The sequence below is a fragment of the Salegentibacter sp. BLCTC genome, assembly GCF_015143665.1.
In the GTDB taxonomy this organism is placed as follows: domain Bacteria; phylum Bacteroidota; class Bacteroidia; order Flavobacteriales; family Flavobacteriaceae; genus Salegentibacter; species Salegentibacter maritimus.
This window is the reverse complement of record NZ_WYEW01000013.1, coordinates 1-57,671: the sequence shown is the minus strand read 5'-3', so window position 1 is coordinate 57,671 and position 57,671 is coordinate 1. Positions and strand designations below refer to the sequence as shown.

The window sequence follows — 57,671 nt, the reverse complement described above, 5'->3', positions numbered from 1 at the left end:
TTTATTCCAAACTTCGGCATTTGGTATGGGCGCCCCTGTTTCAGTAGAAATCACCTTCCCGCTAAGACTATGCTGGGCATAGCCAAACGACACTAAAAAAACTAATATACTAAAGACCTTTAATTTCATCCTTAAATGGTAAAATGAATGTTTTATGTTTAAAAGAGTCCGCGAAATTAAGCAAATTAACCTGCGGGTCTATATAGGGAGTGCTCTTTCTTCCGTTAAGCGCCACATAATTTTCTACGTAGATTTCAATATTTTCATGACCATCTTTAGTAAAATGATCGGCTAAAAAATGAGCGTATTCAAGAATAAAATCGGGCTGAAAAGACATTTGTTTCTCCTGAAAGGGTGTAAGAAAATCTGAATTATCTACATAAAATCGTTTTCCAGTCTCAGCGTTTACCACTTTAAACTGAGCATAGCCGGCTTTTTCCATAAGCATTACCCGCCAGGAAAACCTAAAGCCCTCTTCTGTCCAAAACAGTTCGCCCGGATACAGTAAATATCGCCACGGGAATAAAAACTGAATAATAAAAAAGACTGTAATCACACCCAGACTTAGGTTTTTCTTTACCCCTAAAAACTGGTAGGCCTTTAGATTGTCAAATTTTTGTTTCGATATACTAAACCACTTTGATATTAAACCTAATATACCATGATGGATTTTCGGACTAAAAAAGATCAATGCGCTAACAATCATAATAAATGGAAACATGCCTATTGGGAAAAGCACACGTGTAAGAACATGAAAAACGATCACCATTAAAAATGCTACAAAGCGGGTTCTTTTGTAAAGCAACAAAAAAGGAATTGAAAGATCGTATAACATTCCACTCCAGCTAAAGGCATAATGCACCCATTCCTGTTGCATAAGATCGCCCAGGAAAGGAAGATCGTATTTTGATGGCAACCATATTTTTAAAGGCATGGCCCTAAAAAGCCAATCGGAATTAATTTTTGCCAGGCCTGCATAGAAGTAAACAATTCCCAGTAATAATTTAATTACATCTATGCACCACTGAGGTATTTTTTGAAAAGCTTTGGCAGGATTTTGCCGGGCATCTATAGAAAAATAGACATTAGCGGGTAAAAAAATCATTAAAAAGCTAAGAATACTAATAAAGTAATAATGGTTAAGATAGGTAGTTTTATCCATAAGCTCTATATAGGTAAAGCTTAGGAAAAACAAGATAATGGCCAAACGATATTTATAACCTACGGCAACCATTAAAGCCGCTATACCACAAAGAATAAATATTAGATAAGTATATTCTCCCAAAGGTTTAACCCATTCAAACCCGTAATAAGAAAAGAAGAATTCTGGTGTGATATATAATTTTTCTATCCAGCCATTTAGCCAAAAACGTACTATACTGGCAAACATCATAAGGCCAAAAAACAAACGAAAAACCGCCAAGGGGGCGGCTTCCGTTGTCTTATTTAGATATTTACTTAGCACGGTTTGCATTAATTAATCCCCGTCTGAATCTACATAATCTACGCTAATTGAAAGCGTTTGCATCATATCTACTTTTAAGAGGATTACCAGCTTTTGAAGCTCATCATGAGCCGCTAACATCTTAGAATTATCGGTTTCTACCTGTAACCTAAGATTATCACCCAGGTCTGAGCTTTGATTTCTAATGGCCGAAAACTGATCTGATATAGAAGCCGTTAAACTCTCTGAATCTGTTTTATCCTCCATATATTTCAAATACTGGAAATAACTTGGTCCATTTTCACCCCCGTTAAGCTGAACCCCATAGTAAAAATCTTCAAAGCTATCCAGCGCCTGCAGGTATAAATTCTTCGAAATATCTCCGGCATAAAGCCCTTCAACATTTCCTGGTGAAGGTGAACCGGTAAAAGCACCGGCAGGATAACCAATTTTTCCAGATCTTAGTATTTTTTCATAATACATTACATAATCGTTGGTAAATCTATCTACCGAACCGGTACTTGAAGAACTGGTATTATTTACAAAGGTATCTCTGTAATCACCTTGCCAGGAAGTTGTAACCTCAGCAGTTAAGGTATTGATATGTTCGGCCACAGACAGTATATAATTGATAGATTCTGGATTTGCAGTTAAAGCCCCCAGGGTCTCTTCTGCCGTTCCGTAGCTGTACAACAAGTAATCTAAAGCAGGAAAACCTTGTTCTGCATAACTTGAAGGCAATTCAAGATTATAACTTCCGGAAGCTATTTTAGATTCAATATTTTCTGTTTTGGTTGGGTATGTATTTAGGAAATTTCTGTAACCTAATTCTTCAGCTTTTCCAATTTGAAACATCTCCACGGTTTGAAACTCCTGATAAGCTACCTTATATTGGGCCCTAAGCGTTTTTAATACCGCAAGATTTGGAGTTTCAGCAAAAGCCTTAGCTATATCTTCCAGCTTTTGTGTCTCCTCTTGAAAAGCCACAAAAGAAGGCACAATTATATTATCGGCCCAATTGGCCAGCATTTTGCCCCTGTCAAAATTATCTGAACCAGTAGAATCGCCACCCTCACCATCATCTGTACTACAAGCAACGGCAAATGCTAACATTGCGATCAATAAAAATTTTGAAATCTTAGTCATAGCTATAAATATTAAAAACCGGAGCAGAAAAAAATAATTCAGCTCCGGTAAAGTTTTTTAATTATGCTTCTGCTACCGTAAAATCGAAGGCAGCAGCAACTTCTTCAGAAATAGTATCTAAAGTCTCTGGTGTCACTTCCCAAAAACCATCCCCACTCATTAACTGTCCTAAATAATTTTCAACATTATCGGCAGAAATATAGGGTGCACCTGTTTCCGGGTTATGGGTAAACCTAAGACTATAGATAAATCCATAAGCTTCAGAAAGCGAATGAAATGCAGCTCCGGTTTGCCCCTCAGCCATTTGCTCTTTACCTGCCTGTAGATAATATACTGTCTTTACAGCAATAATTTTTGAAATATTCTCACGGATAATTTTTACCTGGGCATCACGAGCCTGGTAATCTCCGGCAACAACAGCTGCCCTACCGGTTTTAAAAGCTTCAAAAGTTTCTTCGGCTATACCTTCAAAATCACTATCGTCATTTACACTCCCCATATATTTAAACAAAAGGGCATCATCACTTTCATTTAAAACCGAATTGGGATCTTGTTGTGGAATAGAAGGATCTCCGTAAAGGTATCCGTAAGCCTCATCCCACTTATGCTCCATGGTGGTATAATTTTTACCTTCTTCAAGCATACCGGCATCATTATTAGCACGATTATCGCCTTCATCCAAAACTTCCTGAGACAGATAGTTATTTAAAATTTGATCTGCTAAAAGCCCTCCAATTAAGCCTTTTGCAAAAGCCTGGTTCATTTCCAAACCTTTCTCATTAATATATCTAACCTTAGTTCCCTGGGCTATTTGGCCCGCTTTACCGGTATCGGCCAAAACTTCTTTATTAGCTTTTACTGCTGTAAATTGCTCAGAAATATAAGAATCAAAGTCGCCTTTAATCTCGGCACTTTCTACTGTATTTGCTGAAAAATACAATTTGGAAGCCGCTACTTTAGATTTTATACTTTTGGAGGATTCATTAAGGCTTGCATTCTCAAAAGGAGCATTTTCATTTGCAAACATATCAAGCAAAAGTGTTTCGCTTCCATTTTCAAAATCGGTAAACTTAGCCAATATTTCGGAAGTCATTTGCAGCCTTGTAGTTTGACCTGAGTAACTTACGCTAGAATTAGCATCTCTTTCAAAAGTATAGGTTTCAGGGACCTCCAACTTTGGGGTTTCTGGTGAAACATCATCGTCAGATGAACAAGAGGTAAGCGTTAACCCACCTAAGATTGCTGATAAGAACAGCTTTTTCATATTACTTTATTTAGACTGATTAAAATTATTGAGCAGCAAATATAAAAACAGAATTTTGTTAGAACAAGTTTATTTAGATTAATTTTAAATAGGTTTTATTAATCAACTGCAAAATTTAAATAAAGACTATTAATGATAAGCATTAAAGATTTTAGAAGCTTCGTTATAAGCAGATTCAAAGCTGGTCATTTTAATATTTGAGTCCAGCTTTTTAGAGTTGAAATAAGAAAGCATTTTCTCTGATGGCATATTACCGGTAAGCTCATCTTTTGCCATAGGGCAGCCCCCAAAACCCTGAATAGCCCCATCAAACCTTCTGCAGCCCGCCTGGTAGGCAGCATCAATTTTTTCGTGCCATTTGGAAGGTATGGTATGAAGGTGGGCTCCAAATTCTATTTCGGGATATTCAGGAATTAGATTTGAGAATAGGTATTTAATAATATCCGGAGTAGAACTTCCAATAGTATCTGATAAAGAAAGAATCTTTACTCCCATATCCGATAACTTTTTTGTCCACTCCCCCACAATCTCCACATCCCAGGGATCGCCATAAGGATTTCCAAAGCCCATAGAAAGATATGCTACTACTTTTTTATTCGATTTTTCTGCAATTTCAAGAATCTCGCCCAAAATATCTACAGATTCACCAATGGTTTTATGGGTATTACGCATTTGGAAGTTTTCGGAAATTGAAAAAGGATAGCCCAAATAATCAATTTCAGGATGCGCTGAAGCATCCTTTGCTCCCCGGGTATTTGCTACAATAGCAAGCAGTTTACTTTTTGTGGTAGAAAGATCTAATTTAGATAAAACTTCAGCCGTATCTACCATTTGCGGAATAGCCTTAGGAGACACAAAGCTTCCAAAATCTATGGTATCAAAGCCGCAACGCAATAAAGACTGAATATACTGTACTTTTTTTTCAGTAGGAATAAAGGTTTTTATTCCCTGCATAGCGTCCCGCGGACACTCAATAAGCTTGATTTTATCCATATCATCAAAGATAGTATTTTAAGGAATATCTAAAAACCAATGCATATTAATTCATTTTATTAGCATCCTACTAGTAAAAAAGTATAACTTCTAATTTTCCTTTAAGTCTAATTTTATACAACTAGATCAGTATAAAAGTTGCTATTCCTATAAAAACCACAATCTGCAACCATTTTAGAACAAGGGCAGAGTGTGTATGCTTTTTTAAGTAAGCAGAGATTTTCCCGGCTAATAAAGCTACACTTCCAAAGATAAGAATTGTAATACCCATAAAAAGCAGGCCTAAAATATAGAATTGAAACACGGTATTTCCTTCCGGATCCCAAAGAAAACCGGGAAAAAAGGCCAGAAAAAATATGGTCACTTTTGGATTTAGCACATTCATTATAAATCCCTGTTTGAAAAGCGACAACAAAGATTTCTTTTGAATTCCTTTTGAAGAATAAGCAATTTTAGGGTCGCTCTTAAAAACCAACCAGGCCAGATACAGCAGATAACTAGCACCCAGTAATTTAATAATTAGAAAGAGTGAATCTGAACTTTTAATAATCGCCGATACCCCAAAAGCCACCAGACTGGTGTGAACAATAATACCCGTGGCCAGTCCCAGAGCTGTGACAAAACCATACTTTTTACCATTGGCTATTCCCTGAACCATAACATAGATAATATCGGGGCCCGGTGAGATGGTTAAAATAGCTGAAGCCGTTAAAAAGGGAATGAGCTGGTCTATCATTTAAAATAACTTAGCCCCTACTTCTATTTAACAATGCTTTATTAATTCTTTTTATTAAAGCCGGGCCTTCATAAATAAATCCGGTGTATAATTGCACTAAACTAGCACCGGCATCAAGTTTCTCCAACGCATCTTCGGCGGTGTGTATACCCCCAACTCCAATAATTGGAAAGGCTTTATTGCTTTTTTCAGAAAGAAAACGAATTACCTCGGTAGCCCGGTTTGTTAAAGGCTTTCCGCTAAGTCCGCCGGTTTCTAACTTATTTTCAGATTTTAAGCCTTCACGGGAAATGGTTGTATTGGTTGCGATTACCCCTGCGATTTTTGTTTCTTTTACAATTTCTATAATGTCCAGTAACTGCGCATCGGTAAGGTCGGGAGCTATTTTTAGCAAAATAGGCTTTTGCTTAAGCTTTGCGGCATTTAAATTTTGCAGGGTATTCAACAAATTAGTAAGCGGCTCTTTATCCTGTAACTCCCTTAAATTCGGGGTATTTGGAGAACTCACATTTACCACAAAATAGTTTACATAATCGTAAAGCGCTTCAAAGCAAATCTTGTAATCTTCTACGGCATTTTCGTTTGCAGTAATCTTGTTTTTCCCAATATTCCCGCCAATAAGTACATTTTTATTTTTCTTAAGTCGGGCAACAGCTGCTTCTACCCCATCATTATTAAAGCCCATTCGGTTAATAATAGCATTATCTTCTTTTAACCTAAAGAGGCGTTTTTTCTCGTTACCGGGTTGCGCTTTTGGGGTAACAGTGCCTATTTCAATAAACCCAAAGCCTAAATCTGATAGCTCCTGAAAAAGCTTTGCATCTTTATCGAAACCAGCGGCAAGCCCCACCGGATTCTTAAATTTAAGTCCGAAAACCTCTCGTTCCAATCTCGAATCTTCCACCTGGAACTTCTTTTTTACCAGGTTTTTAAAAATGGAAGTTTTACCGAATTTCTTTAAAGTGTTAAAAGTGAAATGATGCACCCATTCAGGATCAAACCTAAAAAGGAAAGGGCGTAAAAGCGATTTATACATTATAACTGGGTTTTCACAAAAATAGACTAATTTACACAGCCCAAAAAGTTCAAATCGATTATTTTAAGTTTCAATATCCTTTTGCCGTATCATCTCCCCTCCTATCGGCACCAGCTTCCAAACGGCCATTGGGCAATATTTTAATCGCATCTACTTTTCCTATAATTCGAGATTCATTTTCATCTATATGATAAGCTTTCAACCTTAAAGAATCTAACAAACTGGCTTCAAATGCATTGGGCTCAAAAAGCACCTTATCGGGCAACCATTGATGATGAAAACGAGGTGCGTCTACAGCTTCCTGCATATTCATTTTAAATTCTTTTACATTAAGAATAGTTTGCAAAACCGAGGTAATTATGGTAGAACCACCCGGTGAGCCCAAAACCATAAATAATTCTCCATTTTTTTCAACAATACTGGGCGTCATAGAACTTAGCATTCGTTTTTGTGGCGCTATAGCATTTGCTTCGGCTCCTACAAGCCCAAACATATCGGGAACTCCAGGTTTTGCGCTAAAATCGTTCATTTCATTATTAAGAAAAAAACCAAGTTCCTCAATATACATTTTAGAACCATAGGCTCCGTTTAATGTAGTGGTTACAGCTACGGCATTTCCATATTTATCTACTATAGAATAATGAGTGGTTTCGTCGCTTTCGTATCCGGGAATTTCACCATAACTAATATTGGAAGAAGGTGTGGCCTGGTCAAAACTAAAATTCTGCATTCTCCCTGAAAGATATGCGTCACTCAATAAAGTATCTACCGGAATATCCACAAAATCGGGATCTCCCAGGTAAAAACTTCTATCGGCATAAGCTCTACGTTCGGCTTCGGTGACCACCTGGATAGTTTTTAGCGAATTATGACCATATTCAGCTAAAGGAAAAGTTTCCAACATTTTTAAAATTTGCCCTAAAACAATCCCACCACTTGAGGGTGGTGGCATAGATATAATTTTTAGATCTTTATAGTCTACTATTACGGGCTCCCGCCAATGCGCCTGATACTTCTGCAAATCTTCCATACTCATAACACCACCTCTTTCCTGGAGATAAGCGATCATCTTCCTGCCGGTTTCACCGGTATAAAATTCGTCTCTTCCATTGGTAATTATTCGCTCCAGGGTTTTCGCAAGTTGAGGATTTTTAATGGTATCTCCCGGCCTGTAAGTTCTAGCAAATAAAATAGTATCCTTATTTTCTCGTAAGAACAATTCGCGGTAATGAGCCAGAGTTTTACTTTGTTTTTCGGTAACTACAAATCCGTTTTTAGCCAAAGCAACTACGGGTTCTAAAATTTTGTTTATAGGTAAGGTTCCAAACTTTTCGTGAGCTGCAAAAATTCCGGCAATTGTACCGGGAACACCAACGGCAAGTGGGCCGTACATACTTTTTTCTGATAGTACATTTCCATCTTTATCCAGGTACATTGTTTTAGAAGCCGCCAATGGCGCTTTCTCCCTAAAATCTAAAGATCCTTTTTCGCCGTTTGCTTTTCTATAAACCATAAATCCGCCGCCGCCTAAATTTCCGGCAAAAGGAAAGCTAACCGCGAGTGCCATTTCGGTAGCTAACATAGCATCAAAAGCATTACCCCCATTTTTTAGAATTTCCAAACCAATAATGGAAGCCTCTGCCCTGGCCGAAACCACCATGGCAGAATCGGCTATTACAGTTTTTTTACCAAAATTATCCTCAATAAGGTTTTTAGATTTTATACAGGAAGAAAGGATTAAAATAACGAAAAGGAATAATAGTTTTTTCATAAGTGCAAGGAATAGCTATTCACGTTAATTATATTTGCTTAGAAGAGATGAACTTACAAAATACTCTTAAAATTCTGAATAATAAAAGTTGAAACCAAATGATTAACAAACAGCGGATTATAGATAGATTTATTAGCTATATCACCATAGATACCCAAAGTGATCCCGAAAGCCAGACTACCCCCAGCACTCAAAAGCAATGGGAATTAGCTAAAAAGCTGGCGGAAGAGCTGCAGGAAATGGGTATGACCGAAGTTAGTATAGACGATAACGCCTATGTGATGGCCACGCTACCTGCTAATGTTGCGCATAAAGTTCCGGTTATTGGTTTCATTTCTCATTTTGATACTTCCCCCGATTTTAACGCTACCAATATAAAACCGCAAATTATTGAGAATTACGACGGAAGGGATATTATTTTAAACAAAGAGAAAAACATTATTCTTTCTCCCGAATATTTTGATGATTTAAAACAGTATAAAGGTCAAACTATAATTACCACCGATGGCACCAGTCTTTTAAGTGCCGACGATAAGGCCGGGATTACAGAAATAATGACGGCGATGCAATATTTATTGGATAATCCTGAAATTCCCCATGGAAAAATCCGGGTAGGTTTTACCCCCGATGAAGAAATTGGCCGCGGTGCCCACAAATTTGATGTGGAAAAATTTGGTGCTGAATGGGCATATACCATGGACGGGAGCCAAATAGGAGAATTGGAATATGAAAATTTTAATGCCGCCAGGGCCGTAGTTAAAGTAGATGGAAAAAGCGTACACCCCGGTTATGCCAAAGATAAGATGGTAAACAGCCAGTATATTGCGGTAGACTTTATTAATTCTTTACCAAGACTGGAAACACCCGAACATACCGAAGATAGACAGGGATTTTTTCATCTTAGCAATATAAAAGGGGATGTAGAAGAAACCCAACTGGAATATATAATTAGAGATCATGATTTAGGGCATTTTAATGCCAGAAAAGAGATGATGCAGGATTTGGCTTCAGAGATATGCTCACAATATGAAAATGATTGTATTTCGGTAGAAATCACCGATCAATATTTTAATATGCGGGAAAAAATTGAACCGGTAATGCATATCGTAGACATTGCCAAAGAAGCCATGAAAGCAGTAAATGTTGAACCCATTTTAAAACCAATTCGCGGTGGCACCGATGGATCTCAACTAAGTTATATGGGGTTACCCTGCCCTAATATTTTTGCCGGCGGCCATAACTTTCACGGAAAATACGAATATGTACCGGTAGAAAGTATGCAAAAAGCTACTGAAGTAATCGTGAAAATTGCAGAAATGACTTCAGAAAAATATAAGTAAATTAGCTTTTGGCAAGCCAACGAGACATTACATAAAAAGATTTTTATTTCAAGGCTAGCCCCGGATTCCCGATAAAGGGATAAATCTCGATTATCGAGTAAAATTTATATTCAAACAAAAGGAGAATGGCTGTAAAATCGGTAGATGAATATATTGAAACCCATAATTCCTGGGAAAAAGAGCTACAGGCTTTAAGAGCAGTATTGCAAAATACAGAACTTGAGGAATGTATAAAATGGGGAACACCGGTTTACACGCTTAACGGCAAAAATGTGGTTGGCATGGCAGCATTTAAAAATCATTATGCCCTTTGGTTTTTTAATGGAGCCTTGTTAAAAGAAAATACCACTCTACTTTATAACGCCCAGGAAGGCAAAACCAAAGCCCTAAGACAAATAAGATTTAGAAAAGAAGATAAAATAAGACCAGAAATTCTTCAGAAATATATAGCAGAAGCTATCCAAAACCAGCGGGAAGGAAAAGAGATAAAACCGGTTGTTTTAAAAAAGTTACTACTACCACCAGAATTAAAAGATGCTTTTAAAGCTGATAAAGGTTTAGAAAAATCTTTTCTGCAATTAACTAAAGGCAAACAAAAGGAATATGCTAATTATATTGCTGAAGCAAAAAGGGAAGGAACAAAACTATCCCGGCTGGAAAAGATTAAACCAATGATTAAGAATGGTGAAGGACTTCATGATAAATACAAAAACTGCTAATAGAGGAAGAATATTTAAAAAATTTATTTTTACGTCAACCTCAACTTGTTTCAGGTTCTAAAATGTTAGATTCTGAAACGAGTTTAGAATGACGTATTTTTTACAATTCTTAAATCTCCCTGAAAATAAAAAAGGCTGCCTGAAAAGTCTATTCTCGTCAAGCTGAACTTGTTTCAGCTTCTAAGATGTTTTGATTATCAATTTCTTAGGTCCTGAAATAAATTCAGGATGACGATTTTAAGAATTTTCAGACAGCCTTTTTCTATTCTAAATGATAACAGAAAAATTATTTCTTTTCCTTAACGGCTTTTGCCTTGCTTTCTTTTTCCGGCTTGGCTGTTTCGTTAAGTTTTTTACTCATTTCCATAGATATGGAAGAGCGATCAAAAGTTATTTTTCCTGCTCCGGTTTCTATAATCACCGCATTGTTTTTTTCACTAAAATCCACAACTTTACCGTGCATTCCACTTTTAGTGACTATACGGTCTCCGCGTTTTAATTCGGAAGCAAAATTGCGTTCTTGTTTAGCTTTTTTCATTTGTGGCCGTATCATAAAAAAATACACCACTAAAAACATTAAAATTATTGGGGCAAACTGGGTTAATTGATCCATTTACTAGCTAGCGTTTTCTTCGGTTTCTACAAAGGCTTTAATTTTAAGACGCTCTGTACCGGCTTCTGTATTGGCGGTTACCGTTACTGTTTTTGTTACCTGACCTTTTCCAGAGCCATTAAATTTCACCAACATTTCGCCGGTTTCTCCCGGTTGAATTGGGTCTTTAGTATAAGATGGAACGGTACAACCGCAAGTACTTCTTGCATTTGTAATTACCAATGGCGCCTGCCCGGTATTAGTAAATGTAAAGGTATGCTCTACATTTTTACCCTGTGGAATAGTACCAAAATCATGCTCTGAAGCCTCAAACTCCATCTTTGGATAAACCGTAGCCTGTGCATCACGTTCTGCAGCACTTTCTACATTTTCCGCTTTTACCTTTTCTGAGGCGTTATTGTTGTTGTCTTTACACGAAGTAAAAAGCAGCGCCCCTACTGCAGCCAACATTAAGATTCCATTTTTCATAATTATGAACTTTATAATTTAATTTTTAAAATTAAGAAATTTTCTTCATTACATAAGACCTCGCCCTACTTTATTTAATTTATTATGCTCCCTATACTCTTTAGATAGCTTATCTAAAACACCATTTATAAAAATACTACTCTTTGGAGTACTGTATTCTTTGGCCAGTTCCAAATATTCATTAATGGTTACTTTTACCGGAATTGAAGGGAATTTAAGGAATTCACAAATTGCCATTTTCATAAGTATCATATCAATTTCTGCAATTCGGTCTTTATCCCAGTTTGGGGTTTTTCCCAGCATTTCTTTTGCCAGCACATCATCATTTAGATAGGTTTTTCTAAATAAATCTTTCGCAAAATCTTTATCCTCTTCATTTTTATAAAGTTTACCAAGTTTTAAGCTTTCGGCAGAATGAGGTTTTAATTTCTGAAGAAATTTTAATACCGCAGTATTTACAATTGGCAAATCGTCTATCCAGGTAAGTTTAGCGTCTTCAAGATAGTCGTAAAGTTTTTCGTTGGGAGCAATAATTTCTTTAAAAACGGTAATTATAAACTCTTTATCTTCTTTGAAACTCGACTCCCGGGTTTCCATATAGCTTTTATAGATATCGCTATTTTTTAAAGCCTCCCAAATAATCTGTACATAATCATCATCCCTTTTCCAATGGGTTATTTTTCTTGACTCCAGTGTGTCCTGTAAACTATCGTTATTCTGGAAAATATTAAAAATAGCATTGGAAACGAATTTTTTATTGGGATCTTTCTCCTCACTGGTAGCAAGGTATTTCTGTTGGGATTTTTCTAAAAAGTTTTCGGCCTGGCCTTTTAACTCTTCAATGAGGCTTAGCTGCACCAGAAAAAGATCGTACATCTCTTCCATACTTTTAAGGAGAAATTTTTCCTCGGTCCCCAGGTTGTTGTTTTGGCTTTGGTTAAAGGCGTAGAGTGATTGCATTACTTTAACCCGAATATGTCTTCTTGTCAACATAATTGTAAAAGAACTTTTTAGAATTAGAAAAGGCGAAAGAATATTCTTTCGCCTTGCAAAAATACCAAACTTTTGAAATTGATTACTTCAAATTTTGTTTTTTTCTATCATCAATTCGTTGTTGTGCAATTTTAAGTGCTGCAAAGTGAGAGGTCATATCTTCCTTATCGGCTTTACTTAGAATTTCTAAAGTGGTGTTATAAATATTCTCTGTTTTTCGCATAATCTCTTGCTTCCCGTAATTTTCAAGTTCTGCATACACATTTATAATACCTCCGGCATTAATAAGAAAATCTGGGGCATAAACAATTCCTCTTTCCCTAAGAACCTTACCGTGTGTAAGTTCATCGGCTAATTGGTTGTTAGCTGCACCTGCAATAACCTTTGCATTAATACGCTTTACCGTATCATCGTTAATGGTTGCTCCCAGGGCACAAGGTGCATAGATATCTACATTGGCAGCGTAGACATCGGAACCTTCAAAAATTACTGCTCCGTATTTATTTTTTACAGCTTCAAGTCGTTCTTCATTAATATCACTAATAAAAACCCTGGCTCCATCCTGGGTTAAATGCTCTACCAGAGTTTCACCCACGTGACCTATTCCCTGAACCAATACCGATTTCCCTTCCAGGTCGTCACTACCAAACTTATGCTTTACAGCCGCTTTAAGTCCCATAAAAACACCATAGGCCGTGATTGGAGATGGGTTACCGGCACCGCCTTTGTCTTCAGAAATCCCGGTTACATATTTAGTAACTTCACGCACAGTATCCATATCGGCAGTTTCCATTCCCACATCTTCTGCAGTGATATATTTTCCGCTAAGAGAATCTACAAAACGCCCAAAACTTTTCATTAGTTCAGGTGTTTTTTGAGTCCTGGCATCACCAATTATAACAGCCTTTCCTCCCCCAAGATTAAGTCCTGTAATTGCACTTTTAAAGGTCATTCCACGCGAAAGGCGCAAAACATCATTCAAGGCCTCCCATTCACTACTGTAGTCCCACATTCTGGTACCACCCAGTGCAGGTCCTAAAACCGTGTTATGAATACCAATAATTGCCTTTAAACCTGTATCTTTGTCGTTGCAAAAAACTACTTGTTCGTGGTTATCAAAAGAAAGTTGACCGAATACTGGTGCAGACTTCTTTAGTTCATTTGCGTTTAGAACATCAACTTGCATAACTTGTTACATTTTTTAATTTAGTATTTTCATTTTTATGAAAATCACTATGCAAAAATAAAGAATATTTCAATAAACAGACTTTTAAAACGTGTTAAAATAACATATTCTTAAAATTCATCTTTTTATTCTTACATGAAGAACCTTAAGCATCTCAATAAATATTTTGTAAAATATAAGTGGAAACTATTGATAGGCCTGGTAATAACCATAGTGGCCCGTATTTTCGCATTGTATTATATTCCTCTAATTGGCGATTCTACAGATGCTATAGAACAATTTATTAATGGTGAGATAAGTACACTCGAGGTACTTAAAACCGAACTTGCCATGAATATAGCATTAATAATTGGAGCCACCCTAATTGCTGCATTTCTTACTTTTTTAATGAGACAAACATTTATTGTGGTCTCAAGGGATATTGAGTTTGATTTAAAAAACGAAATCTATAAACATTACCAGGAGCTCTCTCTTAATTTTTATAAGAAAAATCGCACTGGAGATTTAATGAACCGTATTAGCGAAGATGTTAGCAAAGTAAGATTATATCTTGGCCCGGCAATTATGTACACAGTAACCACTTTCACATCTACTGTGGTAGTCTTAATTTTTATGATTCAGGCAGCCCCAAAACTTACCTTATTTACGGTGGCACCCCTTCCTGTTTTGGCGTTTTCTATCTATAAAATTAGTGTGGCAATTCACAAGCGAAGCACTGTAGTACAGCAGTACCTTTCCAGGTTAAATACTTTTACCCAGGAAAGCTTTAGCGGAATTGCCGTTATAAAATCTTACGGGATGGAAAAGCAAATAAACCACGACTTTGTAAATCTTGCCAACGGGAGTCGTGATAAAAACATTGACCTTGTTAAGGTACAGGCTTTCTTTTTTCCGCTAATGGTTTTATTAATAGGAATTAGCAATGTACTGGTTATTTACATTGGCGGTAACCAATATATAAATGGGGAAATTGAAAATATTGGGGTTATTGTAGAGTTTCTGCTATATGTAAATATGCTTACATGGCCCATTGCCTCTATAGGTTGGGTAACTTCTTTAGTACAACAAGCTGATGCATCCCAGGAGCGTATCAACGAATTTTTAAAAGAAAAACCAGAAATTGTAAATAAAAAAGACACCCCCGATGAAATTCACGGTAGTATTGCTTTTAAAAATGTAAGTTTCACCTATGATGACACCAATATTACGGCCCTTAAAAATGTTTCATTTGAAATTAATAGCGGTGAGACCCTGGCCATTATAGGAAAAACCGGTGCCGGAAAATCTACAATTCTGGAACTTATTGGTAGGCTATACGATGTAGAAAAGGGGGAAATTTGTATAGATGGTAAAAATATAGAAGAGCTTAACCTGGATAGCCTAAGGACTAGTATTGGCTACGTACCACAAGATGCATTTTTATTTAGCGACTCTATTAAAAGCAACATCAAATTCGGGAAAACAAATGCTACCGACCAGGAGATATTTGAAGCTGCAAAGAATGCCTCGGTACATAAAAATATTCTTGGGTTCAGCAAAGCTTACGAAACAGTTCTTGGCGAACGTGGCATCACCCTTTCTGGAGGTCAAAAACAACGAGTTTCTATTGCCCGTGCTATAATTCACGACCCAAAAATTTTATTATTTGACGATTGCCTCTCGGCGGTAGATACCGAAACCGAAGAAGCTATTTTAAATAATCTCTTTAAAATTTCAAAAGATAAAACTACCATAATTGTAAGCCACAGAATTTCTTCGGCCAAAAACGCTGATAAAATAATTATTTTGGAAGACGGTGCTATTGTACAACAAGGCACTCATTCCCAATTATTAAACCAGCCAGGTTATTATAAAGAATTATATGCAAAACAGTTAAATGAAAAAGAAATGTGAAATTTTTTTGCTAGATGTTAAAAATTTTTAGATTTTTGAGCAGTACTAAACCAAAATATTTAAAGAATCTATTTTATGAGTGACAAGGGAATGATGGAGAAAGAAGAAATATTCTCTAAAGTGCTGAGAGCCGGAAGAAGAACTTACTTTTTTGATGTTAGGGCAACACGTGCAAACGATTATTACCTAACTATTACCGAAAGTAAAAAATTTACTAACGATGATGGTTCTTTCTTCTACAAGAAACACAAAATTTACCTTTACAAAGAAGATTTTGCCGGTTTCCACGAAATTCTTCAAGAGATGACAGATTTTATCTTGAATGAAAAAGGAGAAGAGGTAATTAGCGAGCGTCATCAAAAAGATTTCAAAAAGGAGTATGAAACTTCTGAAGATGAAAGTCAGGAAAACAATACACCAAAGAAATTTACCGATGTAAGTTTTGACGACATTTAAATTATTGCTTTTAAGATTTTATAAACCGTCCCGAGATAATCAGGACGGTTTTTTTATATTTATATCCCAAATAAAAAAAATATGCAAAAATTTCTACCCTTTCTAATTTTCTGTATTTGTTTAAACTCGTTTGCCCAACAAGAAAATAAAGAGCTTGGCCTGGATTATTATTTGCCCCAGGATATAAACTATAACGACAACATACCAAAACCTCAGGATATAATTGGATACATTCCCGGAGAATGGCATGTAACACACGATTTACTCGTAAATTATATGCGTGAGCTTGCCCGTGTGTCACCAAGAATAGCTATTGAAAATCGCGGCGAAACTTATGAAGGTCGCCCACTTATATTACTCACCATAACTTCTCCAGAAAACCACGAAAATTTAGAAGAGATTCGCAAAGAACATCTGGCATTAACGCAAGAGAATGCCTCTTCGCTAAATGTAGCAGAAATGCCTATAGTGGTAAACCAGGGTTTTTCTATTCACGGAAACGAGGCCAGCGGCTCTAACGCTGCTCTCTTAGCAGCTTATTACCTCGCTGCTGCCGAAAGTGAAGAAGTAAAAGATTTGTTGAACAATACTATAATTCTATTTGATCCTTCATTTAATCCAGATGGGCTGCAGCGCTTTGCGTATTGGGCCAACACCAATAAAAGTGAAAATATAAATCCAGATCCACAAGATAGAGAGTATAGCGAAGTTTGGCCGGGCGGTAGAACCAATCATTATTGGTTTGATATGAACCGCGATTGGTTACCGGTACAATTGCCCGAATCTCAGGCGCGTATAGCAACATTCCATAAATGGATGCCCAATATTTTGACCGATCATCACGAAATGGGTTCTAATTCCAGCTTTTTCTTTCAGCCGGGAATTCCTTCAAGAACCCACCCGTTAACCCCAGAAATTAACCAGGAACTCACTAAAGAAATAGGAAACTACCATGCCGAGGCTTTCGACGAGCTAGGCTCTTTTTATTATACCGAAGAAAATTACGACGATTTTTACTACGGAAAAGGTTCTACCTTCCCCGATATTAACGGAAGTATTGGAATTCTTTTTGAACAGGGAAGTTCTCGTGGCCACGCCCAGGAAACCGACAATGGTATTTTAACCTTTCCCTTCACCATACGCAACCAGTTTACTGCAGCACTTTCTACTTTAGAAGCTGCTAAAAATATGCGTGAAAAAATCCTTAACTATCAGCGTAATTTCTATAAAAACGCCCGTAACTCTGCCAAAGATGGTGCTTATGTTTTTGGAAGTGAAAAAGATGCTGCTTCAGCTTACGAACTGGCGAAAATACTTAAAAAACATCAGGTTGAAATTCATAGCTTAAAAGAAGATTTCGAAGCGGAAGGAAAGAATTTCAAAAAACATTCAGCTTATGTGGTCCCAAAAAATCAGCGCCAACACAGACTTGTAAAGGCAATGTTTGAACGCCGGACCGAATTTGAAGATAGTTTATTTTATGATGTTTCGGCATGGACCCTGCCCCTGGCCTTTAACCTGGATTTTGCTGAGGATGTTAAACTAAAACATGCGGGAGAAGAAATAAAAGAACTTTCCGCACCAAAAATTGAAACTTTAGAGAAAAGCAATTACGCTTATGTAATGCAGTGGCACGATTATTATTCACCTAAAGCCCTCAATATGATTCTTGAAGAAGGGCTTCGAGCAAAAGTGGGAATGCAAGCTTTTTCTTTAGCCGATAGGGAGTACGATTACGGCACCATTCTAATCCCGGTTCAAAATCAAAAGTTGGATGCAGATAGGATGTATCAATTTCTACAAAATGTAGTAGAAAAGTCGAATGTTCAAATTGATGCTATAAACACTGGTTTAACCGAAGGAATAAATCTGGGAAGCAACCAGTTTGAAGCCCTTGAACCTGCAAAAGTAGCTTTAATTGTTGGCGACGGAATCACTCCTTATGATGCCGGTGAAATTTGGCATTTATTTGACCAGCGCTACGATATGAAAATCACCAAACTGGACACCAGGAGATTTTCGCGTACAGATTTAAGTCGTTATACCGATATAATTTTGCCCAATTCCCGCGGAAGTGCTCTGGAAAAAAGAGACATAGAAAAACTTAAAGACTGGATTCGTGACGGCGGAACTTTAATTGGTTACCGCAATGCCGCGCGCTTTTTTGAAAAGGAAGATTTTATGGACCTGGAAATCAAAAAAGACAGCCTGGTAGCCAGGGATATTAGCTTTGAGGAACAAAGAGATTTTAGAGGTGCACAGGGTATTGGAGGTGCTATTTTTGAAGCAAAGATAGATCGCTCACATCCGGTAAATTTCGGTTATACCAATGATAAACTTGCCTTGTTTAGAAATACTACAATTTTTGTAGAAGCCGATAAGCAAAGTTACAACAATCCTATCCGGTACACGGAAAATCCTTTGCTAAGTGGATATATTAGTGATCCGCGCTTAGAAGATATTGCCGGTACAGTTCCTTTTAAACATACTGGAATGGGTCGCGGAAATGTAATACTATTTACCGATAATACGAACTTTCGCGCTTTCTGGTATGGTACCAATAAACTTTTAATGAATGCTATCTTTTTTGGCGACGAGATGTAAATTTTAGTTATATCACATAGAGAGCCCTAAGGTTTTAGAAAGCAAAATTACCGGGAAATGCCAATAATTAGATAAAACTGGCAAATCCCGGTATTTTTTTAGACATCTCCGGGCAACCTATATAAAACCGCGAACTCCTAAAACTCTATAAAGATAGAAACCTACCACCAGTTTCTGTTATGGTGAAGCTATTAATGAGGCTTCTTATAATGTTTACAACAAAACGATTAGCCCACATTGCGCAAATTTAAAAATTAGCCTCACTTATAAACTAAATGAAAACAGCTTTTTTTTATCAATGTAGCCCGGCCTGTATTGAAGCTTGTGGCAGTAAATACGAGAAAATAGAATAATGATTAACCTATCCGAAGTCCATTTTCAACCTTAAAATCGGGGTTTAGTAGTACGATATCATTTTCTTTTCCTACTGCTCCCAACACAAGGCATTCACTCATAATATTTGCGATTTGTTTCTTTGGAAAATTAACAACCGCCACAATTTGGCGGTTTAATAGTTCTTCTTTTTTATAGCGTTTGGTAATTTGAGCCGAAGTCTTTCTCTGGCCAATATCTTCACCAAAATCAATAAGCATTTTATAAGCAGGATTTCTGGCTTCGGGAAAATCTGAAACTTCAGTGATTGTTCCAACTCGCATTTCAACTTTTTCAAAATCCTTCCAGGAAATTTCCATATTGTATTTTTCAACAAAAATAGAAAAAAACACTATATTCAGAAGTGAATTATTTCATGGTAAGCCAATGAGGAATTAAATGAAAAGATTTTTTTTAACTTCGAGGCAAGCCTTGGAGTTCCAATAACTAATGGGAAAAATCTCGATTATCGAGTAAACTTATAAAATACTATGGCCAGAACTGCGTCAAATATGATTCCTTTAGGAACACCGGCTCCAAATTTTAATCTTGTAGATGTAATAACAAGCAATAGATATTCACTCGAAGATATTAGAGGCATCAAAGGGACTTTAATTATGTTTATAAGCAACCACTGTCCATTTGTGAAGCACGTAAATGAAGAAATAGTTAGACTTGCCGGAGACTACCGAGTTTTGGGTTTTGGTTTTGCCGCGATTATGAGCAACGATGTAGAAAACTATCCGGCAGACCATCCTGATAATATGAACGAGGTAGCAAGAAAACATCAATATTCTTTCCCATACCTTTACGACGAATCGCAGGAAGTGGCCAGAGCCTATAAAGCCTCCTGCACACCCGATTTTTATCTTTTTGACGATGAATTGAAGTTAATCTACCGCGGCCAATTAGACGACTCAAGACCGGGAAATGGCATTCCGGTTAATGGCAGGCATCTTCGCGATGCTATGGATGCCGTTCTTGCCAATAAAAAAGTATCGCAAAACCAAAAACCGAGCATTGGATGCAACATTAAATGGAAATATACACCAGAATCTTAATTCCTAAATCTATTATAAGCGTTATCAGTTAATCTTATCTTAAACCAAGTAAAACCTATTGACTTAATAGGTTGTTTAGAATAAAAATTCTTTAATTTTATAGTTCTAATCACTAAAAAACAAAACTATGAGCGAGTTAAAACTAGGGGATAAAGCACCAAATTTTGATGCTGAAACTTCGGAAGGGAAAATCAACTTTTATGATTATTTAGGAGATAGTTGGGGGGTTTTATTCTCACACCCGGCAGATTACACCCCGGTTTGTACCACCGAACTTGGCACCGTTGCAAAATATAAAGATGAGTTTGAAAAACGCAACACAAAGGTGATGGCATTAAGTGTAGATGGCCTGGAGTCTCATAAAGGCTGGATAGATGATATAAATGAAACCCAAAATACCACGGTAAATTTTCCTATTATCGCCGATGAAGATAAGAAGGTTTCCAACCTGTACGGGATGATTCATCCAAAAGCCGATGATACGCTAACCGTACGTTCGGTGTATGTTATTGGACCAGATAAAACCATTAAGCTAATGATTACTTACCCGGAAAGTACCGGTAGAAATTTTGATGAATTATTAAGGGTAATAGATTCGCTGCAACTTACCGCTTACCAAAAAGTAGCCACTCCGGCCAACTGGAAACACGGGGAAGATGTAGTAATTAGTCCTTCTGTATCTAACGAAGATGCCAAAGAGATGTTCCCTAAAGGTTTTAAAGAAGTAAAACCATATCTTAGAATGACGCCACAGCCAGATTCTAAATAAAACGAACTTCTATTAAGCCCGTCATCCTGAACTTGTTTCAGAGCCTGCTCCGAAATTTATTCGGAGATCTAAGATATTGACAATCTATTCATGTTAGAATCCCGAAGTTAATGCGGGATAAAGTCTGAATAATTTCAGCTTGACGAAAACAAGCTTTTTAGACTCATTCTTAAAAAAATACCTCACAGGTCTTTGAAACTTGTGAGGTATTTTTTATCCTTAAATTACCCTTCGGGGGTTAGGGGGGCTTTTACTTTACCGCTACAAGCTCCACATCAAAAACCAATGCTGCGTTTGGTGGAATTACACCACCGGCACCACGCTCTCCATACGCCAAATGCGATGGAATCACAAAGCGGGCCTGGTCTCCTACATTTAAAAGCAAAATACCTTCGTCCCAACCACTAATCACGTGGCCCATTCCCACAGGAAATTCCAGCGGCTGATTTCTTTTATAGGAAGAATCAAAAACGCTTCCATCAGTCAACATTCCTTTGTAGTGTACAGAAACAGTTTGTCCTTTTTCAGGTTTTGCTCCTTCTCCCTTTTTCTCAATTTTATAGCGAAGTCCGCTTTCTGTGGTTTTAAAACCCTGTGATATTTCTCCCAGTAATTCTTCTTCTCTTTTCTTTGCTGCTGCTTCTCTTTCTGCTTTAGCCCCATTAAATTGCCTAAAAGACTCTACTGCATTAAAGCTTTCTGCTTTCTCTCCGGCTCTAATAATCTCTAACTTTTCTATTTCATCACCTTGCTGAATGCTGTCTACAATCTCCTGGCCCTGAACCACACTACCAAAAACAGTATGTTTTCCGTCTAACCAGGCAGTTTCGGTATGTGTAATAAAAAACTGGCTTCCGTTAGTTCCGGGACCGGCATTGGCCATAGATAGCTTTCCAGGGGCATCGTGTTTTAGCTCGGGATGAATTTCATCTTCAAACTTATAACCGGGACCACCTACACCGGTACCCTGTGGGTCTCCCCCCTGAATCATAAAATTAGGAATCACCCTATGAAATTTAAGTCCGTTATAATAAGGTTTCCCCTGTGGGAATGCGTCATTTTCAAGCTTACCTTCAGCGAGCCCTACAAAATTCCCAACTGTACCGGGTACTTTTTCATATTCCAATTCAACTAAAATCTGACCTTTAGTGGTATAAAATTTAGCGTATAATCCGTCGTTCATTTTCTTATATTTTTTCGATTCACAAAGATATCTATTTTTCGTTTAATGGTTTTAATATACCTGCTCCCCATTTACATAAGTTTCCAAAACTTTAATTCCGGGAATTTCAGATTGCTCAACTTTCATAATATCTTTATCTAAAATTATAAAATCGGCAAATTTACCGGCTTCTATACTTCCTTTTTCTTCTTCTTCAAAATTCGCATAGGCAGCCCAAATGGTCATTCCTTTTAAGGTTTCTTCACGAGATAAGGCCTGTTCTTTCATAAAACCTTCCTGGGGAAAATTATTAGTATCCTGTCTTGCTACCGCTGCATAAAAAGTTAGAAAAGGGCTTACTTCTTCTACTGGAAAGTCGGTTCCCAGGGCAATAATTCCAGCCTGGTCTAATAACTTCTTATAGGCATAAGCACCTTGTATTCTTTTATCCCCTAAACGATCTTCTGCCCAATACATATCGCTGGTTACGTGTGTAGGCTGAACCGAAGGAATAACATTTTTACTGAAATATTTAAAATCTTCTTCATCAATTACCTGCGCGTGTTCTACTCTCCATCTACGGTCTTCATCGTTGGCTAAAAGTTTATCGTAAGTTTCCAAAACCATATAGTTGGCTGAATCGCCAATAGCGTGAGTGTTCAGTTGAAATTTTGAATTTGCTACCCGCTCTGCAGTTGCTTTAAAATCTTCAACAGGCGAGAGCAAGGCTCCAAAATGCCCGGCACGGTCACTATATTCTTCCTTTAAAGCAGCACCTCTTGAACCCAGTGCTCCATCGCCATAAAATTTTACTGAACGCACATGTAGCCTTTCGGTTTTAATAGGGTCTTTATCTAGATAGTGATCCAGGTTTTCTTTAGTATTACTAATCATTGCGTATAGCCTTATTTTAAGACTTTCGTCTTTATGAAGGCTATCCATGAGCTCTATAATTTCTTTATCAATTCCGGCATCTACAACTGTGGTTAAGCCATACTTGAAAGATAACTTCTGAGCATCTAGCAAAGCATTTACCCGTTCTTTTGTAGAAGGTTCAGGCTGTGCTTCAGCAATAAGCTGCATAGGATTATCTATAATAATACCGGTTAATTTTCCATTTTTTTGTTCAATATCCCCACCATTAAAAGAAGTCTCTGTTGTAATTCCGGCTTTATCTAATGCAGCCTGGTTAGCCAAAAGTGCGTGGCCATCTATTCTGGTTAGGGCTATTGGGGTATCTGGAAATAATTCATCTAAAGTATCTTTGTTCGGAAATTCTTTTCTCTCCCAGTCGTTCTGGTCCCATCCCCTACCGGTTATAAATGGAACATCTCTTTTATTTTGAAAATCAACAATGCGCTGTACCACCTCTTCAAAACTTTTGGTGCCTGACAGGTCTACCCGTTGTTGCTGTAAGCCTAATCCGTAAAAATGGGCATGTCCATCTATAAAACCGGGAAAAACGCTTTTTCCTCCCGCATCAAGTTTCTCGGCGATATTATATTTTTCCTGAAGTTCATCAACATTTCCTACCTCAACAAATTTCCCGTCTTTTATCACAAAAGCTTCAGCGGTATTGAAATTTTCGTCTACGGTATAAACTTCGGCATTAAAAACCATGAGATCCACTTCTGCTTTATTTTCAGAATTACACGAAATCAAAGCAAAGCCCAGAAAGCAAGCAATTAATATATTTTTCATCTAGATTATAATTTTATATAAAAATAAAAAATGCGCCCGGTAAAGGCGCATTTTGTTGAATTATTTACTTGTGCAAATTTAGAATATTGCATTAATAATTTGATCTCGTATACTTTTATTAGCTGCAGCTGCAAGTGCTACCGAAACGAATAACCCAATCATAGCGTAAGAGAAATCTTTAAAGATCATCTTACCGGCCTTCTTACGGTGCTTTTTACCTTTTTTGTTTCTAGCCAGGCTTATGGCTATTTCCCTACCTCCAATAATACCAAGGAATACCCAGGTAGTACTCATAGGTACCGTACTAATAAATAATTTATAGATAAGTAGAATTACATAAGTTAAATCTACAAGAGTTGCTGCCCGAATATCTGAGATTCTAGATTTCTCACTAACTACTTCCTGGATTTTGTCTCCCCTTAGGTAAAACAACAGACCTAAACCTCCAAAAATAGTAAGAGCGAACACTATAAACTGGAAAGTATCTAGACTACGAGGAAGGAATACCGCTATATTAGCACCATCCTGCATTACCCAAACTCCCCAAAGCGTACCACTTACAAGCCATTGAACGGCAGTCCAGCTATTATTGAATTTACGGCTTTTAAAATATTTTTTAATAAAATTATAGGATAGGTACCATACTAAAAACGATAGTATAAAGGCCATAATATAACCTGTCCAACTTTTCCATACTACCGATGTAATACCCGAAGTATCAGCACTAAACACACTTAAAATAAGGAATGTGGTAGAAACCGGCATTTTTAACCTGGTTAGAATAAGCAGTACCAGTGGTGCTATAATCTGAAAAAAGCTAAAAGATTCTGGGTGTGGATAAGGAGAGCTGCCATCTGGTTTTAAAAGCCGTTGATAGGTTACATCCCCATCAAAATAAAACCAGCTAAAACTAACTACACCCAAAAAAATGAAGCCTACATACAACCACAAAATCCACCAACGCTTGGCTTTGTTACTCTCAATAAATGTTCCAAGAGATTGGATACTATCATTTGCAACGGTGGCATAGGCTGCAAAGAAAAAACCAAGCCACATTGCTGCTGTTTGGTTACCGGTAAATATTCCGGCCATAATTATACCTACAATTACTATTGCAAGGAAGGCTTTTTCCTGCACCATATAATCCAGAATATTCAAATATGGACGGGAACGGTCACTTCGTTGAAACTTTTTACCTTTTGCCATTAATTAGCTCTTTTAAATTTGTAAAAAATTATAATTTAAGGGATAAATTGTTTTTCCTTAAAATTGGGTACAATATTAATTAGTTCTACGCTTAATTTTGAATTTCCAATGTTGTGTTATTGTTAAGGAATCTTTAATAAAAATAAATTTAAAAATACTGATTCACAATCACTTAAGAAAATATTGATAACATACAACCTATATAAGCACAAAAAAGTGGCTGTTTAAAAAGTTTGTTCTCATTAAAAATAAACTCATTTTCAGTTTCTAACACAATTTTAATCAGCAAGATGTTAGACCCCAATTTTAATTGAGAAAAGCACTGAAAATAATTTAAAAGAGACGATTTTAAAACCTTTTAAACAGCCACTTAAATAGTTAATCGAAAAATTTAATCTTTAAAAATCAAACTTATATGTAGCCCCGGCAAGCAATTGTAATCCCTGAACCCTAAAGTTGGTCCAGCGCTGGTAATCGTTATTCAATAAATTACTTCCTTTCACAAATACCGAAAGTCTATCATTAAAACGGTAACCCAAATTTGCATTTACATCAAAATAACTGTCCAGGCTAATGGTATTTAAAGATGGTTCTCCGGTAGTTATTGCAACTACACGTTCCTGGTCGTAACGTTCTCCCACATAAAATAAATTAGCACCGGCAAACCACTTCTCACTAATTTGATAATCGGCATTTAAAGAAGCTTTAAAATCGGGTAGGTTCCAGGCTTCAGCCTCATCATCTGTATTATAATTAAAATATTCGGCATTAATTCCCAGTCTAAAGTTTTGGTTTACATCAACATTAAGCTCTCCGGCAACCGATAGGGTGTTTACATCATCATAAACCACTTCAAAAGAATTTCCGAAGGCATAGTTTTCGGTGATTAGGGTATTGGCCTGCGGATTGCGCTTAAACAAAGCCTTATTAAACTGCGACTGATACCCGGTTTTGAAATTATAAGAAACAGCATTGCTTAATTTTCCTTTAGCGCCAACATAGGCATTATACTCATTATCGGTTGGCTTTACTTCCAAACTTGGGGAAACATAGGGGTTCTCCTGTACAAATTTAAAGTATGTATTTTGTTGCAAACCACCTTCAAGACCCGCGTAAGGGGTAAAATAGTCGCCACCAAGCCTGTAGCTTGCAGTAATTTTTGGATAGATATAGAAATTGCCATCGCTATTTTCTACATCCTGGCTATAAAAGAAAGCCACGCCAAGATCTAAAGTAAGGTCGTCCCTTAAGATTAATAAGCTCGGGTTAATACCAAAATTCATAAAAGCGTAATTATAGTTTTCAGAAGCCAGAAATTGTTCCCCCATCTCTCCCTGCACTATATCTGCATAAATATTAGTGGTTATAAGTTCATCGGCAATATTTACCTCAAAGTTACCGCTGGCGTTAAAATGATTTTCTGAAGTTGAATAAGAATCTCCGGTATGTCTAAACTTTGCACTTGCATTATCAAAAAATGAATCATAAAGTTCTATTTCCCCACCAGCATATACAGAAAAATAATTTTGAGATGGATCTATAGCATTTAATTCGTCGTTGCTAAAATCTTCATTTTTCGGCAAACCATACCAATTAAAAAGTTGGTGACGGCCACCAATTTCAGTTTTCCAGCCCAAATCGCGATTTTTAGAGTTATAGCTTAAGTTTAGCTCGGTATCATAAAACTTATCATCTAAAATAACATCCTTAATACCGCCCTGGGATGAATTATGGCTTACATAAACCCCAAAATTATCGCTGCGGTTTACTTCCAGGTTGCTGTAGAATTCAGCTAATAAATTACCATAATTTCCAAAGCCAAGGCTTGCATAATTATCGTACACCTTAATTCTTCTTTCTCTTTTTAAGGTGGTTGCACGACCTTTGGCAGGTGTAAAAGTTGAGGCTACAGGTACCGAGAAAATACTGTATTTCACCGGTCTCTTTTGGGTTCTAACAGAATCTGACCTACTTGGGGTTTGCTTTATCTTATTAGCGTCTTTTACCGTAGGTGTATAGGGTTTTACTACAGTTACGGTTTCACTATCTATAGGATCCTGAGCAAAAAGAACCCCGCCAATTAAAAACATACTTAGGATAAGGCTCTTTTTTATTGAAATCATTTGCATATAGAAATTCTTAAATGTTAGATTGAAAGTTGAATTAGTTGTTTGCTTCTACCGAAGAATTGGTTTTGGCCGCTTCTGTCTTTATTCTGGCTAGCTCCTGCTTTGCTTCCTGTACAATTTCAGGATAGTTTTGGAAGTTTTTAATTACATTTTCCAAAATATAGGTAGCCTGGTAGGTGTCGTTTAACTCGTAGAAGTTATCGGCCATTAATACCAAACCTTTAGCTCCCCAGCGTTTATAACCCGAAAAATCTTTGGCTAAAATTTGAATCGCAGCGTTAGAAGCTTCGTAGTTACCGCTTTCATTTTTAAAATAGGCATCATAATATAAAGCTTCAGCCGCCAGTTCCCCTTTAGCCGTTTTTTGTACTTCGGCATACGCGCTTTTGGCTTTACTCATATTACCAGACGCAAATGCCGCACGGGCCACAATTACCCTGGCATCATTACGGGCCTCTGAATCTGACTCTGAATTAGCCAAAACTTTGTCGGCGTAATTTGCCGCTTTCCCAGGCTGGTCTAATTCCAAATAGGATTTCATCAGGTTTGATTGAGCAAAAATTATATTCTGTTCAGAACTGGCTTGTTTTTCTAGCTTCTCTAAATAACCAACGGCTTCACGGTAATTTTCATTTTCAAGCAAGATTTCAGATAATCTTGAAAGGGCCTGCTCGGTAAATTCATTCTTAGGTTTATCGGCTACAACTCTATAATTTGTTGCTGCCTTCGCTTTATTTCCGTTTCGGAAATATAACTGACCTAAGTAAAAATTAGCATTTATGGAATGAATTCCGTTAGGGAAACGTTGCAGGTAGTTTTCAAAACCACTAATTGCCCTGTCATACTCATTATTGAAATATTGATTTTCGGCTGACTCGTAGGTAGTGTTATCCAAATCGGCATCGGTTACTTCCACAAAATCTATGTTCTGTACCCAGTTTGCATATTCATCTGTACGCCCAAGATCTACGTACACCATTCTTGCAGTAGATACTGCTTGCATAGCTTCAGGTGTATTCGGGTAATTCTGTACTACTGTCTTTAGCCTTTCTAAAGCCCGGTTTCCATTATCGGCATTATAATGAATTAAAGCCTGGCGCAACATGGCTTTAGGCACAAAGGCACTTTTAGGAACTTCTCTAATAAGCCTATCGTAAGCCGATAAAGCCTGGCTGGTATTATTTGCTGAAACATAGGTGTTCCCCAATTCATACATAGCATCATCTCTGTAAGAAGAACGTGAATATTTATTTATAAAGTTTTTAAGTTCAGAAATTTTAGTATCTCTTCTATCTATAAAACCATAACTCATAGCTTTTTGAAAAGCAGCATAATCGTTAGTACCACTCAACGAAAGTGCCTTATCGTAGGCTTCAATTGCCGGCCAATACTGGCTGCTTACAAAATAAGTATCTCCCAAACGCAATAAAGCATCATTTCTACGGGCTACCTCATTAGAACTATTTTCGGCATAACGTTTAAAGAATTCTATAGCTCGCGCGTATTCATTCTTTTTAAAGTAAGCATAACCAAGGTTATAATCAAGGTTCTCCAATTCTTCTGTTCCCCTTGCAGCACTCATCCCTGAGAATTCGCGATATCCAAGAATGGCATCGTCAATTCTATTGATGTTGTATTCACTTTCAGCCTTCCAAAAAGTAGCTTTGGCTGTTATTTTTTGGTCCCTGGGTTCAGAAAGTGCTTTTTCAAAATTTAAGATAGCATTTTCATAATCGCTTTCTTCATAAAGCTGAAGACCATAGTAGTAGGCAACTTTCTGGTAGGCCTGCTTATCGCTAAAGTTACGATTGTTCTCCAACAAGCGCATGGCCTCTTCAAAATTGCCCGAAGTAAGAAAAGAATCAATCAGCAAGCTTTCCATAGCCTGCCTATTCTCAGAATCGGGATATTTTTCTATATAATTAATCAATACCTGTGACGGACTTTCGTAGCTATTCCCAATCTCGTAACTCAATTTAGCATAATTCATATACGCATCTTCCTGAATTTGCGGGTTAAAATTCATCTCGCTGGCATTTTTAAAAGCATTTAAAGCCTGCTGTTTTTGATTGGATTCTAAATAAGACTGCGCCAGGTGGTAATATGCATTTTGGGCAATTTTATTTTTTCCGTCTATAATTTTATTGAATTCAGAGATGGCATTTTCATAATCGCCCTGTTTATAATAAGCATAGCCCAATTGATAATAATCGGTATTATTCCACCTTCCTCTTTCCCCGTCATATTCTTTTAAATAAGGTAAGGCTTGTTCATATTGTTCTAAATTAAAATAACTCTCGCCAATTATCTTATTAAGTTGAGAGCGTTCTATACGATTAGAGCTTTGTAATTGCGCCTTTGCCAATTTTATAGCTTCTTCAAACTTACCCAGTTTAAAGTTCATGTCGGCCTGGAAATAAGAAAGGTCTTCGCTATACCTATCGTTACCACTTACAGCTTCAAAATTTCTATTGGCTTCCTCATAATCATCGCCCTCATAGGCCATATAGCCCAGGTAATATTTAGCCTGTGAGCCAAATTCTTTAGAGTCTCTCACCCTTTCTAGATATTTACGAGCCTGGTCGTATTGTTTAGCCCTAAAGTAGGCATAGCCATTATTAAAGTAGAAGCGCTGCTTTTCGGCACGGCTCATACTATTTTCATCAACTTTATTGTACCATTTACGGGCCAGGGAATATTTTCCGGTTTGGAAATAATAATCGGCAACATCGCGATAAGCAGAATTGGTCTTTGTACTGGTAGGATACCTACTTACAAAACGTTCCATTAACCTATCGGCTCCCGGTTGGTTTAAGCGAACGGCTGCATTAGCAATGTAATAAGCACAATCCCCTTCAATTTTTTCATCTTCTGTTTGCTCTTTAACTTCATCGAATAAATTTTGAGCTGCCAGAAACTGCTGATTATTGTACAATTCAAGTGCTTTATTGAATTCGGCCAGATCGTGCGTATAATTGGCCGATCGCTGAGAAATGCCGTTAAAAGAGAAGCATACTAAAACAACAAACAGTAAAATTTTGTTAGGTGTCATTTATAAATATTTAAGTTGATGATTCAAAGATAATTTAAACCTTCCTTTATTAACGCCCATATAAAGTGATAATTATGTTAATGTAAAAAAAAGTGAACCGGCAGCTTTTGAAAAATGTATATTTACCTATATTTTTAACCCAAACAAAGCCTAGATTTTTATGTCTAATACCGTCCTGGAATTAAAAAATGCTGCCATTTATCAGCGTGAAAGCCTAATTTTATCTGAAGTTGATGTAGAAATCAATAAAGGTGATTTCGTTTACCTTATTGGTAAGACCGGTACAGGAAAAAGTAGTTTTATGAAAACACTTTACGGAGATTTACCACTTACCGAAGGTGAAGGGAATATTGTTGATTTTAATTTGCGAACACTTAAAGAAAAAGATATTCCTTTTCTTAGAAGAAAACTGGGTGTGGTTTTTCAGGATTTCAAGCTTTTAACCGATAGAAATGTAAAAGACAACCTGCTTTTTGTTCTGAAAGCCACCGGCTGGAAAGACAAAAAAGCTATGGATCATAAAATAGATGAAGTTTTGGATAAAGTAGGAATGAAATCTAAAGGCTTTAAATATCCTTATCAGTTATCTGGAGGCGAGCAGCAGCGAGTAGCTATTGCTCGAGCGCTTTTAAATGATCCCGAGCTTATTCTTGCCGATGAACCTACCGGGAACCTCGATCCGCAAACCTCGGTGGAAGTAATGGAGGTACTTCAGGATATAAGCAAAAACGGAAAAACTATTCTTATGGCCACGCATGATTATGCGCTACTATTAAAATATCCTTCCAAGACTTTAAAATGTGATGGACAGCGCGTTTTTGAAGTGGTTCAAAAATCGGTTTAAGCTTACCTAAAATTAGAGAGGGAATATATTGATGTTCTATTAAACCCTAATTAAGAAAGGCTCCCTAAATAATAAATAGAGCAATTTTAAAAAATCTTGAATTCTACGTTACAAAAGTAGGCGATTAAGGTTTCACCTCATCTTCTTTAAGCCTTTCCGGCCTTCTATCTATAACAAGGTAATAAAAGTTTACAAAAACAATTATACCATTGGCAATAATTACAGGCCAGGATTTTATTAAAATTCCATAGATAACAAATAAAATACAGCCCAGTGTATTTATAATTCTAAGCTTTATGATATTTTTCATAAAGAAAGAAATAGCAATAAAAAAGGAAGAAAGATAACCAATCCACTCTGTAAGACTAATCCCTAAAAATTCCATATAAAAAAGAGTTTGTTTAAAAGTTCTTTAAACGTCAACCTGAACCTGCCCAAGCTTTCAGGTGGGCATGTTTCAGCTTCTAAGGTATTAAATTTAGAATAACGATTATTGAAAATTTTTAAACAAACTCTTTACTACCAGATAATTATACTATTTTGTTTCTCTTACGTTCGTTTTCGGTAAGATAAATTTTACGCAATCTTAAATGACTGGGAGTTACTTCTACATACTCATCTTTTTGAATATATTCTAAAGCTTCTTCTAAAGAAAACTTTCTTGCAGGAACAATCTTCGCTTTATCGTCTGCACCGGCAGAGCGCACATTGGAAAGTTTCTTGGTTTTGGTAATATTCACAGCCATATCATCCTGGCGGGAGTTCTCACCAATCACCTGCCCTTCATAAATTTCTTCTCCCGGATCTACGAAAAACTTACCTCTATCCTGAAGTTTATCTATAGAATAAGGAATTGCTTTTCCGCGTTCCATAGAAATTAAAGAACCATTAAGACGTTCTGGAATCCCACCTTTTAATGGTTGATATTCTTTAAACCTATGTGCCATAATTGCCTCACCCGCAGTAGCAGTAAGCAATTGGTTACGCAAACCTATAATTCCTCTAGATGGAATCATAAACTGAATAATCATTCGTTCGCCACGGGTTTCCATGCTAAGCATTTCGCCCTTTCTTGTGGTTACCATCTCTACAGCTTTCCCTGAAACTTCTTCAGGTAAATCTATGGTTAACTCTTCTATAGGCTCACATTTCTCACCATCAATTTCTTTGATAATAACCTGTGGCTGCCCAATTTGAAGCTCATAACCTTCCCTTCTCATAGTTTCTATTAAAACAGAAAGGTGCATTACCCCACGTCCATAAACCAAAAACTTATCGGCACTATCGGTTTCCTCAACTCTTAATGCAAGATTTTTTTCTAACTCCTTGGTAAGTCTTTCTTTAATATGTCTTGAAGTCACAAATTTCCCATCTTTCCCAAAGAAAGGCGAATCGTTAATGGTAAAAAGCATACTCATTGTAGGCTCATCGATAGCAATAGATTCAAGACCTTCAGGGTTTTCAAAATCAGCAACAGTGTCACCAATTTCAAATCCTTCCAGACCAACCAAAGCACAAATATCACCTGGTTGAACTGCTTCTACTTTCTTACGGCCAAGACCTTCAAAAGTAAATAGTTCCTTAATTTTTGTTTTTTTAAGGCTACCGTCACGCTTTACAAGCGAAACCTGCATTCCTTCTTTTAATTCTCCTCTTTGCAATCTTCCAATAGCAATTCTTCCGGTAAAAGAAGAAAAGTCTAAAGAAGTAATAAGCATTTGGGGTGTTCCTTCCTCGATCTTCGGTGATGGAATATGTTCCAAAACCATATCAAGAAGTGGCTCTATATTTTCTGTTTTATCATTTGGATCGTTGCTCATCCAATTGTTTAAGGCAGAACCATAAACCGCTGGAAAATCAAGCTGCCATTCTTCAGCCCCCAATTCAAACATTAAATCAAAAACCTTTTCGTGTACCTCATCTGGCGTACAATTAGGCTTATCTACTTTATTCACCACCACACAAGGTTTTAAACCTAAATCAATAGCTTTTTGTAAAACAAAACGTGTCTGTGGCATTGGGCCTTCAAAAGCATCTACTAAAAGTAAAACCCCATCGGCCATATTCAAAACCCGCTCTACTTCTCCACCAAAATCGGCGTGACCGGGAGTATCAATAATATTAATTTTAGTGTCTTTATAAACTACAGATACGTTTTTAGAAGTAATGGTAATACCACGCTCCCTTTCCTGATCGTTATTATCAAGAATAAGATCTCCTGTATTTTGATTTTCCCGAAATAAACGGCAGTGGTACATAATTTTGTCTACCAGGGTAGTTTTACCATGGTCTACGTGTGCGATAATCGCGATGTTTTTGATAGCTGTCATATAAGCGCCTAATTTTTTAAGGCTGCAAATGTACGGCAATTTTTAAAGATATAATTAACTTACACCACTTATTCAAATAAAATATTTAATAGCAAACCAACTGTAAATCAAAGCTTCATTTAAAAACAGGTATCCTATAATTAGGAATTGGCTTTCATTTTCTTGCAAAAGAAAAAGGCAAAATAGATCACAAAAATTGTCCCAAAACCTATAGCCAATAGAGGTTCTTCGGGTCTCTGGTAAATAAAGAAAACGGTGGCAGACACCATTATTATTGCATTTAACAGGAAATGCCTGGTTGTGTAACAATTACTAAATTATTCCCTAATACCAGCCATTTTTTTCTGAAAGTACAGGGTTTAAGACCAGTCTTTAACTTTCATCAGCCGATGGGCCATAGGTAGCCGGCACGGGAATATCTAAAAGTCTAAAATACACCCCTAATTGCGCTCGGTGGTGGGGCAATTGGTTAAACACCATCATTCTTAGCACACTATATTTTGGCATATCCATTAAAACTTTCCCATCCTGAATCATTTTCCAATTCTTTTCGTATTCTTTGTCCGGTTTACGTAAAGAGGCTTCAGCTTCTGCGGTATTATTTTGTAAAACTTCTAGAATTTCTTCTACAGTCCCAAAATCTGGAGCTTTGTAGCCTGACAAATCCATATCGTCCATTTCCATAGTTCCGGTAATCCAACTGGGAATTTCAGCAAGGTGATTGGCAAGTTGCCTTATAGACATAGACTTTTTATGTGGTCGCCAACGCATCTTATCTTCAGGTATTCTTTTTAAAAATTTCTCGGTAAGCACCACTTCGTGCTGCAGCTCTGATATAAGGATGTTTTGAAGTTCCATAGTTTAAAAAATTAACATAGAAAATTACAATAAAAATTCGTTTTTAGTTCAGGTTCAGCCAATTAAATTCACTCGGGAAAACGCGTATTTTTTGAATTGCTCCTACCGCTTAATTCCACTATATTTGCAAAACCAATTCTTTTTTTATGAAACTTGACAAAATCCCGCAGTTAAAACATATAGACTCCAATAATTTCTTTTTACTTGCCGGGCCGTGCGCCATAGAAGGCGAAGAAATGGCACTAAGAATTGCCGAAAAGGTGGTGAAAATCACTGATAAGCTGGAAATTCCTTACGTTTTTAAAGGATCTTTTAAAAAGGCAAACCGCAGCAGAATTGATAGTTTTACCGGAATTGGCGATGAAAAAGCTTTAAAAATTTTACGAAAAGTTTCAGAAACTTTTCAAATCCCAACTATCACTGATATTCACGAGGTTAGTGATGCGAAATTAGCTGCCGAATATGTAGATGTGCTTCAAATTCCGGCTTTTCTGGTAAGGCAAACAGATTTGGTTGTGGCCGCTGCAGAAACCGGAAAAGTAGTCAATTTGAAAAAAGGGCAATTTATGAGTCCTGAAAGTATGAAGCACGCGGCAACAAAAGTTACCGACTGCAATAATGAACAGGTTATGATTACCGACCGCGGAACCATGTTTGGCTACCAGGATATGATCGTAGATTTTAGGGGAATCCCCACCATGCGAGAGTTTGCTCCTACTGTTTTAGATGTTACCCACTCTTTACAACAACCCAACCAAAGCAGTGGCGTTACCGGTGGAAGACCCGATATGATTGAAACCATTGCCCGCGCAGGAGTGGTAAATAATGTAGACGGCTTATTTATTGAGACTCATTTTGATCCTGCCAATGCTAAAAGTGACGGCGCCAACATGTTAGACCTTAAACACCTGGAAAAACTTTTAAGTAACCTGGTAGCTATAAGGAAGACGGTCAATAAATTATAATCTAAAATTTGCCGGAATTTATTTGCTAAAAAAAATTATTAAAACAACTTTCCCGGCTTGTTATAGTAATAAAGCCATAAGATATATTATAAAATGATTTCCAACCTTCAATTTGGAATATAAGTCTTTCTTTTACAAATAAATCCTCTAAGGCAAGCCCTGAAAGATTAAGTAGCGATGATTGGTTAAACAAAACCCATAGCTATCTTAACTGTACTTTTATTAAATTAAATAAAAGTTAATCTAATTGGTTATTAGGAGTTTTCATTTTAATTTAAGTTAATTTGATGCCAAACCAAGCAAAAATAACCTTAATGAAAACCCAACGAATGTTAGAGAGTTTCTTCTCTTCCAATTCAGTATTAGCTATTTTTTGTCTTTTTATAATAGCTCCTTTATCTGCGCAGGAAGAACCCGAAATTTCTGTGGGTGGTGCCCTACGATACAATTACAACCTATCTTCCTGGAAATCTGGCCAAAAAGCCCGGGGTGGAGATTTTGGATATGATATATTCAGAATAAATTTTAATGCAAAATATAAAGGAATTTATCTAAATGCTGAATATCGTTTGTATTCAGATGCTTTTGGAGGTGGTGTGATGAAACAAGGCTGGATGGGTTATAAATTTAACGATTTAGACGAAATACAAATTGGGTTAACCCAGGTACCATTTGGCATTCAACAATATAACTCCCACAATTGGTTTTTTAATCTCACCTATTATGTAGGCCTTGAGGATGACCACGATATGGGTGTAAAATATATTCACGCCGGTAAAAAATATGAATATCATTTAGCATTCTTTAAAGGTGCAGAAGAATTACAATTTGGGAGTAATACCGAATCTTCTACCAGCCGCTATTCTTATGATGTTGTAGGAAGAAACAAGGAAATAAACCAATTTAACGGAAAATTTGTTTACAAATTTGGCGAGAAAGCAGCAAATCGACTGGGAGTTTCGGGGCAATATGGCGGTCTTTATAATTTAGACACCAAAAAAACAGGAAACCATTATGGCCTGGCTGCGCATTATGAGATAACGCAAAATCGATGGAATTTAAAAGCACAGGCACTAACCGCGTCGCATAATCCCGAAAACGCTGAAGGAGAAAGTAGAGATGCCCTGGCTTTTGGAGCTTACGGCGCCCCATACCAGGTTGCCGCCGATTTTAACCTGTATTCCCTGGCAATTTCAAGAAATGTACCTGTTAACCTGGGCCCTATTTCGAACCTGGAATTCTATAATGATTTTGGGTATATGCAAAAACATCATAAGAATTTTACCGATTCCTATATGAACGTAACGGGTGTTTTGGTTACCGCCGGCCAGGTTTATACCTATATTGATTATGCAGCAGGTTATAACCATTCCTGGTTGGGAGGCGATTTTGTAGATGATTTTGCAGCAGGCGTTTCCGATGCTAAATGGGAAGCAAGATTCAATATAAATATAGGCTACTATTTTTAATTTAATTTCTGAAAACCAATTATATGGCTAAAAAAGTTACAAGAAGCGATGAAAAAAAATCAATCTTTGGATTAGAAGTAAACGGACCCGTTTTCTTTATTTCCTCTTTTATCATTATTGCAAGTATAGTTTTAACCCTGGTATTTGAAAAGAAAGCCGAAAGTGCTTTTACCAACATCCAAAATGCCGTGGCTAATAATGCCGACTGGTTTTTTATACTATGCGTAAATTTATTTTTAATTTTCCTCTTCTATCTCGCAATTAGTCCTTTTGGAAAGATGCGCATAGGTGGACAAAAAGCCAAACCAGAATTTAAAGTGCTATCCTGGTTTGCTATGTTATTTAGTGCCGGAATGGGAATTGGCTTACTATTTTTTAGTGTAGGAGAACCTATTATGCACTTTACAGAACCGCCAAGAGAAGCTGCCGGTACTGTTGCCGCGGCTAAAGAAGCAATGAACTTTACATTTTTACACTGGGGTTTTCACGCCTGGGGAGCTTATGCCCTGGTAGGTCTTGCCCTGGCATACTTCACCTATACAAGAGGATTACCGTTAACTATTCGCTCTATCTTTTACCCTTTTTTAGGCGATAAAATTTACGGAAAAATAGGTGATACTATAGATATTTTTGCTGTTTTGGCAACTCTTTTTGGACTGGCCACTTCGCTTGGTTTTGGAGTAGAACAAATTGCTTCAGGTTTGGCTTATGTTTTTAATATTCCCAGCGGGATTACCACTCAAGTGATTTTAATTGCAGGAATTACCCTGGTAGCTACGGTTTCTGTAGTACTGGGTGTAGATAAAGGAGTAAAGTTTTTAAGCGAATGGAATATGCGTGTAGCTTTAATTTTATTAGGTCTGGCACTCATATTAGGCCCTACCATTTTTATATTTAGATCTTTTGTTGAAAATACAGGCAGCTATTTATATAATTTTATTGAAATTTCTACCTGGAGCGAAACCTTTACCAATACTTCCTGGCAAAATGACTCGACTGTTTTCTATTGGGGCTGGTGGATTGGATGGTCTCCATTTGTGGGAATGTTTATTGCCCGTATCTCTAAAGGAAGAACCATAAGAGAGTTTATATTAGGGGTTTTACTTGTTCCTTCCCTGGTAACATTCTTCTGGATGTCGGCTTTTGGAAGTGTAGCAATACAAGATGCCATAGGTGGTGACATGAACATTGTAAACGCCGTTAACGATGATATAGCCACAGCTCTATTTGTATTTTTTGAAGATTACCCCCTTTCTATGGTAATAAATGTGGTAGCCGTTATTCTTATTGCAGGTTTCTTTATTACCTCTTCCGACTCCGGTTCATTGGTAATTGATAGTTTAACTTCGGGAGGGAAAATAGACGCCCCAAAAGGCCAACGTGTATTTTGGGCCGTGACCGAAGGTACTGTAGCCGCTGTTTTACTTATAGGCGGTGGTTTACAGGCATTACAAACAGCCACCATTGTAACAGGGCTCCCGTTTGCCTTTATTTTGCTGGTAATGTGCTATTCACTTTACAAAGGTTTAAAAGAAGATCATTTAGAACTGCAGGAAAAGAAAGAGCAAAAAGAGATGGAAAACTACGAAGAAATTGTAAATGAGATTGTGAAGAAAAGAAATTTAGATAAAAACAAAGAACAACATTAAAAAACAGGCATTATGGAGAAATTCAATAATATTCTGGTTGCCTTAGACCTTTCAGATATTGATAATACCCTTATCAAATACGCCGCGTTTCTGGCAGAGACTTTAAAGGTTGAAAAGGTATATTTTGTGCATAACATAAAAAAGTACGAAATAACCGCATTATTTCAGGAACAATTAAAAGATATTAATCTCGATGAAATTATTGGGGATGAACTTAATGAAAAAGTAGAAAGTTTATTTACCAGTAAAGTAGATTGGGAAGTCCTCATTTCTGAAGACCCCTATACTGAATCCCTAATCAATTATATTACCAATAAATATTATATTGATTTGGTTATTGTTGGAAATAAAAAGAAAACAAAAGGCACAGGAATAGTTAGCAGCAAACTCCTTAGGCTGCTTAAGTGTGATATTTTGTCCATTCCAAGAGATTTTTCTGCGCAAGTAAACAATATTTGGGTAGGAACAGATTTTTCCCGGGAGTCTAAAAAGATATTCAACATAGCACAAATGCTTCGGGAAGCAACATCATCGCCTATAACTGCTGCCCATGTTTATTCGGTGCCGGTGCAGTTTTCACCATATATTCCTAAGGAATCCATGGAGCCTAAAATTGAAAAACATATCAAACAAAAAAGTGAAAAATTTCTAAGTAAACTAACAAATAAAGAGGGAATAAATTCACTTATTATCCCCGGAAGGGATTCTAGTATAGCCAGCAATTTACTGGAATTCGCAAAAAAGAATAAGGTTGATATTTTAATTGTTGCCGATAAAGGAAGTAATAATATTTCAAATCTTTTAGTAGGAAGTGTAACCGAAGAACTTTTTGGAGAAAGGCCAGAAATTCCATTATGGATTTCTAAATAAAGGTGATAAATAGTGCTACGGAAAAATTCTTAGGTACTAAACAAAGTTTAATGCCAGGTAACTGTTAGTATCATACAAAGTAATACCTCGTGCCCTACCATGAGGTATTTTTTTGAGTTGCAATCTTTTAAATTTGATTAAGAAATATATTCCAGAATAATGCCAGCACAAGGAACTCCTTTTTTAATTCATTTAATTTCTAATACCACAAAAACCGGCAAATGATCTGAGGGGTATTTTAAATCTTTGGAATCGCTTAAAACGGCGTATTTCTTTACGTAAGTATTATCTTTTGAAGTAAAGATATAATCTATTCTACGTGTTACTGCTTCTTTAAAATTATAAGCATTAAAAGTACCTTCTGGACCAAAACGAAGCGCTGCCACTACCCTAGTGTCGTTCATCTTTTCTGATAAAAATTGAATTGCACTGCTTTGCGGCTCCAGGTTAAGATCTCCCATTAAAATAACAGGCAGGCCTTCTTTATTTAAAGCTGAAATTTTCTCCCAAATAAGCTTCGCACTATTTTCCCTTGCTGTTTTCCCAATATGGTCAAAATGTGTATTAAAAACCCAAAAGTTTTTACCTGAATTGAGCTCTTTAAATTTAGCAAACGTACATATACGCTCCATAGAAGCATCCCAACCCACAGATATTTTTTGTGGTGTTTCTGAAAGCCAAAAAGTATCTTCTTCCAAAACTTCAAAAGCTTCGCTATTATAAAAAATGGCACTAAACTCTCCGGCCTCCCTACCATCGTTCCGTCCTACTCCAACATATTTATAAGTATCTATTTCAGTTTGAAAATGCTTTAACTGCCCCAGCAAAGCTTCCTGAACCCCCATAATGTCGGGTTTGTAAAACTTTATCTGGTTGGTAATATGCTCTTTGCGCTGAGACCATGAGTTTTCACCATCATTTTCATTGGCATATTTAATATTGTAAGACATTACTTCCAGTTTCTGGGCTGAAAGCGTCAGGCTAAGCAGCAGGATAAAAAGACTAAAAAAGATACGCATATAAAGAATTGTTTTTACAAAGTTCCGAAAACAATTGTTTCCGATTTCAGTTTAAATTCCCCCTAAATGTATAAATAATAATATTTTTTTATTTACTTTGTTTTTCAAAGTACTTTAAAATGGAAAATAAAAAGTATCTAAAAGATTTATCCGACATTAAGTTTATGATGAGTAGGTCTTCCCGCTTTGGCTCCCTAAGTGGGCTTGCGGGAGTATTTGCCGGCATATATGCTCTTATTGGAGCAGTCATTGCCCAGGTTTTATTATGGAAACACCATGCAGTAATAGCCTTGCTAAGTCCTAATTCAATAAATTCACAAGCATTGACGCAGTTATTTTTTATAGCCCTGGCAGTTCTTGTTCTGGCTATTGGAACCGCTATTTTACTCAGCATTAAAAAAGCCAAAAAACTTTCTGAAAATGCCTGGAACAGTACCAGTAAACGTTTGCTTATCAATTTTTTTGCGCCTTTAACGGTCGGAGGCTTATTTTGCCTGGTTCTATTGCAATATGGTCTTATTGGCCTAATAGCTCCAGGGATGCTTATTTTCTATGGGTTGGCACTTATTCACGCCGATAAATATGCTGCAATTGATATAAAAAGTTTAGGATATATCCAGGCAATACTGGGACTTATTGCCACACAGTTTTTAAGTTATGGTTTATATTTTTGGACCATAGGTTTTGGGCTTTTTCATATTGTTTATGGTATCTGGGTGTACAAAAAGTATGACAGGAAAAACGCCGAATGAAAAATATAATCAACAATATCAATAAAGCATTTGATCATAGGGTGCGCCTGGGAATTATGAGTGTTCTAATGGTAAATGATTATGCCGATTTTACGAGCTTAAAAGAATTATTGGGGGTTACCGACGGTAATATTGCAAGCCATATAAAAGCTTTGGAAAAGAAAGATTACATAAGAGTTGAAAAATCTTTTATAAATAGAAAACCAAATACAAGATATAGCATTACCCCTGCCGGAAGGAAGGATTTTAAAAAACATATTAATGCCATTGAAAAATTATTGAGCCCAAACGGCGGAAAAATATAACACTCTTTTTTTATGAATTCACTTTGAATTTCAAAGCACTTAAATAACTAATAATTAAAAACTTTTTTTATGAAAACTTACCGAATTTTAATTACTGTATTTATAGTGGGCGTCCTTTTATTAATTCCCTTTATCGCAATGCAGTTTAACAACGAAGTGGTTTGGACGGCTTCAGATTTTGTTATCATGGGCATTTTGCTACTGCTTACAGGCCTTGCAATTAATATGACTTTTGTAAAAGTTTCTGCCAGGCGAAACCGATTTATACTAAGTGCCATTATTCTTATTGTATTTCTATTAATTTGGGCAGAATTAGCTGTGGGTATTTTTGGAACTCCTTTTGCAGGCAGCTAAGGATCTGGTATAAAACATCCTGAAATCGAATAATGCAGTATTTTGTAGGGAAAAATTCTATTGTACGAGAAATTTGGGGTAAAAGCGACACAATTCTCTTAATTTTCGCCGGTGCCTCGGCCGAGTTTGCGCTTAATAAAGCGGTAGACTGGCTATATTTTACGGGCCGCTTACCCAAAGACCCATTGGGAAGGCTTTTTTCTACGGTTTCTTATGCGCGTGAAATAGTTTTTGCTGAAAAAAGCGCGGCTTTTAAAGCTATAGATAGCATAAGTGAAATACATCAATTAGTTGAAACTAACCGGGGAAAACGCATTCCCGATTGGGCCTATCGCGATGTATTATTTATGTTAATAGATTATTCTATAAGATCTTTTGAAATCCTGGAACGCAAGCTTAAATATTTTGAAAAACAAGAAGTCTTTGATGTCTTTTTACGGCTTGGAAAACGAATGAATTTAGTAGATCTTCCTAAAGATTTTGAAGAGTTTGAAATTATGAGAGAGAATCATCTTCATCAAAACCTGGAATATAGTGCTTACACCAAAGACCTTTATAAACAATATAGGTATCACTTGGGAATTGTTCGGTACAGGTTATTATTGGAAACACAAAGTCTTATCACTCCCAACAAGGTTTGTATATATTTACATTTGAAAAAAAATTCGTTGCTAAGCCCGGCAATTCCCATCTTTAAAATTAGCAAAAGCATACACCTGGATACTTTCTTTAAATGGCTTATTCTACCGGGCGCCTATAGACAAAAAATTAAATCTTTAAACTATAAAAATTTTTAAAACCCATTCAAAATAGAGAAAACATACTACTGAAAAATTCTTCAATTATAACTGTTAAGCATACTCGTTAGGTTTTAGTTTACCATCAACAAAATCCTGTAAATAGCTAAATCGAGGAGTTAATTTCCCATTTTGCGTAATACGTGCCCGTTGTAAAACAGCATTTTTATCATTATTAAAAAAAGCCGGGATTACATGTTCCATAAACATATCCCCAAAACCTTCACTGGCATCTTTTGGCAATTCACAAGGTAGATTATCTACCGCCATTACCAAAATACTGTCGCTTTCCCTAAAATCTGTTTCAATTTCATTCTTTGCATTATAACCATAAAAAGGCTCTGCAATGGTTGAAGGCCTAATAGTGCTGGCAATAGGCCCCTTGATATCGCAAGAAATATCTGCTATATATTTTATACGAAAGTTTTTTAATTTTGCATTTTCCGCAGTAAAAAACACAGGCGCCCCATCTCCATAAAAATGTCCCGATATAAAGAAATCACTACACCTTGCGAAACGCATAAAATTAGACTCATAGCCAGAAGGATCTTTAAAAAATTCGGCTTGACTGCCTTTGGTTTCGTCCTTTCGCTTATTATAATCCAATACATCTATATTACAATACACCGGATCTTTTCCGTTAAACTCAAGAAAAGCATCTACCTCCAGTTCCCTGATTTTTAAATGATCTAAAACCTCTTTGGCTCCGCGAGCTACCTTTCCTGCGCCAGTTAATACTATCTTGATGGGCGGAACCTTGATATTATTCAATTCTGCCAACATGGCATCAAGATCTGTCAGGGATTCTACTTTGGGTAAAGTATATAAATTTTCCTTTAAGCCAATTCCTCTAAATCCATTATAAGTACCTACAAGCCCTGCATAGCGCCCAAAACCAATAAGCCTGTGTCCCTCCTGGTTTACCACTACTTCATGATCGTATAATTCTATATTATTAGTAAGAATTTCCCGAAGCAAATCGCGGTTATAGGCTTGTTTTTTAATGGTATGGGAAAAGAAAAAGTATTTTTTATTCGGAATTAGCGCCGGTAGCGGAACTTCTTTAACACCAAGCAACACATCACAATCTGAAACATCATCGGAAACTTCAAAACCCGCGTCGCGATACTCCTGATCGCTAAACACCCGAATACTTGAACTTTGCACTTTAAAACTGGCTTCCGGAAAACTATTCACGACTTCTTTTAACTTGTTTGGCGAAAAAACAACTCGACGATCTGGCGGTGTTTTTTCTTCTTTAATCAGTGCAAATTTTATCATTTCTGGTATGGGTTTTGTTCCTTTTGTATGTGTAATTCAAAGATATGAATTTAAAATTGTATCTTTGCCAGCCTTAAGTTTTGTTATACTTAAGTTTTAAATGACAATGTTCTTTACATATGGGGTCGACTTGGTTTTGACAGCGAGTCTAATTGAGTTGTAAGCACGTCGAGCGCTGGGATATAGCTCGTAAATCTCATATTTCACACTTTTTTAAACGGCGAAGATAACTACGCCTTGGCTGCGTAACCGAATTATAGTAGGTTTTGCTTAGTCCCTACAAGGTAGGGAGCCAAGATGTCCCGCGAAGGCCTTGATTTACGGCATTCGCACTAGGGGCACCGATAAAGTAAATATAGGAACTGCAGTGTCTTGATGCAGTTCTGAAATTTAATTGAGGATACGGAAGAAGTTAGGTAGTTTTCGGCCAGACTTTTTCCCGACAATTTAAGTGAAAACTAAGCGTGTAGAAGGCAATTTAATTGCTTGTTTGGACGAGGGTTCGAACCCCTCCGACTCCACTTTTTGAGTATCAATCTCAATCAAAAACCCCGAGATCCTAGGATTTACGGGGTTTTTTGTTTTTAGGTTACAAGTGCTCCAGTCTGCTAGCGGTACTGTGAGTTTTTTCTGTTCTATTATTCCTTCATAGTTTTTTTAACCATAAAAAAGGGGCGATTAAAAACCGCCCCAAATTAGTCAACCAAACACAGTCAAATTTAAAATCAGTTGAAACTAACTTTTAGAAATTTAAAGATTAGAAGCTTCAGTTTCCGTAAATCTTTAAAATGTTTTCGCAGTGAATTCTTGAAAATTAAATGATCTTTTAAATAAAAGTTTTCACATTGTACATCATCGCACTCCTTTAAACCTTCCAGCTTATTTTTATAATCAAAAAATGCAGTTAAATGATGTTCATTAGCTTTATTTAATAAGTCAAGTTGTTCTTTAAGGTAAGAAGCATCTTCAGAGTTTATATCAATATTCAAACTGCTCTTTCCCGATTCTAATATGTTTCCAAAGAAATTAATTTCCTCGCTTATAAAAATCAAATTATCTTCCCAATCCTCTGCTTCAGATTGTATGCTTAAAATTTGTATTTCTTCTTCACCATAATGTTCCTGAAACTTTTCATTCATTTTCCACTATTTTTATATTTTTATTTCCTTTGGTATTTGTTCAACTCCAATAATTTTGATGGAATTCTTACCGGTAGGAAACTCCCATTCTACTTCATCTCCTTCTGCATAGCCAAATAAGGCCAAGCCCATAGGTGCCAGAATTGAAACCTTATTTTCTTTTATATTACTTTGATCTGGAGTAACGATTTGATAGGTTTTATTTACACTAAACGGAGTAGCGATTTCTACCTTGGAATTAAATCGCACCACATCTTTGGGCATATTTTTTTCACTTACAATTTTGGCTAGCTCCAGTTCATTCTTTAGTTTTTCTATAGATGCACGATAAGTACTATCTTTGTAGTAATGCGCCATTGAAACAATTCGTTTTAAAAGCTCATACTCTACCTTTTCAATTATAATAACATCATATTTCATTTTCTCTGCTACAATTAATTAAGGAAATATACCACGTTGGTTATAAGCGGTCTCTATTCTTGAAATTGCTAAAATATAAGCGGCCGTACGCCAATCTGTATCTCTTTCTTCAACTGCTCTTTCAACTTTTTTAAACACCTGAAGCAATTTCTTTTCTAATTTTTGCATCACTTCTTCCAGTTCCCAAAGCTCTCCATTTCTATTTTGTAGCCATTCAAAATAACTACCTATTACCCCACCAGAATTACATAAGATATCTGGAATAATAGTAATACCTTTTTCTAACAATATGGCTTCTCCCTCTTCGTTTGTAGGGCCATTAGCTCCTTCGGCAACTATAGAGGCCTGTATTTTATAGGCATTATCTCCTGTAATTTGATTCCCAAGGGCGGCCGGAATTAAAATATCACATTCTAGCCCGAAGAAATTGGCTGGTTCGATTTCCCTGGCATCTTCAAAACCTTTAATAGAACCTTTTCTAGGGCTTGAGTGTTCAAATAATTTGTCTACAGAAATGCCATCTTCATCAAATATAGTAGCATGGGCATCCTGTACAGCAATCATTTTTGCTCCATCGGCTATTAAAAATTTTGAAGCCCAATAGCCCACATTACCAAAACCCTGAACGATAAAGGTTTTATCTTTTAATGATTCTCCTCGAGATTTTACGAGTTCTTTAGTAGTTAAATAAACACCAAAACCGGTTGCGCGATCACGACCTTCCAAACCACCAGATCCTACAGGTTTTCCCGTTACCACATGTTGGTTTTGAGAACGTTCTGAGGTTGAAATTGTAGACATATAAGTATCTGCAATCCAGGCCATGGTCTGTGCGTTGGTATTTACATCGGGTGCTGGAATATCATGTTCCGGCCCAATATTTTCTCCTAAAGCATATGTAAACCTACGTGTTATTCTCTCTAGTTCGGCATCAGAATAATCTCTGGGATCTAATTGAATTCCACCCTTAGCTCCCCCGTAAGGCAAACCGGCCAAAGAAGTTTTCCAGGTCATCCACATGGCAAGTGCCTTGGCAGCATCCACATCTACCGTTGGGTGGTAACGCAAGCCTCCCTTATAAGGGCCTAAAGCATTATTATGCTGCACCCTGTAACCGGTAAAAACCTCTACTTTACCGTTATCCATTTTTACAGGAAAATGAACCACAATCTCGTTGTTGGTTATTTCCAGTATTTTTTTAATGTTTGGATTTAAATCTATGATACCGGCAGTTTTATTAAACTGTTTCATAACCGTATCATACATACTCTGTTTATTTTTTTTTGTAGCAATCATATTTATAGTTTATTGGAAATGTTCACAATACATCTTTCTGTTTTCCTTCCAGGTACACTGGTGCCTCAAATCGCAATTAAAACAAAGCGTTTTAAAGAGCTCACTACCTGCCTGCTGTATCTCCTTTCCACTTTCTTCCAAAATTGCCGGTCGTTCCATTTCAGCTATATTCATAGAATCTGCATTTTGCAGGGTACTAAAGCTAAAGCTGTGCCCAATTAATTCTACAACAGGCTAATAAATATCAATGTATTGATTTTGAGTGTATTAGAAAATAAAAAATAATTATTTAATTTCTTAAGGATGAAAAGAAACTCCCCGAACGGGAGAAAACTACCCAGAGCTTTATTTAATCTTTTCCCGTAAAGTTTTACGGTCTATTTGAAGAATTTCTGCAGCCTTGGATTTATTTTGGTCTACCGCTGCAAGTACTTTTAGAATGTGTTTTTTTTCTACCTCTTTTAAGGCCATTAACTCCTCATCTACATTAGGAATTTTATATTTTATGGAAGCCGGTAAATCTTGTGGTAAAATTTCATGCTCACACATAATAATGGCCCTTTGTATTACATTTTCAAGTTCCCTAATATTGCCGGGCCAGGTGTAGCGGTTTAAAATTTCGACTGCCTTTTTAGATAAGGTTAAATTGCTTTTACCATAATCACGCTGGTACTTCTCCAAAAAAGTTTTGGCTAGTGGTACAATGTCTTCTTTTCTCTCCCTTAGAGGAGGAGTTAGGATCTCCACTACATTTAACCTATAATATAAATCTTCCCTAAAAGTTCCTTTTTCTACCATTTCCCGCAAATCTATATTTGTTGCGGCAATAACCCGAACCTGAAGTTTTTCTGATTTTCTATCGCCAATTTTCCTAACCTCCTTTTCCTGAAGTACACGTAACAACCTAACCTGTACGGCTAATGATGCTGTACCTATTTCATCTAAAAAAATAGTCCCTCCATTAGCTTCCTGAAAATATCCTTCGCGTGTTTCTGAAGCACCGGTATAAGCCCCCTTAACAGAGCCAAACAATTCTGATTCTAACAAGTTTTCTGGTATAGCACCACAATTAACAGCTACAAAAGGATTGCTGGCAAAAGAACCTTTATAATGAATAGCCTTCGCAACCAGCTCTTTCCCCGTACCACTCTCCCCTCTTATTAAAATAGTAGCACGATTATTTTTCACTCTTTCAATAACATCAACCAGTTCTTCAAATTTAGCTGAAGTTCCAATCATACCCGCATAATTATTTCTCGCACCTGTTGCCAGACTGGATTTTGGGGCTTTTGAAGCCCGGTTAATAAGTGAATTTTTAACTGAAGTAAGTAATTCGTTTTTTGTAAAAGGTTTTGGCAAATACTCTAAAGCACCAGATTTTATGGCTGTGAGGGCATTATCAATAGAAGGAAATCCCGTAATTACAAGTTTTGGGATTTCAGTATAGTGGTCATCTACATATTTTACCAGTTCCATCCCATTCATTCCAGGCATTTGCAAGTCGGTTATCAGTAAATCAATCTCACTATGCTTTAAAATATCTATTGCTTCTAATACAGATCCTGCTTTATAGGTATGATAATTTTCCTGCTCAAGATGCCTGTCCAGGATCTCCAGCATATCGTAGTCGTCATCAACTATTAATAAGTTTTCTTTACGTATAGACATATTAGAATTTCAATGGTAATTGAACTTTAAAGATGGTTCCATTTGGTACATTATCAGCAATACTAATTTCACCCCTATGGCTTTTTATAATTCCGTGTACTACGCTTAAGCCAAGACCAGAACCTTCTCCCAAAGGTTTAGTAGTGTAAAAAGGTTCAAATATCTTATCTTTTACTTCTGGATCTATCCCTTTTCCGGTATCGGCAATTTCAATGGTATAGTGCGTTTTCGTATTATGAATAGCAATCACAATTTTCGAATTTTCAGGAGAATAATAAATAGCATTAATTACCAGGTTAAAGAAAACCTGGGTTAATTGTATAGGATCTACCTGCGCCTTTAAACCGGGATCGTCAATAAGAAATTCAAACTTTATATTCGCTTTTTTAAAATTAGGTTTTAATAAAGAAAGCGCCTGACTAATTACCGGTTTAATTTCAATTTGTTTAATATCCTGGGGCATATCACACGAGAAGAACATAAGTTTCTTCACTACTTCCCTGGAGTACATAGCCGATTTTATAATTTTTTGTGCGTCTCTTTTTATTTGTGCCCCCTTGCTTTTTTCCTCTATAAATTCGGCGAAACCAAGAATATTCCCCAAAGGAGTATTTAATTCATGGGCTATCCCCGCGGTAATTTCCCCTAAAATAGATAAACGATCGTTTCTTTGCGCTGTTTTCTTTAAAAGTTCCTCCTGGGTTTTTATAGTTTGGCGTTCAAAAAATAAAGCAATCTCATAGGCGATCTTATCTAGCAAACGTTGCTCTTCTACCAAAAAATGTGCTTTAGACAAATCTGAAGCCGGATAATGAACCTTAATAAAGCCCATTGGTTTTTCGGAAGTTTGAATAATACTCTTTTGAGAGTAAGCTTTTGAGGGAATTGGATTTGAAGTTAAGTGGCAATCTTCATATTGAATCTCCACAGTAGCAAGCTCTGGGAATCGCCAGGCATTTTTTAAAATTTGTACAATAGTCCCTAAGGTATCTTGGTAAGAGCCGTTATATTCTCTAATAGCCGTAGAAACCTGATAAAGACAGGAGAGTTCCTTTATACGTTCATTTAACTTTTCTTCTATAGAAATACTTTCCTGTATCATCTTCAAATGGTTTCTATAACAAAGATAAGTAGAAACTAATAGTTTTTATCATAATTAGGAAGCAGCTGGAAAGAAATTCAAAATTTTAGTTATTAGTGAAATTGGCAACCGTTTAATTTGCGTTGACGAATCTTTATAAAATCTCCAGGAAGCAGTAATTTTTTATTCATTTTGCTAACAGATACTTATAAACTCTCCTAAAACTACAAAACACACTTTCTAAAAACCAATTTTCTCCATTCCCAGCTAAACTTTTATAATTTTTCACAAAAAGATCTGGATAATTCAAATAAATTACATTAATTTAATTTATATTTAAAAAATTATCTGATATTCTGACGGAATTCGCAAGCAACTATCATTTAAATAACATAAAGCTAATTAAACAAACTTTTAATAAACATAATCACCTTGGGCGCAAATATGTTTAAAATTGAAAATAATAGCGATCATGTTTTAGTAGAACATTTAAAATCTGGGGATGAAGCGTCCTTTCAGGTACTCTTTAATAGATATCAGGAAGACGTATATTATTATGCAAAAAGTTTGGTGAAAATAGATGTACAAGCTGAAGAAATTGTACAGGATGTTTTTATAAAAGTTTGGGTAAGCAAACATCTTTTAAAGCCTAAAAAATCTTTTAAAGCCTTTATTTTTACCATAGCCCGCAATCTGGCTTTTAATTTTTTAAAAAAAGCAGCTAACGATCGTGAATTGATGAACAGGGTTTTTTATGAAAGTATAGAATCCCATAAACCAACAGACATTAACCTCACTGAAGCAGAATATAAAAACTTAAGTGAACGCGCCATCACTTCTTTACCGCCACGCTGTCAACTAATCTTTAAAATGTCGAGGGAAGAAGGAAAAAGTTATGAAGAGATAAGTGATGAGTTAAATATTTCGGCAAATACTGTCAAAAATCAAATGACCAAAGCTTTAGGGAATATTCGGGAATTTCTAAGCCTACATGGCGATATAGCATTTTTATTGGCGTTGCTGTGGAATTGCTAGAGAATCTCCTTAAAAGTATTATATCTACTTCTATATTCGAACCAGCTTTTTTAAATATTTTCTCAATAAAAGTAAAATAAATAAAAAGTGTAATTATTATAAATATCCATATATTAAAGCGACTTTCAGTAAACTACTGCGCAGCAAGCCAGCGAAGCATTCGTTGGAAACAAATTTTTAATTTCTAAGCAAGACTCGTGGTATTATTTCCTTTGGCGGTGCCATTAAAAAATCATGAATCTTCAGTTATAATTTCATCAAACTATTAAATTTTAACATTTCAGCCTAAGCCCTACTATACTTGACTTCAACCTCTATTTGTTAAGAAATTTTAAAGAAAATCTAAAAAAATTCACAACTTGAATAGTAGTCCTTAGCTTTTCAATTGTATTCTAACTACAACCCGACTATTTAATGAACCAAAAAAATTACATAAAAAGCTTACTGTTTAAATTCTCACGAAATCGTTGTAGTGAAGAGGAAATAGAACAAATAATAAGCTATTTCCAAAAAAATCCTAAGGAACAGGTACTTCCCGAAGCAAAAGAAGTATTGAAGCACATTGTATTAGAAAAGAATGAGCGTAGAAAATCAAAAGATAAGCTTTATGCCGAAATCGAAGATAGAATTTATCATCAAAAGACATATAGCCTCCCACAAAGACCTAAAAAGCAGCAAGTTTGGTTTACATCAATAGCTGCCATTTTTATTACTGTTTTAAGCGGCTCCCTATTTCTATATTTAACAAAGCCAAAAGAGGTAAATCAAGTTCCAATTGCAGAAGATTCTATAATCCTGGAGCATGAAGATGGTACGCTTACAGGATTATCGCAAAAAGGAAATTTTCAGTTAACAAAACCTAATGGAAAAGTGATAGGTGGGCAGCGAGGAGACCTATTGGTATACAACAAACACGAATCGGCTTCAGCAAAAGTTGAATACAACACTTTAAAGACCCCCAACGGTAAACGTTTTAAAGTACAATTATCAGACGGGAGTCTGGTTTTTATGAACGCGGGCTCTTCTTTAAAATACCCTGTAAACTTCTCAAGAAATGACAAACGAGAGGTATTTCTTATTGGTGAAGCTTTTTTTAAAATAACAAAAGACCTAAATCGTCCTTTTAAAGTTAGTGCCCAAAATCTCGAAATTGGAGTTTTAGGAACCGAATTTAATGTCTCAGCCTATCCAGAAGACACCACCGCAGCTGTAGTATTAGTAGAAGGTGCTGTACAGTTGCATACAAAACAAAATAAAGCAGAACCATCAATTTTAAAACCGGGACAGCTAGCTTCTACTACGAAACACATTGGTGATTTAAAAATTAGCGAAGTAGACCCATCTATCTACACTTCCTGGATGGAAGGAAGGATGGTATTTAGAAATATGAGTTTTGAAGATATATTGAAGAAAATGGAACGTCATTTTGGAGTAAGCATTATAAACAAAAACAAAGCAATCGCTAAAGAGAAGTTTAATGCCAGTTTTGGCCAGGAATCTATTCTCAATATCCTGGAATACTTTAAAAAAACCTATGGACTGGAATACACTCAAGAATGTGATAAAAAATTTATTATTAACCCAAAAACAAATAAAATGAATTAATAACTATAACAAGAAAATTAGCCACAAAAACGGGGAATGTTAGAGCATTCCCCGCTACAAAATATGGCCGATTAAATAACGAGTATCAACCAAATATTTAAGCTTTAAAAGTATGAAAAAATCACCTTATGGACTAGCAAAGCTGCTTGCTTTGTTTAAATTTAATTTGAAAATGAAACTCACCATTTTGTGTTTCCTAATAAGTCTTTTTGGATTGCACGCCAATAACACTTATTCGCAGAAAACCGTATCCCTAAAATTGGATGACGCAGAAATGTCGTATTTACTGGATCTTATAGAAAGCCAAACCGAATACCACTTTGTTTATAAAATTAAAGATGTAGACCTATCACGAAAGGTAAAAATCACGGCAAATAAAGAAAAAGTTCCTGCTGTGCTAGACCAAATTTTTAAAGGTACAGACACCAAATATGAAATTTATGGCAAACAAATTTTTCTAACCAAAAATTCGAAAAAATCTGTTGCTACACCAATTTCTAACAACATTCAAGAAACCATTACGGTTACCGGTACTATCACAGAAACCAAAACAGGAATGCCAATTCCCGCTGCTAATATTTTGGAAAAAGGCACTTCTAATGGTGTTATGAGTGATTTTGATGGAAATTTTTCTATTGAAGTACCTGAGGATGCCGTTTTACAGGTTAGTTATGTTGGTTACGCTACCAAAGAAGTAAATGTAAACGGTCGTAACGAAATCGATATTGTTCTGGAAGAAGATGCAGCTGCATTAGAAGAAGTTGTTGTGGTTGGTTATGGAACACAACGTAAACAAGATTTAACCGGTGCTGTATCTGTTGTAAAAGTAGATGAAATGGTACAACAGCCCAACGCACAAGTTACCAGCCAATTACAAGGTAGGGTTTCGGGTGTTAGTATTACAGGTGGAGGCCAACCAGGTGAAGCCCCACAGGTAAAGATTCGTGGCTCCAATACATTTGGAAACAACACGCCATTATATGTTGTAGATGGTATCCCTACTGGGAGTATAGATAATATTAACCCAAATGATATTGAAAGCATGCAGGTACTCAAAGATGCTGCCTCTGCTTCTATCTATGGTTCTCGTGCTGCCAATGGAGTTATTATTATTACCACTAAAAAAGGGAAAGGCAGACTATCTGTAAATTACGATGCCTACTACGGCACACAAATGGTTCAAAAAGGTAATCCATGGGATATACTTTCTTCTCAGGAAATGGCCGATCTTACTTTTAGAGCCATAAGAAATACAAATCCAGACGTAGCTATAGATCATCCACAATATGGAGATGGTGCACAACCTGTTTTACCAAATTATATTGCCCCGGTGGGTGCTAATACGGTTGATGAATCTCTATACAATGTAGATCCTTACTATACCGATCCTGCTCAACTAAATGATTTTTATCGAATTGTAGAAGCAAACAAGCAAGGAACCAATTGGTTTCAGGAGATTTTTAATTCTGCTCCAATTACCAGTCATAACCTTTCGGTTAGCAATGGTAGTGAAAAAGGAAGTTTCTTATTTTCTCTTAATTATTTTGATCAAGAAGGAACCCTGGCTAATACTTACCTGAAGCGTTACACCATGCGTGTAAATAGTGTATTTAATATCACAGATAATATTAGGGTTGGTGAAAACTTAAGTTTTGCCATTAGGGAAAATCCACAAATTGGTGCACTTTCAGAAGGAAGCGCCATAGGAATGGCTTTTAGGCAACAACCTATTATCCCGGTACGTGATATTAGAGGCAATTATGCAGGCTCTTTTGGTCAGGGCTTGGGTAATGCCTTTAACCCGGTAGCCATGTTAGATAGATTGAGAAATAACCGAGGAGTTTCCAATAAGCTATTTGGTAATATTTTTGCAGAAATAGACTTTTTGGAAAGTCTTACTCTTAAAACAACTTTTGGTGGAAATTATTTCTCAAATAGTTTTAACTCTTTTGTTTTTCCAGCATACGAAAACGCTGAAAACAACTCGGTAAACTCTTACACCGAAGGTGCTGAAACCTATTTTAACTGGACCTGGACCAACACACTTACCTATAAAAATACTTTTGCAGATCTACACAATTTAACCGTAGTATTGGGTACAGAAGCTTATCAAAACAAAGGCCGTGAAGTAGGTGGTACTACACAATCCTATTTCTCTTTTGATCCAGATTACGTAACGCTAGATACCGGTTCAGGAACCCAAACTAATTATAGTTCACAATATGCCAATGCGCTTTCTTCTGTATTTGGCCGGGTAGATTATAACTTTGATGATCGTTACCTATTTGGTGCAACCATAAGAAGGGATGGGTCATCACGATTCTTAAACGAACAGTACGGTTGGTTCCCTGCTGCCAGTGCCGGTTGGAACGTAAGTAATGAAAGTTTCTTTGAATCTAATTGGATAGATGATCTTAAAGTACGTGCCGGATATGGTATAATGGGTAATCAGATAAACGTAGATCCCGCCAACTCATTTACAACCTTTGGCGGTAATAATCAAACCTCATTTTATGCAATTACAGGAAGTCAGTCAAGTACTTCTGAAGGCTTCCAGCAATCAAGAATTGGAAATCCAGATGCTGAATGGGAAAAGAATATAAATGCAAATGTTGGTATAGATGCAACCCTATTCAATAACACGCTGCAACTAACTGTTGATTATTATCGTAAAGATATAAACGATCTTTTGTACAATCCCAATCTACCGGCAACCGTTGGATCGGCTACAGTACCTTATGTGAATGTTGGCCAAATGACCAATAGTGGTATTGATTTAGACCTTTCTACTTATTTTACGCTTTCTGACGACCTTCAATTTAACACTTCGGTTACTTTTACAAGTTATAATAACGAAATTGTTAAAATTGCCGATGGTATAAACTATTTTGATTTGGAAGGTCGCCGATTTAATGGTAGTTCTATAATTAGAAATGCCGAAGGAGGCTCTGTTAGTCAGTTTTTTGGTTATAAAGTAGATGGCTTCTGGGATACACAAGAAGAAATAGACCAGGCCAATGCAGCAGCGAGAGAAAGTACAGGTAACCAAAACACTACGTACCAATCTGATGTGGCGGTAGGGCGTTTCCGTTATGCAGATACTAATGGAGACAACCAAATAACCCCTGAAGACCGTACATTTATCGGAAATCCAAATCCTGACTTCACCTACGGACTAAACCTGGAACTTTTATACAAGAATTGGGACTTTAGTATGTTCTTATACGGCTCTCAAGGAAACGATATTTGGAACAATGTTAAATGGTTTACCGATTTTTACAGTTCTTTTAATGGTGCAAAGAGCTCTACTGCTCTTTATGATTCCTGGACACCAGATAATATGAATGCAAGTGCTCCTATTCAACAAACCGTTGGTTCATTTAGCTTGGCAGATGTTCCCAACTCTTATTTTGTTGAAGATGGTTCTTATCTAAGAGCTAAACAAATCCAACTAGGATATACTTTGCCAAATTCTGTGTTAGATGCCATTAAAATTTCTAAGCTAAGATTTTATGTACAAATGGCTAATGCATTTACTATCACTGGTTATTCTGGTATTGATCCGGAAATTTCTGGAGAATCGGTAAGTTTTGGAATTGATGAAGGTGCCTACCCTAATCAAAGACAATTGATATTTGGACTTAACGCTAGTTTATAATGATAAAAACAATAATTATGAAAAAATATAGAATTTTAAGCCTTTTATTTTTGGCGGTTATGGTTTCGCTAAGTCTTGGGTCTTGTAGTGACGACTTTTTAGACCAACCCGCATTGGGCTCATTAAGTGAAGATGTAGTAGCCAACAAAGAAGGTGTAGAAAAATTACTAATTGGTGCTTACGCTGCCTTAGATGGGCAGGGCCTCGGTGGAGGAAATCCCTGGGAGTCTGCATCAGATAACTGGGTGTATGGAGCCGTTGCCGGTGGTTTAGCCAGTAAAGGAAGTTTTGGAGGAGATCAGCCCGCTATAGACCAAATTGTAAAATTTATTTCAAATCCTTCAAACGGATTCTACAATACTAAATGGATCGCAGCTTATGAAGGAATTACGCGTACCAATAATGTTTTAAAATTATTGGCTAACGTAGAAGACATCAGTGAGGCCGAAAGAAACAACATAGCCGGGCAGGCAAGATTCTTAAGAGGGCACTATTACTTCGAGTTAAAAAAGATGTTTAATATGGTTCCCTGGATAGATGAGAACACTGAGAATCCCAAGCAACCCAATGATACCGATATTTGGCCTAATATAGAAGCTGATTTTCAGTTTGCATTCGATAATTTACCTGGAACTCAATCTGAATTTGGACGTGCTAATAAATGGGCGGCCGGTGCTTACCTTGGAAAAACATACCTATACCAGGAAAAATTTCCTGAAGCTTCAACAATATTCACGCAAGTAATTGAATCTGGCACAAATTCGGCAGGCGAAAAGTATGATCTTGTTGCAGAATTTAAAGATAATTTTGATGCCGAAACCGAGAATAACGCCGAAACGGTTTTTGATGTACAGATGGTAGCCAATGATGGTACTAGCACTATTACAAATTCTAACCAGGGGGGCATGCTTAATTTCCCTTATAATAGCCCATTTAGATGCTGCGGTTTTTATCAGCCCACACAAAACTTAGTAAACTCTTATAAAACGCAAGAAAGCAGTGGTTTACCATATTTAGATAATTATAACCAGAATCCTGTAAAAAGTGATATGGGTGTAGCTTCAGATGCATCGTTCACACCTTATACAGGCTCTTTAGATCCACGTCTGGACTGGACGGTAGGCCGTCGTGGAATACCATATCATGATTGGGGACACCATCCCGGTGCTACCTGGATAAGAGACCAATCTTACGGTGGACCTTATGCTCCAAAAAAGAATATTTACTGGCAAGCCACACAAGACTTATATAGTGATCAAAGCTCATGGGCACCAGGTACCGCAATTAATGTTCATATTATTCGCTTTGCCGATGTCTTATTGATGGCTGCTGAAGCTGAAGCACAAACCGGAAATTTAGATCTGGCCATGCAATATGTAAACCGAGTTCGGGAGCGAGCTGCAAACCCACAAGGTTTCTTAAAGAAATATATTGATGAAAACAGTCCCTTAACTGGTTTTAATGATGCAGAGAATGCAGCTAATTATAATATTGGCCTATATACCAGTTCTGAATTTTCTTCCAAAGAAGATGCGCTAGAGGCTATTTATTTTGAGCGTAAACTTGAATTAGCCATGGAAGGACATCGCTTTTTTGACCTGGTAAGATGGGGAATTGCCGAAGAGACCTTAAACGCTTATTTCGACTATCAGGGAAAAATAACTACCGATGTTAGAGGCGGTAAGTTTATTTCGGGCAAAAGCGAATACTACCCTATTCCACAAGCACAAATAGATTTGAGTTTAGACTCAAATGGAGAGCCAACCTTAACCCAAAACCCAGGGTACTAAACTGGCTTTCTAAATCGAGAATAATAAGATAATTACAGGCCAATAATGATAGAATATTGGCCTGTTTTATAAAAAAGAAGAAAAACTGATATAAAAGATAAATTTTGTATGAAAACAAAACAACATCTTTTATTTTAAAGAGTTTTTCTATAAATTCGAAACCTACTTATGTATATATCGAAAATTTTGAATTCGATTTAATTTTCAAAGAATAATAATACCGAAAATCAATTAATCAATTAACTATTAAATAATGAAAAATAACAGACGTTCCTTTATTAAGAATTTAGGAATAGTGGGCGCAACTGCGGCCGTAATCCCGTCCAGTTTTGCTGCAGAAGCGAAAGAAGTAAATTTATTGAATAGAGCTGC

General features: G+C 36.5%; 50 protein-coding genes and 1 other RNA gene (1 of these 51 running past the window's edge). 22 read left to right on the top strand and 29 right to left on the bottom strand.

The window, feature by feature from the left end; all coding sequences use genetic code 11:
• The 8 genes from GUB10_RS14680 to ggt form a co-directional block, all read right to left on the bottom strand.
• Nucleotides 1–129, bottom strand: partial view of a TonB-dependent receptor gene (locus GUB10_RS14680; RefSeq protein ID WP_193712219.1) — the 5' end (the start) only. It extends 2,304 nt beyond the left edge of the window; 129 of the gene's 2,433 nt are visible here — the first part of the coding sequence; it begins with the start codon at nt 127–129; the stop codon falls past the left edge of the window.
• The gene (locus GUB10_RS14675; protein ID WP_193712218.1) at nt 110–1,474 is read right to left on the bottom strand and encodes an HTTM domain-containing protein; all 1,365 of its coding nucleotides are present in this window, start codon (nt 1,472–1,474) and stop codon (nt 110–112) included. Before GUB10_RS14675 ends, GUB10_RS14680 begins: the two co-directional genes overlap by 20 nt.
• Nucleotides 1,475–1,477: 3 nt before the next feature.
• A complete protein-coding gene (locus GUB10_RS14670) occupies nt 1,478–2,590 on the bottom strand; it encodes an imelysin family protein (protein ID WP_193712217.1) in 1,113 nt (370 codons plus the stop codon).
• Between the two features lie 61 nt (nt 2,591–2,651).
• Complete coding sequence (locus GUB10_RS14665; RefSeq protein ID WP_193712216.1) at nt 2,652–3,854, bottom strand: DUF4856 domain-containing protein; 1,203 nt, start codon at nt 3,852–3,854, stop codon at nt 2,652–2,654.
• Nucleotides 3,855–3,983: 129 nt separating this feature from the next.
• A complete protein-coding gene (locus GUB10_RS14660; RefSeq protein WP_193712215.1) occupies nt 3,984–4,847 on the bottom strand; it encodes a hydroxymethylglutaryl-CoA lyase in 864 nt (287 codons plus the stop codon).
• A gap of 121 nt (nt 4,848–4,968) precedes the next feature.
• Complete coding sequence (locus GUB10_RS14655) at nt 4,969–5,583, bottom strand: LysE family translocator (RefSeq protein ID WP_193712214.1); 615 nt, start codon at nt 5,581–5,583, stop codon at nt 4,969–4,971.
• A gap of 10 nt (nt 5,584–5,593) precedes the next feature.
• Nucleotides 5,594–6,619, bottom strand: a complete 1,026-nt coding sequence (locus GUB10_RS14650; protein ID WP_193712213.1) for a quinone-dependent dihydroorotate dehydrogenase — start codon at nt 6,617–6,619, stop codon at nt 5,594–5,596.
• A 70-nt stretch (nt 6,620–6,689) separates the two neighbouring features.
• Nucleotides 6,690–8,390: a gamma-glutamyltransferase gene (ggt, locus tag GUB10_RS14645; protein WP_193712212.1), complete on the bottom strand. Its 1,701-nt coding sequence runs from the start codon at nt 8,388–8,390 to the stop codon at nt 6,690–6,692.
• 98 nt (nt 8,391–8,488) lie between these two features.
• On the opposite strand from ggt, the gene pepT reads away from it, so the two are divergent.
• Together pepT and GUB10_RS14635 are read left to right on the top strand one after the other, a co-directional pair.
• Nucleotides 8,489–9,730 carry a peptidase T gene (gene pepT / locus GUB10_RS14640; protein WP_193712211.1) on the top strand — a complete coding sequence of 414 codons (1,242 nt, stop codon included), beginning with the start codon at nt 8,489–8,491 and terminating at the stop codon, nt 9,728–9,730.
• Between the two features lie 125 nt (nt 9,731–9,855).
• Complete coding sequence (locus GUB10_RS14635) at nt 9,856–10,449, top strand: YdeI family protein (protein ID WP_193712210.1); 594 nt, start codon at nt 9,856–9,858, stop codon at nt 10,447–10,449.
• Between the two features lie 286 nt (nt 10,450–10,735).
• On the opposite strand, the gene yajC is transcribed toward GUB10_RS14635, so the two are convergent.
• The 4 genes from yajC to GUB10_RS14615 form a co-directional block, all read right to left on the bottom strand.
• Nucleotides 10,736–11,062, bottom strand: coding sequence for a preprotein translocase subunit YajC (gene yajC, locus GUB10_RS14630; protein ID WP_193712209.1), 327 nt, complete (start codon nt 11,060–11,062; stop codon nt 10,736–10,738).
• Between the two features lie 3 nt (nt 11,063–11,065).
• Nucleotides 11,066–11,530 (bottom strand): DUF1573 domain-containing protein, encoded by a 465-nt coding sequence (locus GUB10_RS14625; RefSeq protein ID WP_193712208.1) that lies wholly within the window; start codon nt 11,528–11,530, stop codon nt 11,066–11,068.
• Between the two features lie 48 nt (nt 11,531–11,578).
• Nucleotides 11,579–12,523, bottom strand: a complete 945-nt coding sequence (gene nusB, locus GUB10_RS14620; protein ID WP_193712207.1) for a transcription antitermination factor NusB — start codon at nt 12,521–12,523, stop codon at nt 11,579–11,581.
• A gap of 82 nt (nt 12,524–12,605) precedes the next feature.
• Entirely contained in the window at nt 12,606–13,709 is a 1,104-nt protein-coding gene (locus GUB10_RS14615) for a Glu/Leu/Phe/Val dehydrogenase (RefSeq protein ID WP_193712206.1), read from the bottom strand.
• A gap of 135 nt (nt 13,710–13,844) precedes the next feature.
• Between GUB10_RS14615 and GUB10_RS14610 the strand changes: the two genes are divergently transcribed.
• The 3 genes from GUB10_RS14610 (at nt 13,845) to GUB10_RS14600 (ending at nt 18,662) form a co-directional block, all read left to right on the top strand.
• The gene (locus tag GUB10_RS14610; protein WP_193712205.1) at nt 13,845–15,602 is read left to right on the top strand and encodes an ABC transporter ATP-binding protein; all 1,758 of its coding nucleotides are present in this window, start codon (nt 13,845–13,847) and stop codon (nt 15,600–15,602) included.
• A 75-nt stretch (nt 15,603–15,677) separates the two neighbouring features.
• Entirely contained in the window at nt 15,678–16,058 is a 381-nt protein-coding gene (locus GUB10_RS14605; RefSeq protein ID WP_193712204.1) for a PUR family DNA/RNA-binding protein, read from the top strand.
• 81 nt (nt 16,059–16,139) lie between these two features.
• Nucleotides 16,140–18,662: a M14 family zinc carboxypeptidase gene (locus GUB10_RS14600; RefSeq protein ID WP_193712203.1), complete on the top strand. Its 2,523-nt coding sequence runs from the start codon at nt 16,140–16,142 to the stop codon at nt 18,660–18,662.
• Between the two features lie 356 nt (nt 18,663–19,018).
• Here GUB10_RS14600 and GUB10_RS14595 read toward each other — a convergent pair whose 3' ends face one another.
• Nucleotides 19,019–19,354: a tRNA-binding protein gene (locus GUB10_RS14595; protein WP_193712202.1), complete on the bottom strand. Its 336-nt coding sequence runs from the start codon at nt 19,352–19,354 to the stop codon at nt 19,019–19,021.
• A 171-nt stretch (nt 19,355–19,525) separates the two neighbouring features.
• Here GUB10_RS14595 and GUB10_RS14590 point away from each other — a divergent pair, with 171 nt between their 5' ends.
• Nucleotides 19,526–20,095 carry a thioredoxin family protein gene (locus GUB10_RS14590; protein ID WP_193712201.1) on the top strand — a complete coding sequence of 190 codons (570 nt, stop codon included), beginning with the start codon at nt 19,526–19,528 and terminating at the stop codon, nt 20,093–20,095.
• Between the two features lie 127 nt (nt 20,096–20,222).
• Nucleotides 20,223–20,864, top strand: coding sequence for a peroxiredoxin (locus tag GUB10_RS14585; protein ID WP_193712200.1), 642 nt, complete (start codon nt 20,223–20,225; stop codon nt 20,862–20,864).
• 250 nt (nt 20,865–21,114) lie between these two features.
• Here GUB10_RS14585 and GUB10_RS14580 read toward each other — a convergent pair whose 3' ends face one another.
• The 5 genes from GUB10_RS14580 to GUB10_RS14560 all read right to left on the bottom strand — a co-directional run bounded on the left by GUB10_RS14580 (nt 21,115) and on the right by GUB10_RS14560 (nt 30,114).
• Nucleotides 21,115–22,047, bottom strand: coding sequence for a peptidylprolyl isomerase (locus tag GUB10_RS14580; RefSeq protein WP_193712199.1), 933 nt, complete (start codon nt 22,045–22,047; stop codon nt 21,115–21,117).
• Between the two features lie 51 nt (nt 22,048–22,098).
• Nucleotides 22,099–23,727 carry an amidohydrolase gene (locus GUB10_RS14575; protein ID WP_193712198.1) on the bottom strand — a complete coding sequence of 543 codons (1,629 nt, stop codon included), beginning with the start codon at nt 23,725–23,727 and terminating at the stop codon, nt 22,099–22,101.
• A gap of 78 nt (nt 23,728–23,805) precedes the next feature.
• Nucleotides 23,806–24,933, bottom strand: a complete 1,128-nt coding sequence (locus GUB10_RS14570) for a hypothetical protein (protein WP_193712197.1) — start codon at nt 24,931–24,933, stop codon at nt 23,806–23,808.
• Between the two features lie 398 nt (nt 24,934–25,331).
• Nucleotides 25,332–27,056, bottom strand: a complete 1,725-nt coding sequence (locus GUB10_RS14565) for a TonB-dependent receptor (protein WP_370591105.1) — start codon at nt 27,054–27,056, stop codon at nt 25,332–25,334.
• 40 nt (nt 27,057–27,096) lie between these two features.
• Nucleotides 27,097–30,114 carry a tetratricopeptide repeat protein gene (locus tag GUB10_RS14560; RefSeq protein WP_193712195.1) on the bottom strand — a complete coding sequence of 1,006 codons (3,018 nt, stop codon included), beginning with the start codon at nt 30,112–30,114 and terminating at the stop codon, nt 27,097–27,099.
• Between the two features lie 160 nt (nt 30,115–30,274).
• Between GUB10_RS14560 and GUB10_RS14555 the strand changes: the two genes are divergently transcribed.
• A complete protein-coding gene (locus GUB10_RS14555; protein WP_193712194.1) occupies nt 30,275–30,958 on the top strand; it encodes a cell division ATP-binding protein FtsE in 684 nt (227 codons plus the stop codon).
• 124 nt (nt 30,959–31,082) lie between these two features.
• On the opposite strand, the gene GUB10_RS14550 is transcribed toward GUB10_RS14555, so the two are convergent.
• From GUB10_RS14550 to GUB10_RS14540, 3 genes are all read right to left on the bottom strand, one after another.
• A complete protein-coding gene (locus GUB10_RS14550; protein WP_193712193.1) occupies nt 31,083–31,343 on the bottom strand; it encodes a YgjV family protein in 261 nt (86 codons plus the stop codon).
• Nucleotides 31,344–31,488: 145 nt separating this feature from the next.
• Complete coding sequence (gene typA / locus GUB10_RS14545) at nt 31,489–33,288, bottom strand: translational GTPase TypA (RefSeq protein ID WP_193712192.1); 1,800 nt, start codon at nt 33,286–33,288, stop codon at nt 31,489–31,491.
• Nucleotides 33,289–33,660: 372 nt separating this feature from the next.
• Nucleotides 33,661–34,146 (bottom strand): DinB family protein, encoded by a 486-nt coding sequence (locus tag GUB10_RS14540; RefSeq protein ID WP_193712191.1) that lies wholly within the window; start codon nt 34,144–34,146, stop codon nt 33,661–33,663.
• A 146-nt stretch (nt 34,147–34,292) separates the two neighbouring features.
• On the opposite strand from GUB10_RS14540, the gene kdsA reads away from it, so the two are divergent.
• The 4 genes from kdsA to GUB10_RS14520 all read left to right on the top strand — a co-directional run bounded on the left by kdsA (nt 34,293) and on the right by GUB10_RS14520 (nt 39,099).
• The gene (gene kdsA, locus GUB10_RS14535) at nt 34,293–35,111 is read left to right on the top strand and encodes a 3-deoxy-8-phosphooctulonate synthase (protein ID WP_193712190.1); all 819 of its coding nucleotides are present in this window, start codon (nt 34,293–34,295) and stop codon (nt 35,109–35,111) included.
• A 314-nt stretch (nt 35,112–35,425) separates the two neighbouring features.
• Nucleotides 35,426–36,580: a hypothetical protein gene (locus GUB10_RS14530; RefSeq protein ID WP_227740427.1), complete on the top strand. Its 1,155-nt coding sequence runs from the start codon at nt 35,426–35,428 to the stop codon at nt 36,578–36,580.
• A 23-nt stretch (nt 36,581–36,603) separates the two neighbouring features.
• Nucleotides 36,604–38,229 carry a BCCT family transporter gene (locus GUB10_RS14525; RefSeq protein ID WP_193712189.1) on the top strand — a complete coding sequence of 542 codons (1,626 nt, stop codon included), beginning with the start codon at nt 36,604–36,606 and terminating at the stop codon, nt 38,227–38,229.
• A gap of 12 nt (nt 38,230–38,241) precedes the next feature.
• The gene (locus tag GUB10_RS14520) at nt 38,242–39,099 is read left to right on the top strand and encodes a universal stress protein (RefSeq protein WP_193712188.1); all 858 of its coding nucleotides are present in this window, start codon (nt 38,242–38,244) and stop codon (nt 39,097–39,099) included.
• 188 nt (nt 39,100–39,287) lie between these two features.
• Here GUB10_RS14520 and GUB10_RS14515 read toward each other — a convergent pair whose 3' ends face one another.
• Nucleotides 39,288–40,118 carry an endonuclease/exonuclease/phosphatase family protein gene (locus GUB10_RS14515; RefSeq protein ID WP_193712187.1) on the bottom strand — a complete coding sequence of 277 codons (831 nt, stop codon included), beginning with the start codon at nt 40,116–40,118 and terminating at the stop codon, nt 39,288–39,290.
• 119 nt (nt 40,119–40,237) lie between these two features.
• Here GUB10_RS14515 and GUB10_RS14510 point away from each other — a divergent pair, with 119 nt between their 5' ends.
• The 4 genes from GUB10_RS14510 to GUB10_RS14495 all read left to right on the top strand — a co-directional run bounded on the left by GUB10_RS14510 (nt 40,238) and on the right by GUB10_RS14495 (nt 42,326).
• A complete protein-coding gene (locus tag GUB10_RS14510; RefSeq protein WP_193712186.1) occupies nt 40,238–40,870 on the top strand; it encodes a hypothetical protein in 633 nt (210 codons plus the stop codon).
• The gene (locus GUB10_RS14505; RefSeq protein ID WP_193712185.1) at nt 40,867–41,175 is read left to right on the top strand and encodes a transcriptional regulator; all 309 of its coding nucleotides are present in this window, start codon (nt 40,867–40,869) and stop codon (nt 41,173–41,175) included. The genes GUB10_RS14510 and GUB10_RS14505 overlap by 4 nt, the downstream gene beginning before the upstream one ends.
• Nucleotides 41,176–41,244: 69 nt before the next feature.
• Nucleotides 41,245–41,529: a hypothetical protein gene (locus GUB10_RS14500; protein ID WP_193712184.1), complete on the top strand. Its 285-nt coding sequence runs from the start codon at nt 41,245–41,247 to the stop codon at nt 41,527–41,529.
• Nucleotides 41,530–41,561: 32 nt separating this feature from the next.
• Nucleotides 41,562–42,326, top strand: a complete 765-nt coding sequence (locus tag GUB10_RS14495; protein ID WP_193712183.1) for an oxygenase MpaB family protein — start codon at nt 41,562–41,564, stop codon at nt 42,324–42,326.
• Nucleotides 42,327–42,380: 54 nt separating this feature from the next.
• Here the strand turns inward: GUB10_RS14495 and GUB10_RS14490 are convergent, their stop codons facing one another.
• The gene (locus tag GUB10_RS14490; RefSeq protein WP_193712182.1) at nt 42,381–43,607 is read right to left on the bottom strand and encodes an NAD(P)-dependent oxidoreductase; all 1,227 of its coding nucleotides are present in this window, start codon (nt 43,605–43,607) and stop codon (nt 42,381–42,383) included.
• A 121-nt stretch (nt 43,608–43,728) separates the two neighbouring features.
• On the opposite strand from GUB10_RS14490, the gene ssrA reads away from it, so the two are divergent.
• Nucleotides 43,729–44,131, top strand: a transfer-messenger RNA (tmRNA) gene (gene ssrA / locus GUB10_RS14485).
• 201 nt (nt 44,132–44,332) lie between these two features.
• On the opposite strand, the gene GUB10_RS14480 is transcribed toward ssrA, so the two are convergent.
• The 6 genes from GUB10_RS14480 to GUB10_RS14455 form a co-directional block, all read right to left on the bottom strand.
• Complete coding sequence (locus tag GUB10_RS14480; RefSeq protein ID WP_193712181.1) at nt 44,333–44,746, bottom strand: hypothetical protein; 414 nt, start codon at nt 44,744–44,746, stop codon at nt 44,333–44,335.
• A 12-nt stretch (nt 44,747–44,758) separates the two neighbouring features.
• Nucleotides 44,759–45,166 carry a GreA/GreB family elongation factor gene (locus GUB10_RS14475; RefSeq protein WP_193712180.1) on the bottom strand — a complete coding sequence of 136 codons (408 nt, stop codon included), beginning with the start codon at nt 45,164–45,166 and terminating at the stop codon, nt 44,759–44,761.
• Nucleotides 45,167–45,184: 18 nt separating this feature from the next.
• Complete coding sequence (locus GUB10_RS14470; RefSeq protein WP_193712179.1) at nt 45,185–46,462, bottom strand: Glu/Leu/Phe/Val dehydrogenase; 1,278 nt, start codon at nt 46,460–46,462, stop codon at nt 45,185–45,187.
• 9 nt (nt 46,463–46,471) lie between these two features.
• Nucleotides 46,472–46,636: a hypothetical protein gene (locus tag GUB10_RS14465; protein WP_193712178.1), complete on the bottom strand. Its 165-nt coding sequence runs from the start codon at nt 46,634–46,636 to the stop codon at nt 46,472–46,474.
• Nucleotides 46,637–46,807: 171 nt separating this feature from the next.
• Complete coding sequence (locus tag GUB10_RS14460; RefSeq protein ID WP_193712177.1) at nt 46,808–48,130, bottom strand: sigma-54 dependent transcriptional regulator; 1,323 nt, start codon at nt 48,128–48,130, stop codon at nt 46,808–46,810.
• A gap of 1 nt (nt 48,131) precedes the next feature.
• Nucleotides 48,132–49,232, bottom strand: coding sequence for a sensor histidine kinase (locus GUB10_RS14455; protein ID WP_193712176.1), 1,101 nt, complete (start codon nt 49,230–49,232; stop codon nt 48,132–48,134).
• 423 nt (nt 49,233–49,655) lie between these two features.
• On the opposite strand from GUB10_RS14455, the gene GUB10_RS14450 reads away from it, so the two are divergent.
• The 5 genes from GUB10_RS14450 to GUB10_RS16185 all read left to right on the top strand — a co-directional run.
• The gene (locus GUB10_RS14450; protein WP_193712175.1) at nt 49,656–50,246 is read left to right on the top strand and encodes an RNA polymerase sigma factor; all 591 of its coding nucleotides are present in this window, start codon (nt 49,656–49,658) and stop codon (nt 50,244–50,246) included.
• Between the two features lie 414 nt (nt 50,247–50,660).
• Nucleotides 50,661–51,851, top strand: a complete 1,191-nt coding sequence (locus GUB10_RS14445; protein WP_193712174.1) for a FecR family protein — start codon at nt 50,661–50,663, stop codon at nt 51,849–51,851.
• A gap of 172 nt (nt 51,852–52,023) precedes the next feature.
• Nucleotides 52,024–55,509 (top strand): TonB-dependent receptor, encoded by a 3,486-nt coding sequence (locus GUB10_RS14440; protein WP_227740426.1) that lies wholly within the window; start codon nt 52,024–52,026, stop codon nt 55,507–55,509.
• 17 nt (nt 55,510–55,526) lie between these two features.
• Entirely contained in the window at nt 55,527–57,299 is a 1,773-nt protein-coding gene (locus tag GUB10_RS14435) for a RagB/SusD family nutrient uptake outer membrane protein (RefSeq protein ID WP_193712173.1), read from the top strand.
• A 253-nt stretch (nt 57,300–57,552) separates the two neighbouring features.
• On the top strand, nt 57,553–57,671 hold a 119-nt coding region (locus GUB10_RS16185; RefSeq protein WP_193711716.1), incomplete at its 3' end, for a twin-arginine translocation signal domain-containing protein.

Excerpts from the sequence above, each read along its gene's own strand:
- GUB10_RS14675 (WP_193712218.1), bottom strand. The coding sequence starts at position 1,474 with ATGCAAACCGTGCTAAGTAAATATCTAAATAAGACAACGGAAGCCGCC.
- GUB10_RS14670 (WP_193712217.1), bottom strand. The coding sequence starts at position 2,590 with ATGACTAAGATTTCAAAATTTTTATTGATCGCAATGTTAGCATTTGCC.
- GUB10_RS14665 (WP_193712216.1), bottom strand. The coding sequence starts at position 3,854 with ATGAAAAAGCTGTTCTTATCAGCAATCTTAGGTGGGTTAACGCTTACC.
- GUB10_RS14660 (WP_193712215.1), bottom strand. The coding sequence starts at position 4,847 with ATGGATAAAATCAAGCTTATTGAGTGTCCGCGGGACGCTATGCAGGGA.
- GUB10_RS14655 (WP_193712214.1), bottom strand. The coding sequence starts at position 5,583 with ATGATAGACCAGCTCATTCCCTTTTTAACGGCTTCAGCTATTTTAACC.
- GUB10_RS14650 (WP_193712213.1), bottom strand. The coding sequence starts at position 6,619 with ATGTATAAATCGCTTTTACGCCCTTTCCTTTTTAGGTTTGATCCTGAA.
- ggt (WP_193712212.1), bottom strand. The coding sequence starts at position 8,390 with ATGAAAAAACTATTATTCCTTTTCGTTATTTTAATCCTTTCTTCCTGT.
- pepT (WP_193712211.1), top strand. The coding sequence starts at position 8,489 with ATGATTAACAAACAGCGGATTATAGATAGATTTATTAGCTATATCACC.
- GUB10_RS14635 (WP_193712210.1), top strand. The coding sequence starts at position 9,856 with ATGGCTGTAAAATCGGTAGATGAATATATTGAAACCCATAATTCCTGG.
- yajC (WP_193712209.1), bottom strand. The coding sequence starts at position 11,062 with ATGGATCAATTAACCCAGTTTGCCCCAATAATTTTAATGTTTTTAGTG.
- GUB10_RS14625 (WP_193712208.1), bottom strand. The coding sequence starts at position 11,530 with ATGAAAAATGGAATCTTAATGTTGGCTGCAGTAGGGGCGCTGCTTTTT.
- nusB (WP_193712207.1), bottom strand. The coding sequence starts at position 12,523 with ATGTTGACAAGAAGACATATTCGGGTTAAAGTAATGCAATCACTCTAC.
- GUB10_RS14615 (WP_193712206.1), bottom strand. The coding sequence starts at position 13,709 with ATGCAAGTTGATGTTCTAAACGCAAATGAACTAAAGAAGTCTGCACCA.
- GUB10_RS14610 (WP_193712205.1), top strand. The coding sequence starts at position 13,845 with ATGAAGAACCTTAAGCATCTCAATAAATATTTTGTAAAATATAAGTGG.
- GUB10_RS14605 (WP_193712204.1), top strand. The coding sequence starts at position 15,678 with ATGAGTGACAAGGGAATGATGGAGAAAGAAGAAATATTCTCTAAAGTG.
- GUB10_RS14600 (WP_193712203.1), top strand. The coding sequence starts at position 16,140 with ATGCAAAAATTTCTACCCTTTCTAATTTTCTGTATTTGTTTAAACTCG.
- GUB10_RS14595 (WP_193712202.1), bottom strand. The coding sequence starts at position 19,354 with ATGGAAATTTCCTGGAAGGATTTTGAAAAAGTTGAAATGCGAGTTGGA.
- GUB10_RS14590 (WP_193712201.1), top strand. The coding sequence starts at position 19,526 with ATGGCCAGAACTGCGTCAAATATGATTCCTTTAGGAACACCGGCTCCA.
- GUB10_RS14585 (WP_193712200.1), top strand. The coding sequence starts at position 20,223 with ATGAGCGAGTTAAAACTAGGGGATAAAGCACCAAATTTTGATGCTGAA.
- GUB10_RS14580 (WP_193712199.1), bottom strand. The coding sequence starts at position 22,047 with ATGAACGACGGATTATACGCTAAATTTTATACCACTAAAGGTCAGATT.
- GUB10_RS14575 (WP_193712198.1), bottom strand. The coding sequence starts at position 23,727 with ATGAAAAATATATTAATTGCTTGCTTTCTGGGCTTTGCTTTGATTTCG.
- GUB10_RS14570 (WP_193712197.1), bottom strand. The coding sequence starts at position 24,933 with ATGGCAAAAGGTAAAAAGTTTCAACGAAGTGACCGTTCCCGTCCATAT.
- GUB10_RS14565 (WP_370591105.1), bottom strand. The coding sequence starts at position 27,056 with ATGATTTCAATAAAAAAGAGCCTTATCCTAAGTATGTTTTTAATTGGC.
- GUB10_RS14560 (WP_193712195.1), bottom strand. The coding sequence starts at position 30,114 with ATGACACCTAACAAAATTTTACTGTTTGTTGTTTTAGTATGCTTCTCT.
- GUB10_RS14555 (WP_193712194.1), top strand. The coding sequence starts at position 30,275 with ATGTCTAATACCGTCCTGGAATTAAAAAATGCTGCCATTTATCAGCGT.
- GUB10_RS14550 (WP_193712193.1), bottom strand. The coding sequence starts at position 31,343 with ATGGAATTTTTAGGGATTAGTCTTACAGAGTGGATTGGTTATCTTTCT.
- typA (WP_193712192.1), bottom strand. The coding sequence starts at position 33,288 with ATGACAGCTATCAAAAACATCGCGATTATCGCACACGTAGACCATGGT.
- GUB10_RS14540 (WP_193712191.1), bottom strand. The coding sequence starts at position 34,146 with ATGGAACTTCAAAACATCCTTATATCAGAGCTGCAGCACGAAGTGGTG.
- kdsA (WP_193712190.1), top strand. The coding sequence starts at position 34,293 with ATGAAACTTGACAAAATCCCGCAGTTAAAACATATAGACTCCAATAAT.
- GUB10_RS14530 (WP_227740427.1), top strand. The coding sequence starts at position 35,426 with ATGAAAACCCAACGAATGTTAGAGAGTTTCTTCTCTTCCAATTCAGTA.
- GUB10_RS14525 (WP_193712189.1), top strand. The coding sequence starts at position 36,604 with ATGGCTAAAAAAGTTACAAGAAGCGATGAAAAAAAATCAATCTTTGGA.
- GUB10_RS14520 (WP_193712188.1), top strand. The coding sequence starts at position 38,242 with ATGGAGAAATTCAATAATATTCTGGTTGCCTTAGACCTTTCAGATATT.
- GUB10_RS14515 (WP_193712187.1), bottom strand. The coding sequence starts at position 40,118 with ATGCGTATCTTTTTTAGTCTTTTTATCCTGCTGCTTAGCCTGACGCTT.
- GUB10_RS14510 (WP_193712186.1), top strand. The coding sequence starts at position 40,238 with ATGGAAAATAAAAAGTATCTAAAAGATTTATCCGACATTAAGTTTATG.
- GUB10_RS14505 (WP_193712185.1), top strand. The coding sequence starts at position 40,867 with ATGAAAAATATAATCAACAATATCAATAAAGCATTTGATCATAGGGTG.
- GUB10_RS14500 (WP_193712184.1), top strand. The coding sequence starts at position 41,245 with ATGAAAACTTACCGAATTTTAATTACTGTATTTATAGTGGGCGTCCTT.
- GUB10_RS14495 (WP_193712183.1), top strand. The coding sequence starts at position 41,562 with ATGCAGTATTTTGTAGGGAAAAATTCTATTGTACGAGAAATTTGGGGT.
- GUB10_RS14490 (WP_193712182.1), bottom strand. The coding sequence starts at position 43,607 with ATGATAAAATTTGCACTGATTAAAGAAGAAAAAACACCGCCAGATCGT.
- GUB10_RS14480 (WP_193712181.1), bottom strand. The coding sequence starts at position 44,746 with ATGAATGAAAAGTTTCAGGAACATTATGGTGAAGAAGAAATACAAATT.
- GUB10_RS14475 (WP_193712180.1), bottom strand. The coding sequence starts at position 45,166 with ATGAAATATGATGTTATTATAATTGAAAAGGTAGAGTATGAGCTTTTA.
- GUB10_RS14470 (WP_193712179.1), bottom strand. The coding sequence starts at position 46,462 with ATGATTGCTACAAAAAAAAATAAACAGAGTATGTATGATACGGTTATG.
- GUB10_RS14465 (WP_193712178.1), bottom strand. The coding sequence starts at position 46,636 with ATGAATATAGCTGAAATGGAACGACCGGCAATTTTGGAAGAAAGTGGA.
- GUB10_RS14460 (WP_193712177.1), bottom strand. The coding sequence starts at position 48,130 with ATGTCTATACGTAAAGAAAACTTATTAATAGTTGATGACGACTACGAT.
- GUB10_RS14455 (WP_193712176.1), bottom strand. The coding sequence starts at position 49,232 with ATGATACAGGAAAGTATTTCTATAGAAGAAAAGTTAAATGAACGTATA.
- GUB10_RS14450 (WP_193712175.1), top strand. The coding sequence starts at position 49,656 with ATGTTTAAAATTGAAAATAATAGCGATCATGTTTTAGTAGAACATTTA.
- GUB10_RS14445 (WP_193712174.1), top strand. The coding sequence starts at position 50,661 with ATGAACCAAAAAAATTACATAAAAAGCTTACTGTTTAAATTCTCACGA.
- GUB10_RS14440 (WP_227740426.1), top strand. The coding sequence starts at position 52,024 with ATGAAACTCACCATTTTGTGTTTCCTAATAAGTCTTTTTGGATTGCAC.
- GUB10_RS14435 (WP_193712173.1), top strand. The coding sequence starts at position 55,527 with ATGAAAAAATATAGAATTTTAAGCCTTTTATTTTTGGCGGTTATGGTT.